The organism is Vibrio sp. R11-SG3-ISO9 (assembly GCF_059834255.1).
This window is the reverse complement of the sequence record NZ_JCBDGU010000057.1, coordinates 1-55551: the sequence shown is the minus strand read 5'-3', so window position 1 is coordinate 55551 and position 55551 is coordinate 1. Positions and strand designations below refer to the sequence as shown.

Annotated in this window: 65 protein-coding genes and 2 pseudogenes; 36 read left to right on the top strand and 31 right to left on the bottom strand. The window is 42.9% G+C overall.

Annotated elements, in window-relative coordinates:
* Positions 1–276 precede the first annotated feature (276 nt).
* Positions 277–576 carry a Dabb family protein gene (locus tag AC6R05_RS23460; protein ID WP_500648845.1) on the top strand — a complete coding sequence of 100 codons (300 nt, stop codon included), beginning with the start codon at positions 277–279 and terminating at the stop codon, positions 574–576.
* A 174-nt stretch (positions 577–750) separates the two neighbouring features.
* Here AC6R05_RS23460 and AC6R05_RS23455 read toward each other — a convergent pair whose 3' ends face one another.
* Complete coding sequence (locus AC6R05_RS23455; RefSeq protein ID WP_500648844.1) at positions 751–2454, bottom strand: FAD-dependent oxidoreductase; 1704 nt, start codon at positions 2452–2454, stop codon at positions 751–753.
* Between the two features lie 145 nt (positions 2455–2599).
* Here AC6R05_RS23455 and AC6R05_RS23450 point away from each other — a divergent pair, with 145 nt between their 5' ends.
* From AC6R05_RS23450 to AC6R05_RS23440, 3 genes are read left to right on the top strand one after another with little or no spacing between them, the layout of a single operon-like run.
* Positions 2600–2911 (top strand): ArsR/SmtB family transcription factor, encoded by a 312-nt coding sequence (locus tag AC6R05_RS23450; RefSeq protein WP_050487398.1) that lies wholly within the window; start codon positions 2600–2602, stop codon positions 2909–2911.
* Entirely contained in the window at positions 2912–3334 is a 423-nt protein-coding gene (locus tag AC6R05_RS23445; protein WP_500648843.1) for a YeeE/YedE family protein, read from the top strand. It abuts the gene before it with no gap.
* On the top strand, positions 3335–3757 hold the full coding sequence (locus AC6R05_RS23440; RefSeq protein WP_500648842.1) for a DUF6691 family protein: 423 nt from the start codon (positions 3335–3337) through the stop codon (positions 3755–3757).
* Positions 3758–3858: 101 nt separating this feature from the next.
* Here the strand turns inward: AC6R05_RS23440 and AC6R05_RS23435 are convergent.
* Positions 3859–4841: pseudogene (locus AC6R05_RS23435) on the bottom strand (integron integrase).
* A 337-nt stretch (positions 4842–5178) separates the two neighbouring features.
* On the opposite strand from AC6R05_RS23435, the gene AC6R05_RS23430 reads away from it, so the two are divergent.
* Positions 5179–5484 carry a hypothetical protein gene (locus AC6R05_RS23430; RefSeq protein WP_500648841.1) on the top strand — a complete coding sequence of 102 codons (306 nt, stop codon included), beginning with the start codon at positions 5179–5181 and terminating at the stop codon, positions 5482–5484.
* Between the two features lie 158 nt (positions 5485–5642).
* Entirely contained in the window at positions 5643–6473 is an 831-nt protein-coding gene (locus AC6R05_RS23425) for a hypothetical protein (RefSeq protein ID WP_500648840.1), read from the top strand.
* Between the two features lie 131 nt (positions 6474–6604).
* Here AC6R05_RS23425 and AC6R05_RS23420 read toward each other — a convergent pair whose 3' ends face one another.
* Positions 6605–7816, bottom strand: a complete 1212-nt coding sequence (locus tag AC6R05_RS23420; RefSeq protein WP_500648839.1) for a hypothetical protein — start codon at positions 7814–7816, stop codon at positions 6605–6607.
* A 227-nt stretch (positions 7817–8043) separates the two neighbouring features.
* On the opposite strand from AC6R05_RS23420, the gene AC6R05_RS23415 reads away from it, so the two are divergent.
* Positions 8044–8328: a DUF7684 family protein gene (locus tag AC6R05_RS23415; RefSeq protein WP_500648838.1), complete on the top strand. Its 285-nt coding sequence runs from the start codon at positions 8044–8046 to the stop codon at positions 8326–8328.
* 380 nt (positions 8329–8708) lie between these two features.
* On the opposite strand, the gene AC6R05_RS23410 is transcribed toward AC6R05_RS23415, so the two are convergent.
* Positions 8709–9734 (bottom strand): IS110 family RNA-guided transposase, encoded by a 1026-nt coding sequence (locus AC6R05_RS23410; protein WP_500647859.1) that lies wholly within the window; start codon positions 9732–9734, stop codon positions 8709–8711.
* A 97-nt stretch (positions 9735–9831) separates the two neighbouring features.
* Here AC6R05_RS23410 and AC6R05_RS23405 point away from each other — a divergent pair, with 97 nt between their 5' ends.
* The 16 genes from AC6R05_RS23405 (at position 9832) to AC6R05_RS23330 (ending at position 19889) form a co-directional block, all read left to right on the top strand.
* A complete protein-coding gene (locus AC6R05_RS23405) occupies positions 9832–10179 on the top strand; it encodes a hypothetical protein (protein WP_500648837.1) in 348 nt (115 codons plus the stop codon).
* A 73-nt stretch (positions 10180–10252) separates the two neighbouring features.
* Entirely contained in the window at positions 10253–10609 is a 357-nt protein-coding gene (locus tag AC6R05_RS23400) for a hypothetical protein (RefSeq protein WP_500648836.1), read from the top strand.
* 95 nt (positions 10610–10704) lie between these two features.
* Positions 10705–11247, top strand: coding sequence for a hypothetical protein (locus tag AC6R05_RS23395; protein ID WP_500648835.1), 543 nt, complete (start codon positions 10705–10707; stop codon positions 11245–11247).
* 565 nt (positions 11248–11812) lie between these two features.
* Positions 11813–12586 carry an aminoglycoside phosphotransferase family protein gene (locus AC6R05_RS23390; RefSeq protein ID WP_500648834.1) on the top strand — a complete coding sequence of 258 codons (774 nt, stop codon included), beginning with the start codon at positions 11813–11815 and terminating at the stop codon, positions 12584–12586.
* A 132-nt stretch (positions 12587–12718) separates the two neighbouring features.
* The gene (locus tag AC6R05_RS23385) at positions 12719–13078 is read left to right on the top strand and encodes a hypothetical protein (RefSeq protein WP_500648833.1); all 360 of its coding nucleotides are present in this window, start codon (positions 12719–12721) and stop codon (positions 13076–13078) included.
* Between the two features lie 145 nt (positions 13079–13223).
* The gene (locus tag AC6R05_RS23380; RefSeq protein WP_500648832.1) at positions 13224–13847 is read left to right on the top strand and encodes a DUF3885 domain-containing protein; all 624 of its coding nucleotides are present in this window, start codon (positions 13224–13226) and stop codon (positions 13845–13847) included.
* A 138-nt stretch (positions 13848–13985) separates the two neighbouring features.
* Positions 13986–14468 carry a DUF2314 domain-containing protein gene (locus tag AC6R05_RS23375; protein WP_500648831.1) on the top strand — a complete coding sequence of 161 codons (483 nt, stop codon included), beginning with the start codon at positions 13986–13988 and terminating at the stop codon, positions 14466–14468.
* 161 nt (positions 14469–14629) lie between these two features.
* Positions 14630–15268, top strand: a complete 639-nt coding sequence (locus AC6R05_RS23370) for a DJ-1/PfpI family protein (protein WP_500648830.1) — start codon at positions 14630–14632, stop codon at positions 15266–15268.
* 124 nt (positions 15269–15392) lie between these two features.
* The gene (locus tag AC6R05_RS23365) at positions 15393–15716 is read left to right on the top strand and encodes a hypothetical protein (RefSeq protein ID WP_500648829.1); all 324 of its coding nucleotides are present in this window, start codon (positions 15393–15395) and stop codon (positions 15714–15716) included.
* A 135-nt stretch (positions 15717–15851) separates the two neighbouring features.
* Positions 15852–16169: a hypothetical protein gene (locus AC6R05_RS23360; RefSeq protein ID WP_500648828.1), complete on the top strand. Its 318-nt coding sequence runs from the start codon at positions 15852–15854 to the stop codon at positions 16167–16169.
* A gap of 119 nt (positions 16170–16288) precedes the next feature.
* Positions 16289–16639 carry a cupin domain-containing protein gene (locus AC6R05_RS23355; RefSeq protein WP_500648827.1) on the top strand — a complete coding sequence of 117 codons (351 nt, stop codon included), beginning with the start codon at positions 16289–16291 and terminating at the stop codon, positions 16637–16639.
* A 196-nt stretch (positions 16640–16835) separates the two neighbouring features.
* The gene (locus AC6R05_RS23350; protein ID WP_500648826.1) at positions 16836–17420 is read left to right on the top strand and encodes a hypothetical protein; all 585 of its coding nucleotides are present in this window, start codon (positions 16836–16838) and stop codon (positions 17418–17420) included.
* Positions 17421–17595: 175 nt separating this feature from the next.
* The gene (locus tag AC6R05_RS23345) at positions 17596–17913 is read left to right on the top strand and encodes a heavy metal-binding domain-containing protein (protein ID WP_285468460.1); all 318 of its coding nucleotides are present in this window, start codon (positions 17596–17598) and stop codon (positions 17911–17913) included.
* Positions 17914–17977: 64 nt separating this feature from the next.
* The gene (locus AC6R05_RS23340) at positions 17978–18826 is read left to right on the top strand and encodes a hypothetical protein (protein ID WP_285468461.1); all 849 of its coding nucleotides are present in this window, start codon (positions 17978–17980) and stop codon (positions 18824–18826) included.
* 136 nt (positions 18827–18962) lie between these two features.
* Entirely contained in the window at positions 18963–19289 is a 327-nt protein-coding gene (locus AC6R05_RS23335; RefSeq protein ID WP_500648825.1) for a hypothetical protein, read from the top strand.
* Between the two features lie 123 nt (positions 19290–19412).
* Complete coding sequence (locus AC6R05_RS23330; RefSeq protein ID WP_285468463.1) at positions 19413–19889, top strand: hypothetical protein; 477 nt, start codon at positions 19413–19415, stop codon at positions 19887–19889.
* 366 nt (positions 19890–20255) lie between these two features.
* Here AC6R05_RS23330 and AC6R05_RS23325 read toward each other — a convergent pair.
* Positions 20256–21281 (bottom strand): annotated as a pseudogene (locus tag AC6R05_RS23325) (IS110 family RNA-guided transposase).
* Between the two features lie 95 nt (positions 21282–21376).
* Here AC6R05_RS23325 and AC6R05_RS23320 point away from each other — a divergent pair.
* The gene (locus AC6R05_RS23320; RefSeq protein WP_285466031.1) at positions 21377–21838 is read left to right on the top strand and encodes a hypothetical protein; all 462 of its coding nucleotides are present in this window, start codon (positions 21377–21379) and stop codon (positions 21836–21838) included.
* Positions 21839–21974: 136 nt separating this feature from the next.
* Positions 21975–22346, top strand: coding sequence for a hypothetical protein (locus AC6R05_RS23315; protein ID WP_285466030.1), 372 nt, complete (start codon positions 21975–21977; stop codon positions 22344–22346).
* A gap of 115 nt (positions 22347–22461) precedes the next feature.
* Here the strand turns inward: AC6R05_RS23315 and AC6R05_RS23310 are convergent, their stop codons facing one another.
* From AC6R05_RS23310 to AC6R05_RS23300, 3 genes are all read right to left on the bottom strand, one after another.
* Positions 22462–22752: a type II toxin-antitoxin system RelE family toxin gene (locus AC6R05_RS23310; RefSeq protein WP_285466029.1), complete on the bottom strand. Its 291-nt coding sequence runs from the start codon at positions 22750–22752 to the stop codon at positions 22462–22464.
* Positions 22742–22990, bottom strand: coding sequence for a type II toxin-antitoxin system Phd/YefM family antitoxin (locus AC6R05_RS23305; protein ID WP_005377003.1), 249 nt, complete (start codon positions 22988–22990; stop codon positions 22742–22744). The genes AC6R05_RS23310 and AC6R05_RS23305 overlap by 11 nt, the downstream gene beginning before the upstream one ends.
* A gap of 254 nt (positions 22991–23244) precedes the next feature.
* Positions 23245–24144 (bottom strand): LysR family transcriptional regulator, encoded by a 900-nt coding sequence (locus AC6R05_RS23300; RefSeq protein WP_500648824.1) that lies wholly within the window; start codon positions 24142–24144, stop codon positions 23245–23247.
* A gap of 153 nt (positions 24145–24297) precedes the next feature.
* Here AC6R05_RS23300 and AC6R05_RS23295 point away from each other — a divergent pair, with 153 nt between their 5' ends.
* Genes AC6R05_RS23295 through AC6R05_RS23285 form a run of 3 tightly spaced genes read left to right on the top strand, consistent with a single transcriptional unit; the run spans position 24298 to position 25724 of the window.
* Positions 24298–24795 (top strand): hypothetical protein, encoded by a 498-nt coding sequence (locus AC6R05_RS23295; RefSeq protein ID WP_500648823.1) that lies wholly within the window; start codon positions 24298–24300, stop codon positions 24793–24795.
* A gap of 10 nt (positions 24796–24805) precedes the next feature.
* Positions 24806–25249: an ankyrin repeat domain-containing protein gene (locus AC6R05_RS23290; RefSeq protein ID WP_500648822.1), complete on the top strand. Its 444-nt coding sequence runs from the start codon at positions 24806–24808 to the stop codon at positions 25247–25249.
* A 13-nt stretch (positions 25250–25262) separates the two neighbouring features.
* Entirely contained in the window at positions 25263–25724 is a 462-nt protein-coding gene (locus AC6R05_RS23285) for a hypothetical protein (RefSeq protein ID WP_500648821.1), read from the top strand.
* Between the two features lie 77 nt (positions 25725–25801).
* Here AC6R05_RS23285 and AC6R05_RS23280 read toward each other — a convergent pair whose 3' ends face one another.
* From AC6R05_RS23280 to AC6R05_RS23235, 10 genes are all read right to left on the bottom strand, one after another.
* Positions 25802–26200, bottom strand: coding sequence for an NUDIX hydrolase (locus tag AC6R05_RS23280; RefSeq protein WP_500648820.1), 399 nt, complete (start codon positions 26198–26200; stop codon positions 25802–25804).
* Positions 26201–26245: 45 nt separating this feature from the next.
* Entirely contained in the window at positions 26246–26611 is a 366-nt protein-coding gene (locus AC6R05_RS23275; protein WP_500648819.1) for a nucleotide pyrophosphohydrolase, read from the bottom strand.
* Positions 26612–26676: 65 nt separating this feature from the next.
* Positions 26677–26955, bottom strand: a complete 279-nt coding sequence (locus tag AC6R05_RS23270; protein ID WP_152470893.1) for a hypothetical protein — start codon at positions 26953–26955, stop codon at positions 26677–26679.
* Positions 26956–27110: 155 nt separating this feature from the next.
* Entirely contained in the window at positions 27111–27506 is a 396-nt protein-coding gene (locus tag AC6R05_RS23265; RefSeq protein ID WP_500648818.1) for a hypothetical protein, read from the bottom strand.
* A 106-nt stretch (positions 27507–27612) separates the two neighbouring features.
* Positions 27613–27930 carry a low molecular weight protein tyrosine phosphatase family protein gene (locus AC6R05_RS23260; RefSeq protein ID WP_500648817.1) on the bottom strand — a complete coding sequence of 106 codons (318 nt, stop codon included), beginning with the start codon at positions 27928–27930 and terminating at the stop codon, positions 27613–27615.
* A 178-nt stretch (positions 27931–28108) separates the two neighbouring features.
* A complete protein-coding gene (locus AC6R05_RS23255; protein WP_500648816.1) occupies positions 28109–29263 on the bottom strand; it encodes an MFS transporter in 1155 nt (384 codons plus the stop codon).
* A 25-nt stretch (positions 29264–29288) separates the two neighbouring features.
* Positions 29289–29819, bottom strand: a complete 531-nt coding sequence (locus AC6R05_RS23250; protein ID WP_500648815.1) for a 2-thiouracil desulfurase family protein — start codon at positions 29817–29819, stop codon at positions 29289–29291.
* A gap of 195 nt (positions 29820–30014) precedes the next feature.
* Complete coding sequence (locus tag AC6R05_RS23245) at positions 30015–30656, bottom strand: glutathione S-transferase N-terminal domain-containing protein (protein ID WP_500648814.1); 642 nt, start codon at positions 30654–30656, stop codon at positions 30015–30017.
* Positions 30657–30666: 10 nt separating this feature from the next.
* Complete coding sequence (locus AC6R05_RS23240) at positions 30667–31878, bottom strand: YbfB/YjiJ family MFS transporter (protein WP_500648813.1); 1212 nt, start codon at positions 31876–31878, stop codon at positions 30667–30669.
* A gap of 285 nt (positions 31879–32163) precedes the next feature.
* On the bottom strand, positions 32164–32706 hold the full coding sequence (locus tag AC6R05_RS23235) for a nuclear transport factor 2 family protein (RefSeq protein ID WP_500648812.1): 543 nt from the start codon (positions 32704–32706) through the stop codon (positions 32164–32166).
* 150 nt (positions 32707–32856) lie between these two features.
* Between AC6R05_RS23235 and AC6R05_RS23230 the strand changes: the two genes are divergently transcribed.
* Positions 32857–33237, top strand: coding sequence for a winged helix-turn-helix transcriptional regulator (locus AC6R05_RS23230; RefSeq protein ID WP_285466015.1), 381 nt, complete (start codon positions 32857–32859; stop codon positions 33235–33237).
* An 87-nt stretch (positions 33238–33324) separates the two neighbouring features.
* Here the strand turns inward: AC6R05_RS23230 and AC6R05_RS23225 are convergent, their stop codons facing one another.
* The 4 genes from AC6R05_RS23225 to AC6R05_RS23210 form a co-directional block, all read right to left on the bottom strand.
* Complete coding sequence (locus tag AC6R05_RS23225; RefSeq protein ID WP_032551789.1) at positions 33325–33708, bottom strand: hypothetical protein; 384 nt, start codon at positions 33706–33708, stop codon at positions 33325–33327.
* Between the two features lie 152 nt (positions 33709–33860).
* Positions 33861–34667 (bottom strand): zinc metalloprotease, encoded by an 807-nt coding sequence (locus tag AC6R05_RS23220; protein ID WP_500648811.1) that lies wholly within the window; start codon positions 34665–34667, stop codon positions 33861–33863.
* A 173-nt stretch (positions 34668–34840) separates the two neighbouring features.
* Positions 34841–35353, bottom strand: a complete 513-nt coding sequence (locus tag AC6R05_RS23215; protein ID WP_500648810.1) for a nuclear transport factor 2 family protein — start codon at positions 35351–35353, stop codon at positions 34841–34843.
* An 8-nt stretch (positions 35354–35361) separates the two neighbouring features.
* A complete protein-coding gene (locus AC6R05_RS23210) occupies positions 35362–36297 on the bottom strand; it encodes an alpha/beta hydrolase (RefSeq protein WP_285466011.1) in 936 nt (311 codons plus the stop codon).
* A gap of 373 nt (positions 36298–36670) precedes the next feature.
* On the opposite strand from AC6R05_RS23210, the gene AC6R05_RS23205 reads away from it, so the two are divergent.
* The 3 genes from AC6R05_RS23205 to AC6R05_RS23195 all read left to right on the top strand — a co-directional run bounded on the left by AC6R05_RS23205 (position 36671) and on the right by AC6R05_RS23195 (position 40270).
* A complete protein-coding gene (locus AC6R05_RS23205) occupies positions 36671–38224 on the top strand; it encodes a methyl-accepting chemotaxis protein (RefSeq protein WP_285466009.1) in 1554 nt (517 codons plus the stop codon).
* A gap of 181 nt (positions 38225–38405) precedes the next feature.
* Complete coding sequence (locus AC6R05_RS23200; protein ID WP_500648809.1) at positions 38406–39596, top strand: hypothetical protein; 1191 nt, start codon at positions 38406–38408, stop codon at positions 39594–39596.
* Between the two features lie 164 nt (positions 39597–39760).
* Positions 39761–40270, top strand: a complete 510-nt coding sequence (locus AC6R05_RS23195) for a hypothetical protein (protein ID WP_285466007.1) — start codon at positions 39761–39763, stop codon at positions 40268–40270.
* Between the two features lie 248 nt (positions 40271–40518).
* On the opposite strand, the gene AC6R05_RS23190 is transcribed toward AC6R05_RS23195, so the two are convergent.
* From AC6R05_RS23190 to AC6R05_RS23165, 6 genes are all read right to left on the bottom strand, one after another.
* Positions 40519–41430 (bottom strand): helix-turn-helix domain-containing protein, encoded by a 912-nt coding sequence (locus AC6R05_RS23190; RefSeq protein ID WP_285466006.1) that lies wholly within the window; start codon positions 41428–41430, stop codon positions 40519–40521.
* Positions 41431–41445: 15 nt separating this feature from the next.
* Positions 41446–41937: an SRPBCC family protein gene (locus tag AC6R05_RS23185; protein WP_152470930.1), complete on the bottom strand. Its 492-nt coding sequence runs from the start codon at positions 41935–41937 to the stop codon at positions 41446–41448.
* Between the two features lie 39 nt (positions 41938–41976).
* Positions 41977–42804 (bottom strand): oxidoreductase, encoded by an 828-nt coding sequence (locus tag AC6R05_RS23180; RefSeq protein WP_500648808.1) that lies wholly within the window; start codon positions 42802–42804, stop codon positions 41977–41979.
* 37 nt (positions 42805–42841) lie between these two features.
* Positions 42842–43720 carry an alpha/beta hydrolase gene (locus AC6R05_RS23175; protein ID WP_500648807.1) on the bottom strand — a complete coding sequence of 293 codons (879 nt, stop codon included), beginning with the start codon at positions 43718–43720 and terminating at the stop codon, positions 42842–42844.
* Positions 43721–43936: 216 nt separating this feature from the next.
* The gene (locus tag AC6R05_RS23170) at positions 43937–45919 is read right to left on the bottom strand and encodes a TonB-dependent receptor domain-containing protein (RefSeq protein WP_500648806.1); all 1983 of its coding nucleotides are present in this window, start codon (positions 45917–45919) and stop codon (positions 43937–43939) included.
* Between the two features lie 21 nt (positions 45920–45940).
* Entirely contained in the window at positions 45941–47533 is a 1593-nt protein-coding gene (locus AC6R05_RS23165; protein WP_500648805.1) for an alpha/beta hydrolase-fold protein, read from the bottom strand.
* Between the two features lie 121 nt (positions 47534–47654).
* Between AC6R05_RS23165 and AC6R05_RS23160 the strand changes: the two genes are divergently transcribed.
* Entirely contained in the window at positions 47655–48644 is a 990-nt protein-coding gene (locus AC6R05_RS23160; RefSeq protein ID WP_500648804.1) for a helix-turn-helix domain-containing protein, read from the top strand.
* Between the two features lie 389 nt (positions 48645–49033).
* On the opposite strand, the gene AC6R05_RS23155 is transcribed toward AC6R05_RS23160, so the two are convergent.
* On the bottom strand, positions 49034–49705 hold the full coding sequence (locus AC6R05_RS23155; protein WP_032551778.1) for a type 1 glutamine amidotransferase domain-containing protein: 672 nt from the start codon (positions 49703–49705) through the stop codon (positions 49034–49036).
* A 132-nt stretch (positions 49706–49837) separates the two neighbouring features.
* On the opposite strand from AC6R05_RS23155, the gene AC6R05_RS23150 reads away from it, so the two are divergent.
* The 3 genes from AC6R05_RS23150 to AC6R05_RS23140 all read left to right on the top strand — a co-directional run bounded on the left by AC6R05_RS23150 (position 49838) and on the right by AC6R05_RS23140 (position 53876).
* A complete protein-coding gene (locus AC6R05_RS23150) occupies positions 49838–50722 on the top strand; it encodes a LysR family transcriptional regulator (RefSeq protein ID WP_500648803.1) in 885 nt (294 codons plus the stop codon).
* A 200-nt stretch (positions 50723–50922) separates the two neighbouring features.
* Positions 50923–52569, top strand: a complete 1647-nt coding sequence (locus AC6R05_RS23145; RefSeq protein WP_500648802.1) for a DUF1800 domain-containing protein — start codon at positions 50923–50925, stop codon at positions 52567–52569.
* Positions 52566–53876 (top strand): DUF1501 domain-containing protein, encoded by a 1311-nt coding sequence (locus AC6R05_RS23140; RefSeq protein ID WP_500648801.1) that lies wholly within the window; start codon positions 52566–52568, stop codon positions 53874–53876. The genes AC6R05_RS23145 and AC6R05_RS23140 overlap by 4 nt, the downstream gene beginning before the upstream one ends.
* 146 nt (positions 53877–54022) lie before the next feature.
* On the opposite strand, the gene AC6R05_RS23135 is transcribed toward AC6R05_RS23140, so the two are convergent.
* Together AC6R05_RS23135 and AC6R05_RS23130 are read right to left on the bottom strand one after the other, a co-directional pair.
* Positions 54023–54616 (bottom strand): NADPH-dependent FMN reductase, encoded by a 594-nt coding sequence (locus tag AC6R05_RS23135; protein ID WP_500648800.1) that lies wholly within the window; start codon positions 54614–54616, stop codon positions 54023–54025.
* The gene (locus AC6R05_RS23130; RefSeq protein WP_500648799.1) at positions 54613–55521 is read right to left on the bottom strand and encodes an EamA family transporter; all 909 of its coding nucleotides are present in this window, start codon (positions 55519–55521) and stop codon (positions 54613–54615) included. The genes AC6R05_RS23135 and AC6R05_RS23130 overlap by 4 nt, the downstream gene beginning before the upstream one ends.
* Between the last annotated feature and the right edge of the window lie 30 nt (positions 55522–55551).

Sequence of the window (55551 nt, the reverse complement as noted above, 5' to 3'; positions counted from 1 at the left end):
ATGCAGAGCATACGCCTAAAAATAGGATATCGCAATATCTCGAAATGTTGTTTGGTCTAAGTTTTTGTTCTATGGTATTGCGAGATTGAGCTGACATGAGTGCGGACAAGCCCATATAAACGTTGAGAAAACAGGAAACATATTCAGACATTAGTTCGAGTTTGTGGAAATTGAGATCTGGGTAGAAGCATTGGTTTTGTCGTTTGAGACACAATCACTCTCCTCATTATTGCTATGAATAGCTGTCATTAGTGCAGTAAAAAAAAGGGTTACCTCGTGATAAGACATATCTTGCTAATTAAATTCAAGCCAGAAAGCACTCAAGAGCAGATTGAAGAACTGATGGCGATGTTCGTTTCAATGACCGACAAAGTTGATGGTGTGACTGACGTGGAATGGGGAGAAAACAACAGCCCAGAAGGAAAGAATAAGGGTTATACACACTCTGTTTTTATGACGTTCGCTGATGAGGCAGGACGTGATAACTACTTACCTCACCCAGAACATGATGCGCTGAAGAGTGTCTTTAGGCCGATATTGGATGACATCATCGTATTTGACTATCAACCTGCGTAGAAGGTGATTCACGGGGCTTGGGAGATATGTTCATGTCTTAAACTAACCTAACTCAACACAGAGCTTTGGTTCATTTTAAGAACGTTTGGCTCATAGCTTCGCGTTGTGGATAAATTCGGTTTCTGTGTCAGAGGTGAGTGCGTGGTTTCTCACTCACCTCTGCTGTTAGAACATTTAAGCATTCGCAAACTTAAAGGTTCGATAGCCACCGATTAAGTTCCTCGCTTTAAACCCATTGTTTACCAGTTGGCGGTAGGCCACATTACCTCGTAATCCTACTTGGCAGTAGATAATGATCTCTTTATCTTTGGGTAGCTCATTCATACGCTGACGAAGTTGATCGACGGGTATGTTGATAGCACCTGAAATAAATCCGACGTTTTCCAGCTCTGCTGGGTTTCGTACGTCCAACAGAACCTGATTGTCATTTAGATTTGTGACTTCATTAAAGTGGATCGGTGTTGCGTCACCTTTGATGATGTTGCTTGCCACAAAAGCAGCTTGGTTAATCACATCTTTGGCACTGCCATATGGCGGCGCGTAAGTGAGCTCTAAGTGCTGAAGCTGCTCGACAGTCATGCCTGCTCGTTGAGCAACGGCCATCACATCAATACGTTTATCGACACCATCTTTACCAACCGCTTGAGCACCCAGGATTTTTCCAGTGGATGGCTCAAACAGCATTTTGAATGAGACAATTTCTGCACCTGGGTAGTAACTGGCGTGGCTGGCGGTGTGCACGTAGACTTTTTCATACTCGACACCTTCACGCTTCAATTGCTTCTCGTTTTTACCTGTTGAGGCAACGGCAAGGTCAAAGATCTTACAGATGGCAGTGCCTTGTGTCCCTTGATAGGTTTCATTGCGTCCGAGCATGTTGTCGGCAGCCATTCGACCTTGGCGGTTTGCAGGCCCTGCAAGCGGAACTAACGTTTGTGCGCCTGTGACAAAGTCTTTTTCTTCGATCGCATCACCGACAGCGTAGATACTTGGATCACTCGTCTGCATTGAATCGGTAGTGTAAATGCCACCTAATGCACCGATTTGAAGCCCAGCGTCTTTTGCCAACTTAGTCTCAGGACGCACTCCAATGGCCATGATCAAAATATCGGTAGTGAGCGATTCACCGTTGCTAAGAGTCAGTTCGATCTCACCTTCAATATGTTGGTGATCTTCGTTTTCGCCAGAGTCGATACTGGCCATATGTTGGTTCGGAATGTATTCGACCGCTTCAAGTGCAACGCCTAATTTAAGGTCAACACCTTTCTCGCGTATTTCAGCATGAGCAAAGCCCGCCATTTCACGATCAACAGGCGTCATCACCTGATCCGCCATCTCGATTAGCGTGGTTTTGATCCCCAACTGGTGGAAGGCTTCCATCATCTCTAAACCAATGAACCCGCCACCAACCACCGTCGCGTGTTCAGGCTTATTCATTTGAATGGTTTTAATGATGCGATCCATATCTGGGATGTTGCGCAGCGAGTGAGTCAACGGGTTATCAATACCAGGAATTGGTGGAACCACGGGTCCAGCGCCGGGGCTGAGCAAGAGAAAGTCATAGCTTTCAATATACTCACTACCATCAAGAAGATTCTTAATGGTGACCTGTTTGTTGTGTCGGTCGATGGACACGACTTCGCTCATAACGCGGACATCAACGTTGAATCGAGCTAAGAAGCTCTCTGGCGTTTGCAGCAGAAGCTTACTTCTATCTTCGATGTCGCCCCCTATGTGGTATGGCAAGCCGCAATTCGCAAACGAGACGAAACTTCCTCTTTCGAACATGATGATTTCTGCATCTTCACTCAAGCGACGAGCACGTGCGGCGGCTGATGCGCCACCTGCAACGCCACCAACAATAACAATCTTAGTCATAAGGTCACCTTTTAATCTTCTGATTGGCGACCACTATAAAACTCATAATTAGAAAAGTCTAATTTAATTTTAACTAAATTAGAATTGACTAATTTTAAGGGTTGAACCATCATAGTAGGCAGAATTAAGTGATGAGATTGAATCGATGAACATTGAAGAGATGCGCGACAACGCAAATGAAACTGCCGAGTTTTTAAAATCGATGGCTCACCCCGACAGGCTGATGGTTTTGTGTCAGTTGAGTAATGGTGAAGTAGGCTTCACGGAGTTGCTCGAGTCTTCCCATCTAAGTCAATCTGCATTCTCACAACAGCTCACCGTGCTAAAAAAGAAGGGCTTGGTGAAAGTAAGAAAAGAAGCGCAGCAAGTGTTTTATTCGTTAGCCGATGACCGAGTCATGATGTTGATGGGGTCACTTCACAGCGTATTTTGTAAACATCAACAAGAGGAGAAGTAGATGGACTTTTCAATGCCTTGGCATGCGTTGGCTGGTGGTGCCTTGCTCGGCTTGTCCGCAGGTCTACTCATGTTATTTAGCGGTAAAGTCGCTGGTATCAGTGGAATTTTGGGTGGATTACTTACTCCGAAAGCGGGAGACCGATTATGGCGAGTGCTGTTTCTGTTTGGCATAGTGATCAGCATTGTATTTACACGCCCAATTGGTTTTGAATTGCCGGATTTAAGCACAATGAATCTAGGCTTGGTTGTGGTTGCCGGTGTATTGGTTGGTATTGGCACGCGCCTAGGCAATGGCTGTACTAGTGGACATGGCATTGTTGGTATGGGGCGTTTCTCTAAGCGCTCAATCGTCGCAACCTGTACCTTTATGATTGTCGCGATTGTCGTTGTATTTGTTCGTCGTAACTTGGGAGTGCTATAAATGAATCCTATCTCTTTGTTTGTCGCTCTTTTGTCTGGCGTACTTTTCGGTGCTGGAATGAATATCTCTGGTATGGTCGACCCTGCTAACATTTTTGCGTTTCTTGACATCAAGGGGGATTGGGATCCGAGCCTTGCGTTCGTGATGGGAGGAGCTTTGCTCGTATTCACGCCTTTCTACCATTTCATTATTAAACCTCGCAGTAAAACCATTGATGGCAATGCTATTAGCCTGCCTACGAATACAAAGGTTGATCGCAAACTGATTTTGGGCGCATCTATTTTTGGCCTAGGTTGGGGAATCGGTGGTATCTGCCCGGGACCAGCGGTCGCCAGTTTGGGCGAGGGCAGCATTACCATCATCTCATTTATTGCGAGTATGCTGATTGGAATGAAGTTGGTTACTTTAGTCTCGAATAAATAACTGTATATCTTTTTTACTGATCTGCCCGACTCTAAATATGCGCTAGGTTTTTTATTGGTAGATTCAAAGTCAGTTTAACGAACTCGAATCGAATGCAAAAACTATGGATTTGTTTTGTGGCTTGCAGTAGATATTTTATTCAGTGGGCTTACGGTACCTGCGAAGTGTTCACCAATGACATGCGTATAGATTTGTGTCGTTGCGACATCTGAGTGGCCTAACAATTCTTGAACAGTACGAATGTCTTGTCCAGAACGTAGTAACTCAGTTGCAAAGCTATGACGAAAAGTATGGCAGGTGATTCGCTTATTAAAGATCTTTGCCTGTTGTACAGCACGTTTTAAGGCCTTTCGTGGTGAAGAGTCGTGTAGGTGATGTCGGCAGAGTTGATTGGTTACTGGATGTCTAGAGATAGTTGTTGAAGGAAAGATAAACATCCATGAACTTTGTTTAAACGCGTTGGGGTACTTTTTACCAAGAGCATGAGGTAGCGAAGGGCCGATACCTTGTTTATTATCATTTTTTTGTATTGTTGATACTCTGTCTATTTGCTGTTGGAGTAATGAAATCATGACGGGGCTTAGTAATGTCACTCGATCTTTTTTACCTTTCCCATCACGTACTGTTAACGACAAGTTAGTGAAATCTAGGTCTTGTATTCTGAGTCGTAAACACTCACTGATTCTTAATCCTGATCCATAAAGCAACGAAAATATTATGTGATTCACACCCGATAGATGCGAGAGAATAGCCTGCACTTCGTTGGCCGTTAGAACGTTTGGTAGTTTGCGTGGTTTTTTGGCATAGGTAAAACCTAAATCCCCTAATGGTAGTTGTAAAAATTGATTGTAGAGGTAAGCAATTGCGTTGAGCGCAACTTTTTGAGTGTTAATTGCTACGCACTGCTCGTTAGCAAGATAAGAAAGAAAAGCCGTTACTTCGCTTTCGCCTATATCTTTTGGATGTTTGAGTTTATGGAATGGATGAAGTATTTTATCCAGTATAAGTAGGCCTTTTCGGTCTTGAGACTGTATCCTCGCATCCGCATGTGTCGGCGAATTTCTTCCAAAAATTTGCTTGCCATCGTCACCTCCTCTCTCTGTTTATTTATACAGTTTATTTGAGTTAGATTCGGTTTGAGTATGAAAAATGGCTTGTTTTGCCGAGAGTCTATTCTCGTTTAGTTGATAGAGGATTCGATAAGCTATTGTTATCCATATGATTCGCGCTATTTCTTCCTCGGATAACGCGCATTGTTAAAAAGTGATAACACGCGTGCTCGTTTTTATATAAAGACAAAATGCGAAACGTGAAGTATATGCATTATATCTCAATGATTTATGATAGTTTTAAGACAAGTTAGGCAAGCAGAAAAACGAGCTGGCTTGTTATTAACAATGTTATGTTAATGAGGAAATTAAATGAAAAAGGTAATAAGTATTTTGTTTGGGTTGGCATTATTGGCTGGATGTGAAAACAATCAAGAGCCAATAACTCTATCAGCGGAAAAAGGTGATGTTACTTATCTGCTGAGTGTAAACGCAACAAATGCTTCAATAACTATTGGAAAAAATACCGAGACTCTTACAGTGAAGGCATACGATTCCAATGAAATTTTGTTGGAAGACAAAGATGGAAATGCTCTAAATTTTAAACAACAGCCTAGTTTATCAAATTGGTTGTGTGACTTATGTGTTAATCACGGGCTTCCTGTGACCTGGAAATAACATAACAATCTGTTTAAGAGTGATTCGCAACGCTTGGCATTTTTGCTATGCGTTGCGTTTGGTGTTTAAGGTAGTATGCGGTGGCTTCGGCATTGCGTTGCTCACACCTTAACAGGGCGTTATGTGAATTATTGGGATCCTATGTAAGTGATTGAAATATGATTTCTGAAGACAACTGGCAAGATCACTATTGGAACTATTTGGCTCGCCTCGAAGTCAGTGCAATAGACCGAAGTTTTGAAGACTTAAAGCCTTGGGACTCTTTAGCTGAAGATTGTATGAACTTAGCTATTAAAGCTCCATTTCTCAAAGGTAAAAACTCAGGTTCAAAATCCATCAAACTTTCTGCTGCATTTTTGAAGCGTACCATGAGTGATTTTAGAGGTGCGTGGTTATTGATTAATTGGGGTTATCCTTACCAAGCAGCATGTGTCGCTGCTTCGCTTTATGAAAATGCACTTGTTGTTAATTGCCTTGTTGAGCGTCAAGACTTGGCTGATGAAGTTCTACTTAACAAGAATGGTGATGTTCCCTGGGGGGCTCAAAAACTTTGCAAAATGGCAGCATACAAAGATTTATATGGGAACATTCCGGATGAATTTCCAAATGATGATGAATTTAATACGGCTTGGAAAATGTGTTATCACAACTACAAGCTATTGTGCAAAATGAAGCACCCTACTTTACAACAGGTAGCAGATGAGACAAGGTCTGCCTTGAATCATAAAGGTGAGTTTGCAGTTATCCCATTACCGGATACTCGTAACGAAAGCCTCGCTTTGAAGCATATGTTGATGATTATCTGTATTTCCAAGCTGTTCTCTGCCACCAAATGTTTTGCAAAGGCTGTCGATTGTGCTTCTGATGATCCTGAACATGAGCAATTTTACAGTGAAGCACTAAAAGTGTACTCAAATTTAAAAAGATGTATCGGTGAAAGTAAAATTAAGGATATTTCGATCAAAGCATATGGGTTTAAATTCACATAACAAACTGTTTAAGAGTGATTCGCAACGCGTGGCATTTTTACCATGCGTTGGTTTAAGTGATTAAGTTGGTATGCGGCGGCATCGGTATTGCGTTGCTCACACCTTAACAGGGCGTTAGCCGTACAACTCACTTATTCAGTAGGTGAACAAAATTGAGTGATAAAGCGAATGATATCAGTCATTTTAATTTCAGCGCTCGTTGCATCTTGGTTCACCGTTATGCCCGTTTCTGTTTTATATATTGGCATGTAACATTTTTCATCGGCGCGAGAGACTTGTATCTCTCCAAAATAATCTTGTTCATCTGTTTCAACAAAATTCATCAAAATGAAGTCGTTATGATCTTTGGTAAACAGTTTAAAGGATAAATATTTTCCCTCTATCGCAAGCATTTTCAGCGGCTCAAAGTTGTCTACAAACTTTTCTGCCCATTCGTTAATTAATCGATTAATTGTTTGTGTATGTGGTTCAGCCGTAGCGAACTTAACCATTCTCTTAACCCCAATATCTTCTCTGAGGCGTCCTAGAGTCGCGTTTTCTAGCCTCAGTCCGTAGTTATCAGAAATTAGGTTAGCTACAGCTATGAATGTTTCGTAGTCATCACGAATGGATTCATCGTTGACGTCACCAGTGTCGATTTTTAAATCAACACATAGTTGGTAAATCTCGAAGTAGGCGGAGATGTATGTACTTAGGCATGTATTTTCAATATCTACATTTTGTGTTCCAAAAGCACGAGAAAAAGTCGCAAGGTTATAATGTAGATACTCATAAAGCTGAGTTGTAAATGACTCCAATAGAAACTCGTTGTTTTCGTTTTCTTTCTCTTTTACAAAGTGTTCATAATATTCCCAGAAAACTCGATGCGTGCCGTGAAAGTATGCTTGTACATCATCTTTAACATTGGTTCTTGCCTTGATTTCACCTTTATCTTGAAGCTTTTGAAACTCGTACAATTCAGCATGGATTACAGGTAAGTCTTCTTTGGTTATGAAGCTCCATTTTGCGGTTGTAATTTTACGACCGTAAACACGCTCAAAGAAACTTTCTTGCTCAAGGTAAGTTTCAACAAGACGTTTGGACTCCTGTAGTTTATTCGACTTAGTTATTTGAGCTGAACGGTGGTTAGCTATTACCCAAGTTGCCAATGGAATAGACAGTGATGCAATTGCCAAAGGCAATTTCATTGTTGCCCAAATGTGGCTTAAAACACTCGAAAATGTCGTGCTAAAGTACAAGGCAATTCCAATACCTATAGCTGTAAGCATTGGTATCGTAATCGATAACAAAAACAGTGGTGTGGCGAATACGTCTTTATCTTTAGCTACAAATTTGTTGTACATGCTAGTTACGTTATTAGTTGATATACCGACGTTTTATACACAAAATACTTGTGGGAATAAAGGATTATGAGTTTAATGTACGGCTAACAATCTGTTTAAGAGTGATTCGCAACGCTTGGCATTTTTGCTATACGTTGCGTTTTGTGTTTAAGGTGGTATGCGGGAGCTTCAGTATTGCGTTGCTCACACCTTAACAGGGCGTTATATGCTTAATATGGATCTATTTGATGGGAAATAAAAAAGTAGTACTTGTTGCTAAGTCTAATTACAGTCCTGATTTTGATGAATTTCTCCTCAAAATATTGGCGGATGGTGCAAGGTTAATCTGTATTACAGGTGTAGACTGTTCTACTTGGGAAGATGTAATAGACGAATTGGCTGTTGGAGATGGTAGCCAAGTTTTTGATGTCACTACTACTTCTCATCCTAATGAGTCAGAATTGGAAGTTATCGAGTTTGCTCGCTCATTTCCTTTGGTAGAGAATTCGTTTGTTAAAATTGTGCGCATATAACCAAGCGTTCAATTGGACAGCCAACGCTTGGCAGCTTTGGTTCACAGTTTGGCATTAGTGTTTATATCGCAATGGTTTAAGTTTGTGGTGGCGTTGTCTGCCCATTAACGCGGCTACATGGATTCCCCCGGTTGTCAAACATCCGCTAAACTTATGTTGATGGGTTTTGGACTGCCGCTCTACATTCGGCCTACTTATCGACGATTCGCATACGTCGTGGCCCTGATGACTTTGCGCGACTGCGGTGCCTTATTCGTTAGATGACATCGAGTGTGTCCGCCGCATTAACAGGCTCTCCGCAAGTGGTCTTAACCTATCTCCATCATTAGCGTCTGCAATGACCCGGTGGGTTTAACTCTTTATGCTGCTTAAGTTTCTACTCAAGCAGCATAGTTTTCATATTCGGTTTGATTGTGTAAAAGCGACCATATAATTCGTGCGTTCTTTGCGGCAAGTGCCACTATCGCTCGATTCATTCCTCTGCGCTCCAGAACGCCTCGACACCACTGACTTAGCTTATCTTGCTTGTCACCAAGGTTGGCAATCACGGTCCTTGCGCCGTGAACTAATAGTGTTCGTAAGTATTTATCACCGTGTTTGGTTATCCGACCTAACCGAGGCTTTCCTCCTGTGGAATATTGCTTTGGTACTAAGCCTAGCCAAGCAGAGAAGTCGCGACTTTTATCAAATTGAGAGCCGTTACCTATTGAAGCGAGTATCGCTGTTGCGGTTTGTGGCCCAATACCTCGGACCTTCATCACTCGCTGGACATTAGTGCTGACCTTGGCAAAAGAATCGAAGACTTGTTCAGTATCGGCGATACGTTGGTTGAGTTCGCCAAGGTGATGATAAGCATCAGCTATCAATGTTCTTGCAAGGAGTGGCAGTTCATTTTCTGCACCTTCGAGCATTAAGGGAACCTGTTTCATCAATGAAGAACGACCAACAGGAATGATTAAGCCGAATTCCGAAAGCAGAGCACGCATGCGATTCATAAGCGCGGTGCGTTCACGAACCCAATGCTCTCTCATTCTATGTACAGATAGGATGGCTTGCTGTTCGGGGGATTTTACGGGCACAAAGCGAGTTGAGGGTCGCTGAACAGCTTCGCAAATAGCAACAGCATCATTAAGGTCGTTCTTTCCCTTAGTTCGATAAGGAATTACGTATTTAACAGCCATAATGTGGGCGTCATGACCCAGTTTATTGAGTGTTCTAGCCCAATAATGTGCACCACTACACGCTTCAACACCTATACGCATGAGTGGCATATTTGCTATTGTAGTCAATAGTTTAGAGCGTGTTACTGACTTATGAAGTATGACTTTACCATTTTGGTCTACGGCATGAAGGCTAAAGTGGTTTTTAGCTAGGTCGATACCGCAAAAATAAGAATAATCAGACATGGTGCCTCCGATGCATTTAAGTACCACATAAGTGTGGCAGATCCTCGGTAGGGGGGAATCCATGTCATTCGTTATGTTCTTTGGGCTAGGAAGGGATATGGAAACAGTTAAAATGCTAGATTTGGGGTTTTCTACTGCAGATGCAGAATATCCTGAAATCCATCAAGAAGAAGGCGATTTGAGAGCTGAGTTTAAAGATTGGCAGGAAAAAACGGTAAAGCTATATTTTGCCGATCACGTCGCATGCAAGTGGCAGATGGTATTTGATTTACTTGAGGGAGAGCGAGACGACAGCTGTTATGAAATATGCTCATCTCTTTGGCTCAAGCAACATGTCCATTCAGAAGCAATCGATAGCGGCGAAGGCTACAAGCACTTTCGGCTTAACTTTAATGAGTTAGGGCAACTTGATGTAATTGCGATAAACATTGTAGTACGAACTTAACAATCTGTTTGAGAGTGACTTGCAACGCTTGGCATTTTCACTATGCGTTGCGTTAGGTGTCATGGAGAAACATGTGGAAATAAAAGGTATTGGGGCTCTAATAAAGCGCGAGGGCTATTGGGAAATTGAGCCCATCAATTTAAACGGTGCAACTATTTATGTAGAGAAAGAACATGTCACCGACGAGGACATAGAAGCTGTTAAGCGAATACCTGCTTCATGGTTGGAAACAATTAAAGAATGTTACGGCTATATCGAAAAAAACCGAGAAAGCTATGGGATGGAAGCAAAAACGTTTTCAAATCCAAATGTGTTTTTAAATTCAACGCTTGAATGGGCTGTTTATTTTGATACCGAAAGTGAGTTGGAAGCGGTTGTTGGGATAGAGTTTTTGGGCAACAGACCAAATCAATTAGTCATTGGGGACTGAACACCTAACAAATTGTTCGAGAGTGATTCAGCACGCGTGGCATTTTTACCAAGCGTCAGGTTTTGTGGTTAAGGTGGTATACGGAAGCTTTGGCATTGCGTGCTTCAAACCTTAACAAGGCGTTAGGGCTTTTATTCACTGTGATGTTTAGGGAAGATTTGACAGAAATGAAATTTAGAGTGTCGATGGTCATAGGGACATTATTATTTATGTTCGGGTGTGCCTCGAATCAAGAAATATTGAATAAATCAATATCAAAGGCGATAAGTGAGTATGAAAGTAACAAAGATTACTACGTACACCCAGAACTGATTGACGAAGCGATTGAACTAAGTGTTTTACAGGGTCTGAATCTTGACGATGCAATCGATAAACGAGTCAAGATTGCAGTTACACCTGAAAAATGTATGAGAAATCAGAGTAGCCGAACATTCAAAAAAATCGTAGCTCATTGCCCTGATGGCTATAGTGTTTTAGTCGGAAGCCAAAGTCAGACCATACTAGAAGGGCATGTAAGAGAGTTTACTAAGCACTCTTTCAGAGAAAGTAATAGTAGTTGGTATGTGTCGTTTCAAACGCCGGCAGATGCGACTTTTGATATATGTCTATCTGCGATCTGTTTTGAGCTTGTCGACTAATGTCAAAACTATTACAAACGGTTACTTTTGACACGTGTCTGTGGACAGAGCACTAACAAAGCGTTGAAGAGGGACTTGGTACGCGTGGCACTTTCAATTTGCGTTGGGTTTAGTGGTTAAGGTGTTATGCGGTCACTTGTGTAGTGCGTGCGCGGCGTTATGTGTATTGGAGAAACCAGCTATGAGGCATGAACTTTGGATCGATCCGGATGGTCTAGATATTTTTTGTTTAAGTGGTAAGCACGGTGATGAAGCTCGAGCGTCGTTAGAGCCAAACTCAAAGTTGATTTGGACATGCGTTGCTGACAGCCACTTTGAAGCGATGACAAAATACTATAGGTTTCGCGCGTATGGAGTTTATGAAACGAATCATCCTGAACATGATAAAAAGTCATATAAAGAGCTGGGATTTGAGTGATGACACATAACAAATTGCTTAACAGGGACTCCTAACGCTTGACCACTTTCATTCAAATCAGCTTAAGCGTTTAGGGCACAATTTTTAAGTTGGGTGATATTGCGTTGCTCGCCCCTTAACGCGGCGTTAGTCGCTCGAGGAGGTTTCGTGGAAGAATTATCAGGTGGAAGAGAATCAGCAATATATCGAGATGGTGAAGTTGTCTATCGACCTCTCCAGCCGTGGAGTCCTACAATTCACGTTATTTTAAAACACCTCGAGCGAGAAAATGTAGCTGAATGTCCAAGATTTCTTGGTGTTAACCAAGAACAGGAGGTTCTAAGTTTTGTTGCTGGTAATACTTATAACTACCCACTAGTCGGTGCAATTGCTACTGCGGATACACTCATATCAGCAGGTAAACTATTGCGTAAAATACATGACGCAACTGTGCCACTTTTGGATCAAGTTGATGTCAATGCGCATAAGTGGATGCTAGAGCCAAGAGAGCCTTTTGAAGTTATCTGTCATGGTGACTTTACACCATACAATGTTGCTCTATCTGAGAACGCAGTTGTAGGTGTATTTGACTTTGATACTGCGCACCCTGCGCCAAGAATATGGGATTTAGCATATTCAGTTTATTGCTGGTCGCCTTTCAAAACTGACAGCAATGATAAGTTAGGCACAATCTCTGAGCAGGTAACTAGAGCTAAGTTGTTCTGTGATAGTTACGATGCAACTACGTCTGAAAGAAATCGACTAGCGGACGCAATGATTGAGCGATTACAGGCTTTAGTTTTGTTCATGCGCAGTGAAGCTGAAAATGGTAATGAAACCTTTGCTAAAAACATAGAGCAAGGTCATCTTCAAGCCTATCTAAATGACATAGAATATGTCACTGAAAATAAAGAAAAAATTCAGTGTGCACTGTGCAACTAACAAGCATTTAAGAGTGATTCCCCACGCTTGGCATTTTTGGTTTGGATTTAGTTCAGTGTTTACGGTGTCCAATTTTAGTGTTGAGGTAGCGCGCTCACGCCTTAATTGGGCGTTATGTACTTGGAGAAAAATATGGATTTTCTCGTAGGTGTAGACCTTCAGGATTCATTTGTTCTGGGTTGGCACTATAATGATCAAACTCTTGAAATTGAACTAGAGCTTAGCATATGGCCTGCGTCTAAATATTATGAAGCTCCCAAAATAGGTGAACATACTTGCTATCGTTTGGGGGCTCTTCTTTTTGAGGGCGTTTTGAGTATTAATGGGCTCTTGAATCAAAATGATATACAGCCGACCATAGACCTTGACGGTTCAAAAGACTACGGAAACATCGACTACTTTGAAAAGAACCAATCATATTTTAAGGTTGTAGGTGGCTTTGGGAACATAGAATTTGAAAGCGCAGGTGTTCATTTTAAACTACGTACATAACATTCTGTTTAAGAGGGGCTCACAACGCGTGGCATTTTTACTATGCGTTGATTTTAGTGTTTAAGGTAGAATATGGCGGCTTTTGTATTGCGTTGCCCACTTCTTAACAGGGCGTTATATTCATCGGGAAAACTGGAGGTAAATAATGATGAACATACAACTAGAAAAACCAGTCTTCTATCGTAATGAGTTTGCTTTGAGGTTTGAGTTAGGCCCTGATGACGTCGACATATGGTTGGATGACGACCGAACAAATTATAATGAACAGTATTTTGAAATTGCGATGAGTAGAGCGCTTAGTATCTATGAAGAAGCATTTAAACCTTCAGATAAGATCAAAGTCTGTTATCAAATTTTTTCTGATGGACGGAAGAAAATTAGAAAAAGTGACTACTTCTTTAAGCTATTCAAGCCTCTGTGTGGTAAAGCTATAGAGTTTTCGGAGCATCGAGATATTTATACCGAAGATCTAGAGTTCAAAAGACACTGCTGGAAAAGAGTGACCATTTCAGGTGTAGACGTGTCAGAGTTAAATATAAAACCGATCATTCAGGCTTGTATTGACGGGGACTTTGGTGATCGTGGTCCAACCCTAGCAGGGCAACTGTTTATAATTAATAGTGATAAAGAACTGGTGTATCACCTCTATGATGATCGAGGTCTAGATGTTGCCGCCAGCAGTCAATGGGCTCTAGAAGGCCTCTATCAAAATCAAAACCAGTTGTTACTCGATTACGATAAGCAATATATGGATAGTTTGTTCAAATGAATATAACAGACTGTTTCTCAACGCGTGGAATTTTCACTATGCGTTGGATTTAGTGTTTAGGGTGGTAGTATGCGGGAGGCAGCTTTGGTATTGCGTTGCTCACCCCTTAACAGGGTGTTATGTTGTTTGGGGCTAACAATGAAATATTGGTTACTACTATTGGTATCAATTCTACATTCAGGTTTAAGTTTTTCGGGTGACGAAGTGAAGAGTAATCCAGTTTTATCCACTGACCTTGCATGGCAGAAGACTATTACAGAAGCTAAAGCGAGCATTGGATCCTTTCGCGAACTATTGTCTATCCATGAGCTTGCATCTAGTTTTGCTCTTGTAAAAGTATACTTCCCAGAACAAGGTGCTTACTTATGGTTCATGGTGGTAGATGTAGACTCAAATTCTTTCGTGGTTCAAGCTTTTGAAACACTCCCTCAGTTAGATCATATTGTCGTTGGTGAAGCATACTTAGTTTCAGATGAAGATATCGTAGATTGGTCTCTGAATAACAGTGGTTCAATGTATGGTGGATTTTCAATGCGTTACATCAGAGGCCAAAAAACAAAAGACGAACAAGATAAATATGACCAGTATGTAGGCGTAAAAGAATGGATGCCTCTGCCTTGAGTCCACAACAAATTGCTCAAGAGTGATTCGCAACGCGTGGCACTTTCACTATGCGTTTCGTTTGGTGTTTAAGGTGGTATGCGGCGGCTTAGGTATTGCGTTGATCACACCTTAACAGGGCGTTATGTGATTCATGAGAACAGCGAAAGGAATAGGAATTTATGTACAAAGTTGGCGTCGTTATATTTGATGATTTCACAGATGTAGACTTTTTTCTTATGTATGACTTGCTTGGTAGGACAACCAATAGTTGGACGGTCAGCATACTGGGAACTAAACCTGAACATCATTCCCACCTTGGTATGAAAGTTACAACAGACGGGCATATTTCAGAGGTGACGAACCAAGACGTTGTTCTTATCACTAGTGGCAAACGTGGTATTCCAGCAGCGATGAAAGATGCTGAATTTATGTCGGCGTTGAGCCTTGACCCAAACAAACAGCTAATTGGCTCGATATGTGCGGGTTCATTCATCCTTCATGAGCTCGGTTTACTAAAAGGTAAGCCATTAACAACCAATCCAGATGCTAAAGGTGTTCTACAAAAGATGGGAGGAGACGTTAAGGATCTGCCTTTAGTTGTAGAAGATAATATAGCCACTGCAGGAGGCTGCCTTTCACTGGTGTATCTCATTGGTTGGGTGGCAGAGCGACTGTTTGACTCAAATAAACGAAAAGCTATCCAGAATCAATTAATTCCAGCCGGGCAGTTAGAACTTTTTGAGGAGCTCATTAGCACAACTATTCAGTCAGCAGAGTTGAAAAATTTGCATAACAAAGCGATTAAGAGTGATTCGTAGCGCTTGTCATTTTTAATTTGCGTTGGTTTTGGTGTTTAAGGTGCAATGCAGAAACTTCAGCATTGTGTTACTCACACCTTAACGCGGCGTTATATGTAATACCACACAAAGGAATGAAGTACCTATGGAGTTAACAGTAGACGCAGATAATTTTATGCTTCAACAGGAAGTATTTACTGGTGAGATGATTGCACGTATTGCCGAACATTTGGAAAGAGCTGGTATTAAGGGAGCATTGCTAAAAGAACTAACTGGTAATATTTCTTTTGAAGTTGCAAGTATGATCGACAGTTCTTCAAGCATTAGTTTTGATGGTGATGAAGCACATCCTTACTTGGCGTTTCTGAGTGGTGAAAGTGATAATGAGTTAGTTCATTTGGGAGGTAATTCCACGTGCCATGAAATGGTGCATGGTATTTTAAATGCAATGTTTGAAGATAGCATATAACAAACTGTTCAAGAGGGGCTCCCCACGCTTGGCATTTTTGGTTCGGGTCAAGTTCAGTGTTGACTGAGTTTAAATTGCGTGTAGTGGTAGCGTTGCTCACCCCTTGAATGCGACGTTATGTTCTATGTAGTAAGAATGGAAAATAATTCGGATTGGAAACTGAGACTTAGATATGGAAAGGATCAGACTCCCTACACTCATTTCACTGTGTTAGCGGATGGTACAGTCGTCGACAATTCACATGGCTTCGACTGTCCTATTGGTCCTGCTTTTATGGCAATTAAAGTTTGGGCACTGGATTCCGATCAAGCTTGTGACATGTTAAACGTTATTGGTGAACAAGTAGGATTTCATGGTAAAGGAAAAGTTGAGATATATAAGACAGAGCCTGAAGAACCACCAAAGGAAAATCCTTTTGGCTATGACATAAACTTTACGCCTTACAGAGAATAGATTCGAATATAACAACTGTTTAAGAGTGATTCGTAACGCTAGGTGGTTGCGTTTCGCTCAAGTATAGCTAAGCGTCGCTCACACCATAATACGGCGTTATGAATGGAAACTAAGAATAAATGATACGTAATTTTTACAGTTGTGATAAAGAAGTCGATAAAAATAGCCATGGCGGTGAAGGCTCAATTGATATCTACCGAGCATTTAGACGCAAAGATTTTTCAGGAGCTTGGGATTTTGCCATTAGAGTTGTAATGCCACCGGGAAGCTCCATGGGAGAGCATACTCATGGTGATGATGAAGAAATGTATATTATTTTAAAAGGTGAAGGGACCATGACTATTGAGGGAAAGCCTAGAAAGGTGATTTCTGGAGATATGATTGTGAATAAACCTCACGGTACACATGGCTTAGTGAATACGTCTGACTCAGAAATCGAATTACTCATTATCCAAGCAAGTACGAAGTAAATCACCATAACAAATCGCTTAACAGGTTGGGACTCCTAACGCTTGGCCATTTTTATCCAAATCTGAGTCAGTGTTTAGGGCACAGGTTTTAAGTTGGGTGGAAGCATTGTTCACCCCTTAATGCAGCGTTAGAACTTTAGGAGGCAGCATTCAGTTTATATCATTTATAGCCCCGTTGGTTTTTGTATCGATTCTCGTGTTTAAGGCAAGATTTTCGGTATATCACAATACTCTCGACAATGGTGCTTTCACTTATGTTTCAGCTTTCCTAGCCGTTACTTTAACTGCTTTTTTATATATCTATAAAATAAAAAAAGACAAACGTGCCGAAAACATAATTGTGGAACATAGACAATATGGAAAACCCCTAGTTAGTAACTCGCTCATGGCCATTTGGGTCATTCCACTGTTTATTTTTATAAGAATCGGCATGTCAATTTCTAACGAAAATTATATGAGTGACGAAGTAGTAAAAATCAATTATACGGTTACTTGTAAAGGTGAGCGTTCAGTTAAAAGTGGAACAGTAAAGTACCTCTGTATAAACGACGGCGAAAGAGATCTTACATATGATTTACACAACATAGGATCTCATTATTTTTCAGTTGGAGACGAAATTTTTGCCACTGCACGAAGAGGTTATTGGGGGTATTTAGTTATTCAAGAGCTTCATAAAAAGAATCCCAGGAAGCCTAAGAAAACTCAGAAAGAATTAGATATACAAACAGCCATTTGTGAGGGACTGTCTTCATTAGAATGTGCCTTGTACTTTTCGCCCTAGAAGAAAGGCGTTAAATTATAGTTTTTGGATATCAAATTCTAACAAGCAATCTAAGCAGACTGTCAACGCGTGGCATTTTTATTATGCTGCGGTTTTAGTAGTTAAGATGGTATGCGGAGGCATTGGCATAGCGTGCCTCACACCTAAACAAGGACTTATGTTCTGAGGAGAAATTATGATTTATACGACAACGGAAACTGTTCCTGGCAAGGAAATTGAGGCTGTATTAGGTATCGTCAATGGCAACGTGGTTCAGTCTAAACATGTTGGTCGAGATATCATGGCTGGTTTAAAAGGTATTGTAGGCGGCGAACTCAAAGGCTATACCGAGATGTTGATGGAAGCGCGAAATATAGCGGTAGAGCGATTGATAGAAGATGCACAAAAGTTAAATGCTGATGCAATAGTGGGAATACGATTCACAACTAGCTCAGTTACTGATGGGGCATCAGAAATATTAGTGTTTGGCACAGCTGTAAAACTACAAAAATAACAAGTATTTAAGAGTGATTTGAAGCGCTTGGCTTTAGGTTAATTAGTGGATTATAGAGAGTAATATGAAGAGTAGCGTTAAATTTTTAACAGCGTTATATATTATATCACTGCCAGTGATGGCTGATGCGGTTTTGGTTGATGAACATAAACCGAATACGACAACTGTCACTAGTGAGACTAAAGAAAGTCAAATGTATATTAGTTTTGATGGAAATCTGGATAGTCTTCCTATCGATGTAAGAGCACAGTTCCCAAGCATTATCGATACTAAAGAAATAAGTAGTGAAGAAACTAAGGTTGTAATAAGTGACGAAAATGCCCAGTGGATGTTTCGTACGATATTTACCCAATTTGAGAGGTATCAAAAAATTAATGGTGAGTATATAGCATTAGAAATTCCGAGTGATATGGACATGGTTGGTATCTCTGTTGAAGGGACTCTTTCTAAGAATGGTGCCTATTCTGATGTCGTGGTTCAAACACCTCAGTCGAATGAGCTAATAGAAGATTCGATAAAGAGAATGCTTGAACTTCCTAATAAGGAACTTTCGATTTACCACAAAAAGTATGAGCTAGGAAGTGTGTATCCATTTGAAGCTACGATGGACGTGCCATTACATCCTGAAATGAAGGTTTCTATGGTTGTTGATGGAACTCGAAAGTTGGTCAAGATTAAAGATGGTACAGCATTTATCGAATCTACCGCGAGCGGGGATATGGAAGTTAAGCTTGATAAACTTAAAATGGCTATCAATATGACTATTAATAGTCAGTTTGAGTACGATTTAGATCGTGAGCTAGTGTTTTCAGAAACGACTGAGAGTGTTATGTCATTATCTTATCCGGCTTATGAAGGGTTTGTAACGTCAATAGCTACTATCAATAGTAGCGTGGATAGGCGTAGATATTAGCCTAGTAGTAAATTAGAGTGAACCACGACGTGTGGTACTCTCTGTTTGAATCACTTTCAGTGCTTACGGCCCAATATTTTGGGTAGATGGTAACGTTGCTAGGTATTTAAAAAAGGGGGTTAACGCCTGGAAAAATATGGAACTAAATTGTCTAATTGATTCTGAGTTACTCTCGCTGAATCAGAGTTTTGATGATGCCTATATTGAAATGCTATTCCTTTTGGAGTCCGAACAGAAGGTCAAACTCTTTGTCAGTAATATGCAAGGTCAAGCGATAACGGTTCGTTTTAAGGGAATGCAGTTATCTGCTAGAAAGACGACTTTAAGCGGCATTCCGACATTAGGTGAAGTTGAAGGAGTGTCTTATTTACAAGGCATCCTTTCTATAGAAGGCGATTTTGGGGTAATTGAAGTAGAAGGCCATGATATTGTCTTTAAATCCGCTTTGTCACAAATTACTTAAGGTTGATATCTGGCGCGTGGCATTTTAATCATACGTTGTTTTTAGTGTTGAAGGCGACTGAAGCGGAACCGGTAATGCGTTACTCATACCTTAACAGAACGTTACAAGTACAATGGAGTTTCAGTGGTTGTATATTTAGATTCAATAAAAGTTTCGCCTAGAAGAGATCTGTTAAAAGTTATAGATGAATACTCCATGTCATCCGATAGTGTCAGTTTAACTGATGATATTCGCTTCAAACTAGTAGAACTATTGCCATTGAGTTCGGTGCCTGAAGATGGTTTCACTACACACGATATTGCTCTCGCTGTTCGTGTGCCATTTCATAGAAGAGGTTCGTTATTGTTTGGCTTCGGAGCAATCTTAGGTTGGCGCCCTCTAGTGACAATAGAGTTTGATGTTATTTCTTTGGTTAGTGGTGAGACAATTGAAACATTGCGTTCAACAAACAAGCTTAGTTGGAGCAGGTATATTAGAGGTCTACTACATTTTAACTCAATCCTTCATATTAGACCTGAGTTTGGTTTTGCAGATCTTGAACCACTTATAGAACAGTCCGTATTGAGCCTTTTGAGGGAGATTCAAACTAAGTACTCATAAAAATTGTTTAAGGTTGATTTGTAACACTTGGCATTTTCACTATGCGCTAGTTTTGGTGACTAAGATAGTAAGCGGAAGCTTCGGTATTACGTTGCTCACATATATGGTCTCCCTCAGTTGTCAAACATCCGCTAAACTTATGTTGATGGGTTTTGGATTGCCGCTCTACATTCGGCCTACTTATCGACGATTCGCATACGTTGTGGCCCTGATGACTTTGCGCGACTGCGGTGCCTCATTCGTTAGATGACATCTCGTGTATCCGCCGCATTAACAGGCTCTCCGCAAGTGGTCTTGACCTATCTCCATCATTAGCGTCTGCAATGACCCGGTGGGTTTAACTCTTTCTGCTGCTTAAGTTTCTACTCAAGCAGCGTAGTTTTCATATTCGGTTTGATTGTGTAAAAGCGACCATATAATTCGTGCGCTCTTCGCGGCAAGTGCCACTATCGCTCGATTCATTCCTCTGCGCTCCAGAACGCCTCGACACCACTGACTTAGCTTATCTTGCTTGTCGCCAAGGTTGGCAATCACGGTCCTTGCCCCGTGAACTAATAGTGTTCGCAAATATTTGTCGCCGTGTTTGGTTATCCGGCCTAAACGAGGCTTTCCTCCAGTGGAATATTGCTTTGGTACTAAGCCTAGCCAAGCAGAGAAGTCGCGACTTTTATCAAATTGAGAGCCGTTACCTATTGAAGCGAGTATTGCTGTTGCGGTTTGTGGCCCAATACCTCGAACCTTCATCACTCGCTGGACATTAGTGTTTACCTTGGCAAAAGAATCGAAGACTTGTTCAGTATCGGCGATACGTTGGTTGAGTTCGCCAAGGTGATGATAAGCATCAGCTATCAATGTTCTTGCAGGGAGTGGCAGTTCATTTTCTGCACCTTCGAGCATTAAGGGAACCTGTTTCATCAATGAAGAACGACCAACAGGAATGATTAATCCGAATTCCGAAAGCAGAGCACGCATGCGATTCATAAGCGCGGTGCGTTCACGAACCTAATGCTCTCTCATTCTATGTACAGATAGGATGGCTTGCTGTTCGGGGGATTTTACGGGCACAAAGCGAGTTGAGGGTCGCTGAACAGCTTCGCAAATAGCAACAGCATCATTAAGGTCGTTCTTTCCCTTAGTTCGATAAGGAATTACGTATTTAACAGCCATAATGCGGGCGTCATGACCCAGTTTATTGAGTGTTCTGGCCCAATAATGTGCACTACCACACGCTTCAACGCCTATACGCATGAGTGGCATATTTGCTATTGTAGTCAATAGTTTAGAGCGTGTTACTGACTTATGAAGTATGACTTTACCATTTTGGTCTACGGCATGAAGGCTAAAGTAGTTTTTAGCTAGGTCGATACCGCAAAAATAAGAATAATCAGACATGGTGCCTCCGATGCATTTAAGTACCACATAAGTGTGTCAGATCCTCGGTAGGGGGGGAATCCATGTCATTCGTTAGGCGTCGGAGAGAGTGCTCTATGTGGGGAGAACTTCACGAAGAAAAAGAAATAAATATTGCGTTGCCTGAACCAATGGGAGCAGGCAAAGGCAATCGTTTGTTTCGTGAGCTAGGAGCGAAGCTTCACTACGATGTATATGATTTTTCCGCTGCTAGTTCCGAAAATTGGCAGTCGGAATCTTTGCTTCACGTTAAGCTCAAATTCAATGACAAAGAAGTAGACGCTCAGGAAAACTTTAACCTTATTTCTCTTGTCTACCCGTTCGCAGTTCGTCCCAGTTCAGATCAACAGAAAGCTCTAAATCTCATCAGTAAAGTTATTGCTAAGTTTAATGGCAATGCTACTTACCAAAATCAAGAGTTTTCAGTTTCCACTGTTCAAAGCGACTGGGATTTATGTAACGATTTTCTACTTAAAGAGTGGGGCGAAGAGCCTGGTAGCAAATCGCTGGCAATCATGATCCAGGAGAATTATGCCTAACAAGGCCATCATAGGGACATTGTTTACTCCGCGGCACTTTGGTGTGGCTGCGCCACTTTACACCAAAGCACTACTCCATAAACAATGCCCCATATGGCGGCGTTGCGTGCTAGCGTATTTAAATATCGAGAGATTTATGGATTATGAACTACCAAAAGCGATGGTACTGAAAACAATAGACGGTGGACATGTGGGTTTCATGTTGTTAGCTCCCAATTCAGGCGAATCAGGAGAGTGTGTTTTCAGTTTGTCTGCGTCATCTTTAGAGGCAATCGATAGCAATTTAGGGCTCGTTCTATCTGAGCTTAAAGTTTCTGGCGAGCATAAATACGTAGTGGAAACCATAAAAGATGGGTACTTAATTAATATTGCACCAATAGGTCTACCTAATGTTCAAATTCAGCTTAATCATCAGTTATCCGGAGATATAGTTACTGATATTGAAGGCCGAGTCGCTTGTATTGGAACAGCTGAAGTGGTGGGGCAACGCGCACAACAAGCAATTTAAGAGGGATGCTCAACGCCTGGCACTTTTGCTTCTACTTCAAATTTAGTGTTTACGGTTTAGTGTGTTAGGTTGGGTGGTGGCGTTGTTCACCCCTTAATTGGGCGTTATACCGCAATCAATCGTCTAACCTTTTCATGGCTTTACGGTAAACATCGCTACGTTCGCGTTTTCCAACTGCTAAGACGGTTACAATGATGACATCGTCTTCAACTTTGTAGACGAGACGGTAGCCCGATTGACGTAACTTAATTTTATACATGTTGTCAGCTCCAGAAAGCTTTGAAGCCGGAACGTGCGGGTTATCTAAGCGCTCGATTAGCTTTTTCTTAAATTGTTGTCGTAGAGTAGAGCCAAGCTTTTTCCACTCTTTGAGTGCACTCTTTTTAAAGTCGAGTTTATAGGTCATCAATATTTACCGAAATGCTCTCTTCAGATTCACGCTCTTTAGCGATAGCTAGTAGTTCAAGATCTTCGAGTCTGTCCATCATCATTTCGTACGCTTCGGCAGGCACGCAATAAAATGCTGGTTCATTTCGGTTTAATACAGCAACAGGTTCGCCGTAAGCACTAGTTGCAACTTTCATAGGGTTAGCTTTCAACTCAGTAATGCTTGCAGCAACATCGGCTAAAATTCTAGTGGTCATATAATCGGTCTCTTAAGTGGTCTTTATTTTGGTCATTTTAGCCTCTAGCAAGCGGTATAACAAGTTGCTTAAGAGTGATTCGCAACGCGTGGCATTTTTACTATGCGTCGGTTTATGTGTTTAAGGTATTATGCGGAGGCTAAGGTATTGCGTTGCTCATCCCTTTATAGAATCTGGTGCATCTCGAATTAAGCATTTCCATCATTTTTCCAATACAGGCAACTATCGTTACTTCCCTTGGTTACTGGGGCCACTTAGTTACGATTTGTCTTCTCTACAATAAAATCGATGAGCAGTCGTACTTGCGATGGCAAATACTCTCGAGATGAGTAGTAAAGCCACACGGGGATTGGTTCTCCCCAGCACTCTTCAAGTAGGGGGGTTACTTTTCCTTGTTTGATGGCTTCTTCAAACATCCAGTTCCCTAAACAAGCGATACCGGCACCCATAATCACGGCTTCTTTTGCGGCCGAGAAGTTGTTAACGACGAGATTACCTTGAGGTTCATGAAGCATGGCATGATCATCGATCTTTAAGCGCCACTTGTGCATTTTTCCCGTCGTGATTGAACGAACCGGTATGCATTTATGATTCTTTAAATCGTCTAGAGAACGAGGGGCACCAAATTGTTGGATGTAATCATTGGAAGCATAAAGCCCGATCTCAGTTTGTAGAATGGGCCTTCCTATTAAGCGTGAGTCTTCGTTGATCGATACGCCGACGCCAAGGTCAAAACCTTCTTCAACTAAGCTTACGTTCTTATCATCAAAGCTTAAATCGCAAACCACATCTGGGTACAGGTTCATAAAGTCTATGATGATAGGCAGTATGATGTCTTGACCGATCGAACTCGCAGGTAGGTTAACTTTGATCTTTCCTGATATGTGGGAAGGGTCATCGGTGAGTTGGCTGATAACATTTTGAATCGAACTTACAGAGGGAGACAGGCTGGCGTAAAGCTGCTCGCCCGCTGGGGTTAGGCTCAAAGAGTGAGAAGAACGCAGAAACAGTTTGGTTTGCCACTCTTGCTCTAACTTGCCAATGGCTTTACTCACTGCAGGTGCAGATATACCAAGCTCTCTCGCAGCCTTTGCAAAGCTTCCGAGCTTAGCGACTTGTATGAAGACTGGCAGCTGTGTAGGAATCGATTTCATTAACTTTTGGTTATTTATAAAGTAATTAATGTCAGGCTACAGGTTATGATAAAACTCGTCAATAATGGACTTAATCATGCAACAGAGTCCATTTAACCTACCTTAAAGTGCGACTCTTTAATTCACCGGTTATTGATAGGGCACGTCATCACTATGTTAAAACAACTTACCACACTAATTTTTAGTTTTCTGATCGCAGTATCAGCCGCTCACGCCAATAATGACCTCAACACACTCAGTACAACTTATGATGCAAAAGCACGTTATGAGATGAGCGATAATGATGTTAAAAGTTTTGTTTATCAGTGGTTTGCTGCATTTGACCATCAGCGAGAGTCAGGTTACTTCGTCAATCGCATTGCACAACCAGTAAACATGCAATACCCGGGAACGCCTATTAATTCTGTAGAAGCATTCTTAGCTTGGTATCAAGGTGTGACAGATAACATCATTTGGAACAGTCACGATATCGTTAGTATGGATGTGCAAGGCGACCAAGCATCTGGTTGGACGGTTTCTTATGACGTTCGTTGGCAAGCAACGTCAAAAACTAAAGAGAAGTTCGACATGATGGTTCATCAAGAGCTTGAAGTTATTCGTGTTGGCGACGCTTTAAAACTGGCTAAGCTAGAAGCGACAGTCGTCGAGTAAGGAGACTATTATGAAAAAGATAGCGGTTCTTTTTTCTGTATTTGCCGTTGCAATGGGGGCGGCATTTCAGGTGTTCTGCGCTGATACGATTCATCTTGCTGCTTACCATGGTAATGAAGCTAAAGTAATTGAGCTGTTGAAAACCAATCCAGATCCCGATGCGCGAGATTCTTACGGCGGCACAGCACTGCACGCAGCAATGTTCCAAGATAACACTCGAATCGTTGAGCTTCTGATTGATGCTGGATTTGACGTCAATGCAGTCGGTCCAAGAAACGGCTACACCCCTTTGCACGATGCGGTGTGGGGGAACAACCTGCCAGCATTGAAAATCTTAGTGGCGAATGGCGGTGATATTACGATTGAAGGTCTGGATGGCAATACGCCACTTGAGAAGGCCATCGACGAGAATAAATCCGATATCGTTGCTTACTTAAAGAGTATTGAGAAGTAGGTTGGTGATGACAATGGAATGTAAAACGTCAGAATATGACAGGCTCATCCAACATTTTAGTGAGCGCAAGTTTACCAAGAATGACATCAAGAGCTTTGTTCATCGTGTATTTTCTATGTATGAACGAGCGACAGTTGGCAAAGACCGCGTGCCCGCTGAAGCTTTTGCGCTACTCGTTGATGAGCATGTCCATGTTGATTTTCCTGACTACAAAATCTGCTCTCGTCAGGAGTTTTTAGAGTGGCACCGCTGGATTCATGAACGATTGCTGTCGGATGATCATGACATCAAAAGCATAGAGGTTTCTTACCTGGCTAATGGCAAATACAAAGCTTGCTTTGACGTTCGTTGGAGAGGGGCGTTTAAAGATGGTTCTTTTACTGACGTGCTTGTCGAGCAGCAGTGGATCATGTACGAAACCGAAGAGTACACTCACCCGACCATCGAGCATTACACGGCAGTTGTTAAAGATTGATGATGCATTGCTCCACCAAGTTTAGTGAGTAAGTGGCTGGAAACCTTAATGATCTTTTAGTATTCCTAATAGAACCATTAAACGCATAGAAATGCATTAATGCGCTCAAACTCTTTTAACGCTATGGCATCAGCCGCTATTTCAACGGTGGCTGACTCCAAAGCATGCCACTCAATACCTTCTGCTTCATGGGCTTGAATCTCACCATCCCAGTTAGCGACGATAAAATAGTGTATGAGCTGCAGTTCTTGTGTGGGGTGGTAGAGCGAACATAAATATTGGTAGTTGATCGGCGTGACATCAAGTTCCTCTTTCACTTCTCGCATCAAAGCTTGCACTTGGGTCTCACCATCTTCGATATGGCCTCCGGGAATAGTGATTAAGCCCGGATCGGTCTCTTTGTCCTTTCTTCGTTTCTCTAACAGTATTTTGTTCCCATCTAACATAATGAAAGAGATACATTCGTGGGTTTTCAAAGTCACAATTCCTTCTGGGTGCTAACGTAATTTTCGGTGCAGTTGCTAAGTTATGACGTGCTGTTCTTGATCATCTCTAAGCAACTCAAGGATGACCTCATCTGGAGTGGCTACTCGAGTTAGTAAGTGGGTTATACCAGGGTCTTCAATCGCTTCTAACGCGTAAACGGATTTTCCAAGGCCTAAGGCATAGCCAATGTCCATAGCGACGCTCTTTCCTACGTAACCATCAAAGTTAAGGATGTAAGTAATGTCTGCCTCTCGAATACGCTGTAAACAAACGTCAATACCATTACTTTGGAGAGGGTCAGAGATAGTTGTTTTAATACCAGCATCAGCCAATATTTTATGGATAGCTTGCATCTTCTCTAGGTTTTTAAAGCTGCCAGCGATATAGATGGATTTGCTCATTTTATTTCTCTCACTCGTAAAACGCCTTTATCGGAGTAATAGCGTTTTGGTTTGTTTTATAGCAGTTAAGCTCTATTTCTGCGCTTGGCTTCTTTTTGATATGAAGATTCGGAGTACAGCCAAATTCCCCAAAACGCAAAGAACATGCCGATCGTATAGAAGATGTAGTTAGGCGCATTCTCAGAGAGGAACTGGCTAAGACTGTGAGCGTCTGAAGATGGGTAAAACAGCGCCACATTCAAGGCGGAATATACGAAACCTGCTGTCAAAGTCGATTGTAACAACCACTTTAAGCATCCTTTCTCTCGCAACTTTCCCCAACTATCAAACTTTTTACTGTTCATTTTGAATTCCTTTGATGGCCATTACTTCCACAACGCAAAGCAAGTTAGAATGCCACGTGTATCGAATCTATTTCAAACAATATCTATGTGTCTAGGGAAAACAATGCAGTTCCTTTTTACATAACACTAGTTTGAGGTCTCAGTCCATTAGCTTATTACTTACATCTGTCATAGGTGATCTGAACGTTTGTTATTGGTTTAGTCCCATTAGCGGTAACGTCAATCGAAATCCACTTACCTTCTGCTAGCCAAGACCTTAATCCCACGCTACTACATATTTTTTTAGGTAACGATTTCTGAGAGTTTCGGGCCATCATAGCCTTGCTCTTATCATTTAGGTCTACGTTCGAAATATTAACCCGTAGAGCAATGATGTTGTCTTCGATTCTTAAGGATCTAACTCTTACTTTCTTATCCTCTTCAAACAAAAGTTCTTGGAATTGCGTCTTCAGTTCTTCTATCTGTTGCTTTTCTTTATAGCGTGGGTAGTACTCATTACCGACTATGATGACAGGTAATAAGAATAATAAAATCAATCTCAAATTACGCATTTATACCTCATGCTTGTACCGCCTAGTAGAGTAGCGGACGGTATTACTACTTAGCTAAACAATTGATAATGCCAAGCGCTGTGAATCTCGTTTAGGTCTCGTGATGTTAAAGGTATTGAGGAACTTTTCTTTTGAATATCTCTATTAATTCGGGGTCCATGTATTTGTATATGTCAGGTATACCCAAGCAAATGACGCGTTGTTTGTTTACCTGAATGCGAAACTTCTTCGTAAGTTTATTTTTATGGGATTGTTCCATAACAAAGATAATATCGGCCCACTCAATATCTTCGACGCTTACTAGAACTTGAGCATCATTGCTAATGCCAGCAGATCTTGCTTCAACATCAGGTAGATCAGAAAAAACAACTTCGCCTGTAGGACTACGTAATTTATTACGACTGCATATAAATAGAACATTCATTGGTCAATTTCTCTAAATCACATCATTGTGACTGGAATGAAGCGTCACTAGTCGAATCGTACTAATTTTATGTAGATAGGACAATGAGTTAGGACTATAAATGGGCTTGGGGGATAAAAAATGCAGAAACATTCTGCATCTTTATTAGAGGTTTTTGTTGGCTAGGCAGTGTGAGTTTTTAATTAGAATCAAATGCTCTAAATCGGAATAGCACAATACCAGCCGTCAGCATGCCTGCACAGCTCAGTAGAATGGCATGAGTTGAACCAAAATGTTGCCACGTTAGGCCAATCACATAGGCACTAGCAGCTGAGAAAAGGGCAATCGCAAAGTAGAGGAAACCGTAGGCTGAGCCTTTGTCTTCAGCGTATTGACCGATGTAAGTGCGTATCGCGATGAGCATAATGAGTTCATGAATACCGAACAACAGAAAAGAGACCAAGTAAGCTGTGAAGCTAGGCAGGAGCAGCAAGGCGCTTGCTGAAATGCCGAGTAAATAACCAAGGCCCATCTGCAGTCGTATTGGTCGTTTATCGATGAACCTTCCGATCTTTTTACTTACTAGCATTTGAGTGGCTTTTACTACGATAAGAATCAAGAGAATCGTAGGGAGGTCCAAACCAAACTCTTTTCCTAAAAGCAGGTAAAAAGCCTCGTTAAACATGAACAGAGTGATGATGACGAAGCCTGCGATCACCCCACGAACTTTAGGTTCAAGATAGAACGACAGTGTTGGTTTCTTTTTGGCTTTACCGCCGCGTATCTCTTTGACAAATATCGCGAGAACTAAAATCGACAACAAGCCAGGAATCGCACTCGCCAAGAACATGGAACGAAATACAGATTCAGACATACCAAAATAGGCGATGACACTGAGCAATATGACTAGCCCCAATACTTCGCCCATTTTCTCAATGGTTTTATGCAATCCTAGGCTTGCGCCCATTTTGTCTGATTGAGCGGATAAGGAGATGAGTTTGTCTTTAGGAGCGGAACGGACGGCTTTACCCAATCGCTCTCCTGCACGAACACCAGCAACACCAACCCAGCTCTCAGTCAATCCAAGTAAGGGCTTTGCTATCGCAGACAACCCGTAACCAAGGATAAGAAACTGTTTGTTGCTGTCCATCTTGTCGCTGGCAATCCCGCCTACAAACCGAAGCAAGTAAGATACGATTGTTGTTACGGCGAGAACAATGCCCAGTTTATCGACACCTTGATCTAATACGATAACAATAAAAAAGGGTAATAGGGGCATAACCAGAGAACTGGCCATATCGGTGAAAAAGCTCACCATCCCCATCCCAAATATATTTGAGTGTTCTCGACTCACGCTTCGGCCTTCGGTAATAACTTAATCATGAATGTTCCTTCCTCATGTTGTTGCTGTTGTCAGAGTTGATCTCTGGACTGCTCAGGACAGTACGAAGGTCGGCTATCGTATGCTGACTGAACACCCTGATGCCATTCTCCTCTAGCAAAGTAGCGGTGACTCCTGAACCATCGATTTTGGTTCCGCTAAACGTACCGTCGTAAATATTAGAACTACCACAGGATGGACTGCCTTCTGCTAATATTGCGTACTTGATTTGCTGCTTTTGACACAGCTTCAAGGCGTTCTCTGCACCAGCTACAAACTGAGCGGTAACATCGACGCTGTCGTCGCCGACAACGCTCGCCAAGCCATCTAGTACATCAATACCTTGTCCTGCCATGATTTCAGCTGGTGGTCTGGGTGTTGGAAGCCCTGCTGATACTTCTGGGCAAAAAATTATGAGCTCTAGGTTTGACTTAAGCCAATCCAAATCAGCTTCAGGTATGGACAAGCAACTAGCGTTGTATCGAACTTTGTTCCCCATTAAACATGAACTGACTAAAACTTTATCCACCCAGGACTCCTCACAGACGCTATCGAAGACTACTTGAGTCGCTTTAATCAACGAATGGAAACAACAACTCTTGTAGTTCATTTATCCTTATTTGACGCAATCATACTAATATTTACTCAACATAAACAAATAGTTGTGCCTTGTTTATGATGGAGGGAATGAAAGGTTGTGAATCGCGAACCCAAGACGCGTGCGTTATCGGTTTATTAGCGACTCGAAGCTTGGTTGTGTCGATAGAATTTCGAGGTCAATAACATTGAGTACCCCAGCGAAAGGTGAGTGCTGCATAAGCTCTGCAATGTTATTGGTCTCAACGGCGTTAAAGATGGCGCTATGACGGAAGTGAACGTAATCCAGTGCGACCTGGAGGTATAAATTGGCGAGGTTGGGTTGGAGATAGGATTTTATACCTTCAACGCTTAATTGTTGGTTTAATTTTTCCAAGGCCACCGTTATTCCTTTCTCACCGCGTGCAATTAACTCGTTCGACTCGTCGGTGTAGCGCTTTAATGCTGCACTTCTAAACGCAATCTCCATCAGTGTTTTTGCAAAGCCTAACTGACTGACCTGATCAACGCTTTGATATTCGATAGGGATTAGCTCTTCAGACTGGCTGACTTTGATTAGGTGTTGGCAAATACATAGGCTCTCGGAAAGGGTGATACCTTCTTTGGTGACTAGTGTTGGGATCAAACAAAACGGGTTTGCGTCTACCAACTCTGCAGGCGATGACCACGGGTCAACCCATTCGAGAGATAAAGAAGAGCTTTTCGTGAGGAGAGCGGTCGCGACTACAGCACGCGAAAATGGGGATGTGTCATTGAGATACAGTTTCATCATTAGTCCTTTAATGGCGATTTTTGATTGGGGATGGTGACTCATCTTGCTCCCGTGTAGACGTGAGCGAGATACAAAGCGCAGCAATGATCAGTGCTAGCGTAGACACTAAAAACAGCTGAGCGTAGGTTGCGCCTTGGCTTAATAGATAGGCCATTAAGAAGCCTCCAACGCCTTGTGACAGTGCAAAAGAGAGTGTCATTAACCCCCAAGCTTTGGTGTGCAGCTCATAGCCAACACACTCCAATGTATAAGTCGATACAAGCATCACAGTGACTGGCGTGAATATTCCGACCAAAACTGACGACACAAGCAGAGCACTAGGGTGGATACTGAATAACGGAAGTCCAACGCCAATTGCCTTGAACAAAAAAGCGATACACAGGGTGAGTTTTATTCCTTGTTTGTCTGCGAACATGCCAATCAGCATAGGACCGACAGCGGCTCCCACCCCAAATGCAGCCCAGAAAAACCCTCCAGTACCAAAGGGCATACCTATATCTCTTACGATGTAGTCGACCCAAAACAAGGTATGGGGCAGGTAGCCGATGGCATCGAACGTGTAGGCGATAAAAACAAACAACACGCAATGGCGCTGAGACGCGCTTAATTGAGAGAAAGACGCTTTGATGTAGCTCGCGCTTGAAGAAGAGCGTGCTGTTTCCCAAGCATTCCAACTTAATCGTGTCGCTATGAGAGTAATGACCCCCATGCCGAGCCAAGTAGACGTGACGTTGGCGCTAATCAGTATTGGAATCAAAGTGCCTGACAACATGGCGCCAATCCCAAGGCCAGAGAAGACCACGCTACTGGTTCGACTTTTGGTTTGTGGCGAGACTTTCCTTAGGATCATTGGTGGCGCGAGAATCATCAATAGCGCCCCCATTGTGCCAGCCAAGGTTCTCCATATGTAAAACCAAGTAATAGGGGCTTGTTCAAAAGCACAAGCGAAGTAGCTCATAGTGCTAATGACCATTGCTGTTCGCACAAGGTGACCTGAACTAAAAAACCTCAATAGGTAGCTCGCTAACGGTGCACCTAAAAGGTAACCAATAAGAGTGGAAACACCTAAGTAGGCGGCTTGGTCTTGATTGAACCATCCATGCTGTATCAAGGCGGGCATTAAAGCGATATACGCGAATCGACCGATACCGACGCCGACCAAAGTGGCCGCGAGCCCAGCTAGGCTATTACGATTTATGAAATGGGCATTGTCCGTCATTCTTGCTCGATACTTTGATGCATGGGGTTAGATTGTGACAGCAACCCTAACACAGTGCATTTGGGCTTTAGTGGCACTGTCGTGACGGATAACTGGCAAGCGGTAGCTGCTTTTTGGATGTGAGCGTTTGATTGTTAGCTCAATTTAGCTTTCGAGACGGGAAAGCCGATTAACTTGGTGTTTTAATCGGCTATTAAGTAGCGATGAATAACATTAGACTAAAGTCTAAAGAATGATTGCGCTCACCAGATAGTTGTCTTTCGGGGCGCACGCTTTTTCAGTGTTCTAGAAAACCCCATTTGAGTTCGCGATATCTCCACCACTGATAAGCGAATACAGTCTCATCGAAAAATCCAGTGCTTGGATTGAATCCCAGTGCTCAACAATTCTTCCATCTTCCAAGCGCCACTTATCAATAATGTTCATCCCTTTCTCGTCGTTCCCTCTGTCTTCTGCGTTTAATGTTGCGTGAGAGTGGAAAATAACGTAATCACCATCGACGTAGATGTGTTTTACGTCGTAGGTATAGTCTGGGTACTCCTCAACGAACTCTTGTAGAAAGCCAACTAGACCCGTGATTTTATCGGGTAGGTTTCGGTTGTGTTGAATGTATGAGCTGTCGTTGTAATGAGTTAAAACGTAATCAAAATCATGATTGTTCATTATGTTCTGAACAAAGTCGGTAATGATCCTCGCATTGTTGAGCTCTTGCTCAGACCAATTTGATTTTTGTAATGAAGGTAAGTCGATGATGATTTTATCTGAAGCCTGCGCGAAAGCGGTCGTGCTTGCCAGTAACAGGATAAATGAGGTCAGTGCTTTAAACATGGTTCACTCCGTTGTTTTTCTTGCCTAGGTATACATTGATAACCATGGTAATTAATAGTAACCTACTGTACAAGAACGCACCGAAACATGCCCTAGGCACATTTTGGTAACCTATGGAGACAAATTCACCTTACTAGAGTGGAGTAACTGATGGCGAAGCCAAAGTCAGATAGACGTATTTTTCATAACAATGAAGATTGCCCAATTCGAAACGTGGTTGCACATATCGGTGATAAATGGTCGTTGCTGATCTTGTTTGCGCTGGTGGATGGGGAAGACCGATTTAACTCTCTGAAATCGAGAATTGAAGGCATCTCACAACGAATGCTGACGCAAACGCTGAGGGATCTCGAGCGCGATGGTTATGTGAATCGCACCGTCTATCCGGAAGTGCCAGTTAAGGTTGAATACTGCCTGACGGATATGGGTAGAGAGATCGTAAAACCTCTCTACCAACTGGTGGTATGGGCTGGAGATAACCAAGACAATATCAAGAAAGCGCGAGATCGCTACGATACAGAGAATGCATAGCAACGGTGACAAAGGCGTAATAGCTTTGTTATTGAAACCAATTTGATGCTGAAAGAATAAAGGCCACTGAATAGTGGCCTTTGATGTTTATACGCGAGACAAGTCGTAGCCTGCAGCGAGTAGTAGGCCTCGTTCATGTTTGATGAGTTGAGCTCTATCTTCGATAAGTTCATGCAGTGCTTGCTGCGGCTTAGATGCGATGGTCTTGAAGTCTTCGAATGAAAGAGCATCTTCGATGGCTTCAAACATTTTGCTAATCACATTTCGTGCTTCACACGGGTTTGATTCCGTTTTGAAGTATTCAACACCCTTAGCTGCTTCGCGCATCTCTACAAGCAGTTCTGTTGGGCTGGTTTCTTTCGCTACTGCTAGGTAATTATCCAGTACTCGCTTAGCGAAAAGGAGCTCTGTTAGTGGGATATCGCGACCGCTTTCGATCAATGCTTGGTCTAAAATTTGTGTTGAGCTCATCGTCTGTCCTTGTTTCATCTTTTACAACTTTTAAAGGCAGTCTAAAGTATCGTGACAACAAAATAAATAACGCTTTTCATATAATATTTATTCAAAGATTCACTTCGGAATAAATAGCTTAACCGCATCAACTGTTCGTGATTGAAATCCGGTTATGGAGCGTAAGAAGTGACCTGTGAATAGTCGACGATGTAGCCGATATCATCTAAAAGTGCGACAGATATGACCCCAAGGGTGAATCCATTGCTCATCACTTCTTGAGTCATCGGAGCGATGGTTTTGGCGTCACTGTTTTTTGAATCACCCAATACACGCTTTTTATCCCCTTGCCAGACATAATCATATAAATGACCACCATCATCGCTAATCGGTAACGCCGTTAAAGCCATGTTGTATAGCTCATTGTATCTTTTCAGAGATTCGCTGTTATAGACACTGAATACATTGCCTTTTTGATTCTCATCGTAATGTGTGTAGTCATAGGAATAAGAGCCAACGCCGAAAACGTGACCCATTTCATGTACGATGTTTGCGTTAAACTCTTTTTGATCGAATCCGATCTGATAAGTGTGAGAGCCAATAATGATTTCGCCGGACATCGGAAAGTAATATGGGCCTACTTTTTCATCCTCATCTGGACCAGCCATACCATTGGCATTATCGAGAGGCTCAACATACACGTTGATATCAACATGGTGATGCTCTTTCCCTTCGATTCCTTTTAATACAGATAACCACTTGTTGGCTGCTGCTATGTAGGGCTCTTGTGAGGTTTCGTTCCATTCCAATTGTTCATTATCAGTATTTACCTTTCCTTTGAAATGCAAAGAAACCGATAAACCATCGTTAGACACTGTCTTTGTCGCAACGGTTTCATTAGAGAGGTGTTGGGGTTCTGAATCTAGGCTGCATCCGTTTAACGCAATGCACAATAAACCTAGAAAAATGGTGTGGTTCATAACAAATTCCTATCTTGAATACTTGTTCCTTACTAGTTTTTACTTCCACCTCTCTTGCTTCAAGTATCAGTCTGTATGGTTATGTCATGTGGTGTCGTATGCGGCGCATACAAAGAAAAATACCCTGATACCATGTTCAGGGTATTTTTGGAGGTGTTGGTATTTCTGAATGACTATTTGGCCTTTGCGGCTTCAATCGCTTGCCCTAGCACTTCTCTAGAACCGATTTCATCACCGGCGTTAAGAGTCAGGGAGGAAATTTGCCAATCAGAATCCGTTTTCTTCATTTCAAAGGTGTACGACCCTGAAATCTGCCAAAAACCGTCTTTGCCGATATAGTGACTTGCCACGATGTCCGCATTGACTTCGGCTTTGTTGCCAGTTTGCTCAATATCGATGTTCGTTAGATCGTGGTAAGTGACATCAAAGCCTGGCAGCAGTGCTTCCCAGTTATTCATTAAGTCTTCACGCTTAACCGTTGAAACCTCGCCTCCGAATGCAGAAGTGTAGTCAACGATAACCGTCGGCGTGAAGATTTGCTCTAGGGCATCGAATAGGTTTCGATCCGCGAGTGTTGCCATGCTCTTGGCAGTTTGCGCTATTTTCGCTTCATCACGAGTCAACTCGCCTGCATGAGCGCTTAACGCTGCGACACTTAGTGCAAGTGTTAAAGTTTTACGTAGCATAACGACTCCTAAAGCTTGCGGTCAAAAAACTGAACGACAGCGTCTGTTGATGCTTGAACATCTTCTTCAACATCATAGAAGTCGAACTGAGATACGTTTTCTAACCATACGGCTTCAACGTTGTCGCCCGCTTTGTCTAAATAGCCGTGAGTACCCGCTGGGATAGCCATTGCTTCTGAAGCAACGAGCAGAACAGGCTTATCTTGTTGTGCCGCAGTTGCGTGAGCATCGTAGGTTAACCAACCAGCCCATGAGCCCAAGTTAAATGCGTTGTCCCATTCTGGGATGAGTCCGCGGTCTTTTTCAGTGTAGTAAGGCACGTTGTACATCAGTGCATTTTGGTTGGTTAGGCTCGCACCTTCGATGATTTGTGGCTCATCGCTAGTTAAAGCTGAAATACCTGTTTGGATTAGATTTGCTACAGAATCAGCACCGCCATAGATAGCATCTACAATTGTGCGATCGTGCAACCAAGGTGCGACGGCGGCAGCTGCGATTACATCCTCGTTACCCAACACGGCATCAAGCATGTACCCTGATGATGCACAGATACCCAAGCCGTATGCTTTTGATGCATCAATGCCTTTAACTTGGTCTAAAGATGCGAAAACGGCTTTGATGTCTGCAATTTTACGTTGCGGATCTTCCAGCTCTATCAGTTTATCTTTTGACTCCCCCCATCCTCGGAAATCAAAAGTGATTGCGGCATAACCTTGCTCTGCTAGGTGTTCCGCGTAAGTCGCAGGCATTTGCTCTTTTACTGTTGTCCAGGCTCCGGTAACAACGACGACTGGTGGGTTCTCAACGTCATCAGGGAGATAGATGTTAGCGGCAAGGTTACCTACATCTGTTTTTAGCGTGGTGTGTTTTACGATAGTGTCTGCATAGGAGCTAGAAGCGAATACTGTACTTGCAATTGCTGTAACTAAAGCTTTTTTCATCATGATACGTCTCACTCTATTGTTTCGTGGTTCCATTTAAAACAGTGCTCTTTGCTGCAATAAGCACCTCTAAGATGTTTGATAATTTAGTCAAAAGGCGGCGAGAGATATTGAAGAAAATTGAGTTTTGTTTTGTAGAAAATTGCGCGATTGTTGGGAGGTTTGCCTGAGTTAAATACTAAATCAATGCTCGAATGGGACGGTTTTATCGTTCGCTCAATGATGGTGAATGCCATTCTTTATATTAATGAATTAATATAAATTTTGTGTTCATGTGAATGCATAGGTGACATTGCGGTAACAAAATGTTACAAAGCGTCCAAAATCCTTATAAATAATAAGTAGTTATTGAACGCTTGCGACCTTGAGACACAACATGACTATAAAAACAAAGCTGTTTGGCTTAACTGGCCTTTCTATTCTCGCCTTGATTGCCATTGTTACCATTACCGAATTGGCTAACCTAAAACTTCTAAAATTAGAGAAGACTTTAATTGAAGTGAAAGAGATGGAAGTGTCTCTTTTACAAATGGATCGGATTCAACGAGATCTGTCTGATTCATTTGCGACCTCAAAATTAGATGCATTCAAAAGTGAGTATTCAGACTTTCAAATGCTATCTGGATTACTGACGAACGACTTAGATGAGTTAGGTATTAACGTTTCTGAGCTTTCATCGTTGCGTCAAAAGATCACGCTTTATCGCAAAGACGTTGAGACTACGGTGGCCAATCGTGACACCGATTTAAGCGTTGTCGAAGAAATGCACTCAGAGATGAAAACCTTAATTACCGAAATCTTCACGATCTTCCATGGTATCGAATCGACTCTAAATACCGAGTTAGCGCAAGAACAGAAAAGTATTGAGCGCTTTATTATGTTATCTGTTCTGTTGGTCACAGGTATGCTCATCTTTGGTTCCTACATCTTGATTCAAAACATTCAGGGTAACATTCGCCAGCTAAGCCAAATGATGCTGACAATTGCGAATACTCACGATCTAACCATGAAAGCTAACACTGATCGTAATGATGAGATCTCAGAAATGGCGGGTCAGCTAAACATCCTTCTAGAGAGCGTCCAAGGACTTATCTCACGCGTTCAAGGAAGTGTGAGTGAACTTGGCGCTGCATCGACTCAACTGCAACAGAGCAGTGTTGATACAGAAAATGCATTGAATCGTCAGCAACTGGAAACCGATGGTGTTGCCGCTGCTGTCACTGAAATGGGTGAGTCAATTAAAGAGGTTGCGAACACTACGGAGAGTGCGGCTGATAACACTCAACGAAGCTATGACAATGCGCAATTGGGCTTTAATGAAATTGTTGAAACACGCGATACAATCACTGAACTATCTAGCGATTTATCGAGTGCGAGTGATGAAGTGAATCATCTGGTTGCGCTGTCAGACCAAATTAGTTCTGTATTGAATGTTATTGGAGAGATAGCCGAGCAAACGAACTTACTGGCGTTGAATGCAGCGATAGAAGCGGCGAGAGCTGGAGAGCAGGGGCGTGGTTTTGCGGTTGTTGCCGATGAAGTGAGAACACTGGCTGGCAAAACACAACGCTCGACGGCAGAGATTTCTGAGATCATCACTGCGGTACAACAACAAACCCAAACCGTGGTATCGACAATCCAGTCTTGTAGCCATAAAGGTGCTGACAGTGTTCACATGTCTGAGCAGGCACTGAGTCATATTAAAGCGATTATGGAAGAGATGAAACACATCTTGGATAGCAGCACACAGATCGCATTGGCTGTGGAACAACAGAGCAGTGTATCTGAAGAGATCGCGCGTAACGTGAATACGATTCGAGACTTAACGTGCGTGAACGTTGGTGCGGTTTCTGAAAATGCTCAATCTGCAACGGTAGTCGCGAGCCAAGCGACTGACCTAACGCTCGCTATTGATAAGTTTAAAGTGTAGAGCTACGTACTATTATGTACTGAGTGCTTGGCCTAAGTGAAAGGTACTCTAAGAGAGGATTGTTGTAGGAGGGAGACTGTTGTAAGAGTTTGTATGGGAATGTCTTATAGCTATTGCCATCACTTATAGGTTCGGTCTTTTCTCGTACATTGATACTTCGTTGAGCGTAATGAGGTGTCGCATGAAAATTCTACCGTTAGCCGCCGTGACCACGGCGGTTTTACTTTCCGGCTGCAACAGTTCGAGTCAAAGTAAGTCAACATCCCAGCCAACTATTGGTCTTGCATCCCAAGCTCACGGCATATCGATTGAGGCCGTTCCATCGCAATTCTCCGACTATTCTAAAGCAGGCTACAACCGATACGTTTCAGTGAAAGCCCCGAATGGTAAGTCGATTCATATCTTAATCATGGACCGACTGAGTGAGTATCAGATCGTCAAAGCAGTGAATGTATTGAATCATTATCTAACCCCAGTTGCAGGGACCAAATATGGCGATAAGGATTCTAAGCGTGATATTGCTAATGCGATGGCGAATAACGGGGCTATTTTGAAGTTGATGAACTATCACGATGAGCCCAGATATAATGATGATCTCGATGGACAGCCACTATTCGAAGAGGAAATTCAGGTCGAAGGCGGCGATTGGTATGTTCGACAAGATTATGAAGATCATCGAGATGCCTCCTATGAAGAGATTCTCCATCTCGTGCATGACTTCGGTATTGGTGTGCTCAATGCCCCAGAGGGAGGGGTAACAGCAATGCCAGAGTTCCAACGAGAATTTAATACCATTCAGAAACAAGCGTTAAATCAAGCTTACACGCCACCTGAAGATACGCTGAAAGAGTGGCAGCAAGAAGTCAGTGTGGACCAAGAGTACTTTGCTGCGATCATCGATAGCTACTATGGCCTTTGGGGTGCATACAGTGGAAAAGGCATGTGGGGCTTGTACGGTGTTAAGACTCGAAGTGATTTCTCCACAGAAGATCCTAACGCCCTCTACATAACCGAACAGATTTTCTCGCCAACATTAACCTATGACGCGTACATTGCAGATACCTTCACCGGTACTTTCAAAATGCGCTATGACGCTACTGTGCCATATACACATCACTCTCAATATCTCACCAAGCTGACTCTGACCGGAAGCAAGGATACAAATATAGAACTCAATGGTCATGACAACCGTTTGACGGGCAATACTGGAATCAATACGGTTATTGTTCACGGTGCACGAAGTGAGTACCACATCCACGATTTAGGAGAAGGAAAGATTCAATTGAATGACATGCTCACCGGTCGTGACGGGATGAACGTATTAATTAACATCGAAAAAATTCAGTTTTCTGATGAGCTGCGGGAGCTATGACAATTGAACACTTGAGCTACAAAACTGTACACAATGATGCAGAGGAACTGCAGTATTAAAGTAGTTCAAGTGGTAGCATAAGGCTAAACAAGTTACTCCCTTTAGTTGTGGTAAATTCTTTGGTTTCGGGAGTGATATAGGACTTACTATTGCAAAGGAATACCATGCTTATTCGAATAGTCGCTTTATGTTTTACTCTCGTGCTTACATCATGCGCTTCTACCTCGCAACCGAGTAGTCGCACGCAAGTTAAAGAGTGGGTCGAAGAACATATCAAGCAGTATGATCCAGCGGCTCCTCTCGTTGTTGGCAGCGCTCAAGTTGATAGTGCTCTTACATTTTTTGACGAGCGAGGGGTTGATTTAAAAAAAGTTTCTAACAAAGGAATTGATATTGAGCTAACTCCCAAACTCACGGAAACACTAGGGGACGGAATCAACTCGCATGTGATAACTGCGAATTGCCCTCCAAGTTACGCTGTGTTGTCAGGGAATGTGTCTTTCTCTTGGCAAGGAAGTTTAGAACAGCTGAATAGGGCCAAAAGTAGTGGTAAATTGATGATAAAATCGCAACAAGCGGACGAGGTGAGTTGGCAACTTGTTGTAAGTAAGCCATCTGAGTCTGTGCTGTTCGTAACGCTTGAGGCGATCTGTCTGCAGATTTCTGAAGATTAACGTCTTCTAATGAATAGATAAAGTGTAATGCTACCCAATAACTTAACTCACTAACATATCCAATATCTACGTTCCGGTGTTGTAATAATCAGCACCGATCACAAACTGCGCGCTGGTGGCAATATCGATTTCAAGTTCTACCAACTCGGTAGCGGAGCATCGGGGCATGACATCTTCTACAAGTACTACTATCTATGGTCAGACGTGGTGGACCAATATCTAAAGCAAACAAAAATGGATTTGACGGACTAGTTTATCGATTTTCGATATTCATTCGGAGTCATCCCTGTCTTCGCTTTAAATAGCTTCGAAAGGTGTTGTGGGTACTCAAATCCTAGGCCATAAGCAATTTGGCTGATTTGCTCATTTGAGCTCAATAAAGCGTTCTTGATTCGTTCAATGAGATGATCTTGAATGTACTGTTGCGCGTTGCGACCCGTAGCATTTTTCATCATGTCGCTGAGATAACTGCTCGACATACACATAGCCTCACTGAGGTATTTGACTGTTGGTAGCCCGTTTTCAAGCACTTTCTTAGATTCAAAATATTCTCTTAAGATGCCGTCAACTTTTTCCATTAAATCAAGATTATGGTTTTGGCGAACAAGGAATTGGCGTTCATAATAACGAGTACAATAGTTAAGAATGAGTTCAATGTTAGAAACAATCAAACGTTGAGTATGCTTATCAATGTTCTGGCTGTATTCTTCTTCAACTTGGCGGACTAAGTCACTCAATATGTTCTTTTCTCGCTCTGAGACGTGCAGTGCTTCATTGGTGTCGTAAGAAAAGAAAGAGTAGCTCTCCATTTGACTTGCTAAGCCGGAGCGACGAATCAAATCTGGATGAAACAGTAACGCCCAGCCTTGCTCATCTTCAGTTCCTTCGGTCGCGCTATAGTTATGTGCTTGGCCTGGCTTCGAAAATACCATGCTACCTTGATCGTAGTCGTAGTGATTTCGACCATAAGTGATTTTACCGCTAATGCCTGACTTGAGCGAAATCTGATAAAAGTCATAAACATAAGTAGCATCACCGTAGTCGTAATTCGTTACTCTTTCATCAATTTGGATCAATGAAATTAGTGGATGTGCAGGCGCAGGTAAATCAAGCGCTTTGTGTACCTGCGTAATGGTTTTTATGTGAACGATATTTGACATAACTAACCTGGCGATTTACTCACTTGGGTATAAATCTAGTACGCGAACCTTCAATGCATCAGCCATCTTTTGATACTGTAATCGAGTGTGTGATTCGTCCCAAAAATTGACGTATACACCAGTGTAGTCCTCATGAATAGTAAATTTTGTGCCCAGTTCGTGAGATTCAAGATGGTAGTGCTGATCAAAAGTGATCACACCCCAAATCCCGCCCTTATGGTTGAGATGCGTAGAAGGTGTTATCTCAATCACTTCAGAAGATATATTCGCGCCTTTAGATTCTGTCTCTTGAAAGTAATAAGTCACTTTATTACCAACTTCAAGCTTACCACTGACCAGAGTAATTGCGGGGTTCCACTCTTGATAGCGCTCAATATCAGTGAGTACCTGCCACACATTTTCTGGTTCGCTAGGGATAATAATCTCGGTATGAACTGATTTTGCACCAAGCATCGCGCTTGCTGACATACTTGCAGCAAGTAGAGCGTGAGAACTAAAAATAGGCATGGCAAGTCTCCATTGTTATGTAAGTTTTACGAGCTAAAGTTATCGCACCATAAAATCGATAATTCGGTCGAACGTTCTATCGCTTAGAAAACGTCTCATTAACAGTGTTGTAGTCGAAAATTTACCCGCTGCGTAACGTGTCTTTGGTTTAGGGTTGTTGAGGATCTCTTGTACCACTTTAGAGATCACCGAAGTAGGAGAGCCCGCACCATCTTTACCTGACTCTTTAAGGCTCAAGTTCGCCACTCGTTTTGCCAAGTCTTGATAAGGGCCATGGCCAGAGTTGCCTAATACTTGTTTTGACATGACCTCAGGGAATTCTGTTTTAATGGCTCCAGGCTCTAACACCACAACATTGATACCTTTTGGTTCCAGTTCTAGTCTCAAACAGTCACTGAAGCCCTCAATAGCGTGTTTACTTGCGTGATACCAAGCCCCCATCGGTGCATAAATCTTACCGCCAATAGAAGAAGTATTGATGATGGTGCCTGATTTCGCCTCCCGCATGTAAGGCGTGACTAATTGTGTGAGACGAGCAAGTCCAAACACGTTGACTTCAAACTGATATCTCGCGTCATCAAGGCTAGTTTCTTCTACCGAGCCGTACAGCCCATAACCAGCGTTGTTCCATAGAACATCAATGCAACCTTGCTCTGCGATGATTTGGTTTACACAGCGCGTGATATCTTCCTCTTTTGAGATATCCAATTGAAGAACATAACCACCAGCTCGTTCAAGGTCGCCCATTTCATAAACACGGCGAGCTGCACAATATACGATGTTACCTTGCTTGATGAGGTCCATTGCCGTGTCTTTACCCATTCCAGAGGATGCACCGGTAATGAAAATAACTTTTGCCTTTTTCATAATCGTTCTCACGTTAGTCTTTAAAAATTTGTTTGTTCTAGGCTGGCATGTGTTTATTGAAGAAAGTACTTAGTCGCTGTGGTGATTGTCCCAACCAGTCGTAAGCGGCTGCTCGATTTTTATCTAAATCAAGCATTAATAATTCTTTTTCACCGCCAAGTAATTGATAGTACTCATTCACTTTTTCTAATTTGGTCCATGGATCATTCTTGTTTTGGATTACCAGAGTGGGCACGTGAATGTTTGAAACATACTTGAAGAAGGATCCCGCAAGGTCTGCTCCACCACGTTTCATGTTGTATTGATTGACGCGATTGGTTAAGAAGTTAGGCACTCCCATCGCACTCATGTAGTCGACATAGCGCAGCGGCTGAACGGAGATAAGCGCTTTGATGTTTGGGTAGTGTTGTAAGCCGTTTTCTAGCCCATAAGCAAAGGCGGTAGAACTGGTTCCCATACAGATACTGAGTAAACCAATCTGGCTGTCCTTGTATTGAGGGTGAGTTGAAATAAAGTTGACTGCTGCCACAACGTCTTTTGCTTCCTCGCACCCCCAAGCAATATATGGGCTTGAACCATGTGCGCTATTGCCATGATTACGTAGGTCATACATTAGAACGCTGTAACCCTGCTCAACGAGGTGTTTTGCTTGACGTAAAAAAGAGATGTTCTGCTTGTAGAGTTTGATAAGTCCTTTACCTTCAGGAGTGAAACCTGCACGGCTGCACTGAACTCCGAAGTGTGATTGGATGATGACTTTGTCTGACGAGCCCTCTATCAGCCATCCCGATAGGGTTACACCATCTTCAGCTTTGAACGTTACGTCTTGGTAATTCAAACCATACTGCTCTGGTGTTTCAAATACTGGTGATTGACCACCTTTCGTCATCATATCTGCAAGGTATTTTGTAATCATGACCATCTCTCCGTATCAAAGTGCTTTTGAATGAGAGCCAGTATATCGAGCATGTTTTGAGCTGACGTATACATATCCTAGAAGCATGTATACATCTTCAATTTGATTTGAATTGTTACGTTTGATTTTGACTACGAGGATAAAAAGAACCCTGCTCAGTAGCAGGGTTCTCGTTCTAAAGTCAGCTATTGCAAGACATAATCAGAGTGGGGAGTACTAGAAGTCGAAATCGACCTTCACGTAGTATGTGCGGCCCATTTCTGTCTCTTCGTAGGCTTGTGTTGATTGGTCTAAACGTTCATCCGTCACGTTGGTTACACCAGCTCGGAACGTGAAGTTCTCGTTGAGCGCGTATGCACCGCCTAATGATACAACCGTGTAGGCGTCGAGGTTATTGTCGCTACCATCTTTTTGCTTGCCGGTGTAGTTAAGGCCAGTAAAGAAGGATAAGTCGCGTGTTGCCAGCCAGTTCAGATTTGCGTTTGCTAACCACTCTGGAGTGTAGGCGATGTCTTCATCGTCGACTTTATTAACGGCATCGGTGTAGGTTGCATTGGCTGTAAGCGACCAGCTTGTTGAGAACTCATAGCTACCTTCCAGTTCAACACCTTTTGTTTCAACCTTATCGACGTTTTCGTATTGAATGATGGTCGATGTTCCATTGAAGAAAGGCGTTAAGTCACGGTCAATCAGGTTTTTAACATCATTGAAGAAACCTGTAGCTTGCACATAACCATCGACGCCAGAGTACATGGCAGATAACTCGTATGTTTTCGATGTTTGTGGCTTAAGATCTGGGTTACCAACCAGCGTGCATCGACCACCACAACTGACTAGAGAGAAGTCTTCAGACGATTGGAACAGTGTTGGTGACTTAAAGCCTTCACCGTAACCGCCTTTTAGGGTGACGTTATCAATTCCGTTGTAGACAAAGTAGACACGTGGGCTGAAGTCATTGCCAAATTGGTTGTTGTGCGTGAGACGTCCGCTCAATGTTGCTGCGAAATCATCCGTCACAAAATACTCATCTTGAAGATAGACAGCACTTTGTGTCACTGAGCGAGAGCTCGAATAGTCGCGTTGGTTCTCGACGCTGGTATAAGAAACTTGTGCACCAAGAGATAAAATCTGACTGTCAAAGTGGTCGACAACAAATCTTGAATCTACGGTGTGGTTGTCTTGGTTCAGTTCAGCTTCATCAACCAATGGGTGGAAGTTGTTTTCGTTCACTTGTGCTGTTTCATAGAAGTAACTGGTATCCGATTCACCCCAATCCCAACTGCGCACATGGCCTAAAGTGCTGGTGAGTTTTTTTCCATCGTAATAGCTGGTTGCTAACATGTTCATGCTGCTGAAGTAGCTGTTCTCTACACGTTCATCTTTTGAGTACGACACATCAAGGTAGATGTCGTCTCTATCTGTGATAAACCAGTTCAAAGAGCCTCTGAACACGTTTCTTTTCTGTTCTGTCTGCGGAGAAAAGTTCTCGCCAGCATTATCTGGGAACCACGCTTCTTGATCACTGATATCTACGGTCGCAGTGTAAGTCAGTACGTCAGGAATGATTGAGCCGCTAACAAATGTATTACCTGCCTTCAATTCACCGCCAGCATTAGGCAATAGCGCATTGGCGTCGTTGTCAGCGGGCATGCTGTAAGTCAGGCTGCCTGAAACATTGGTTTCTGTTGACGCTTGTTTAAGGATTACGTTAACCACGCCCCCAATTGCCTCACTACCGTAGAGCGAAGACATTGGCCCTCTTACGACTTCGATCTGTTCAATAGCGCTCATTGGGATACTGGATAGATCGAATGAAGCACCACGGATCACGGTTTCACTAGAGCTGATTCGACGTCCGTTGATCAAAAACAGAGTGTAGTTACCGTTAGACGAGTTTTGATTCTGTAGACCACGGATAATGATTCTTGGCTCTGCACCTGTTGTTTTGGCAACGTGTACACCAGCCACGCTCTCAAGCGCTGTCGAAATGTCGGTCGCAGGCAGTTTATCGATATCTTCACGTGTGATCACCGAGATTGATGCAGGCGCATTCTTTATCGATGTTTCATATTGGTTCGCCGTTACTACCATAGTTTCTGTGTGTTGTGTTGATTCACTTGCCACTGAAGGTAACGAGACGAAGCCTGCTAAAGCGATAGCCACTGCTAGTTGATGTTTCTTTGTTTTTATCTGTTCCATTTCTTGGGGGATCCTTGGTGCTTATTTACTAAATAATGTTGTTAATCCATCTGCCAGCATCACGCGCCAACTATAGTAGTCATGACCACTCGCGACGCTTTTAAACGTCACCGGATAGCCTTTCTGTTTTAAGGTGTCGAATAGGTTTCTATTGGTCTGATAGATACTTGCGTTCTTTGGCTCTGTCTCAAATACACCGGCATTGAGATAGAATTGGATGTCCATTTTGTTCTTGGTTGCGGCCAACTCGCTCATCCAACTCTGCTGGTTGGGCAATTGCTGTTTGGCGCCTCGTGGTTTCCACCAAAATGAGCCAGATTGACTGAGCACCTTGCCAAAACGTTGTGGGTGTTCCAAAGCAATATAAGTCGATGCTAAGCCGCCAAAACTAGAGCCAGACAACACTGTGTTCTCTGCGGTAGGGCATATAGAATGTGTGTCACAAAGCCATGGCATCAGCTCATTAGCCAACATGTTGGCGAACGTCTCATTGGGTGTGAGTTCCTTCCCTCGCAAACTTGGTCTTGATGGGTTAACAAATACGACCCTCATTGGTGGGATGGCTTTGTCGGCAATCAAGTTATCCATGACAATTGGTGTCGGTACTTTATTTAGGTAGGCGTCGCCATCGAATAGAATCAGTAACGGTGAAGCCTTATCTAGCGGGTAAACCTTGTTCGGCTCATAGATACTGATTTTTCTTTCTTCATCACTCATCGAGTCACTGTAAGAAAAGTGGCTAACCAGCCCTTTAGGTTGTTTTTGCTCGGTTGCGACCTGGTCGCTCGACGCGTAACTCAGCGTCAACGTAGATGCAGAGCCAAAGAGACCGGTATCTGCTCCAAAAATTGGCTGTAGATTCAGTGGATCGGGTGCTGCGGTCGCCAATACCGCTTTTCTCTGCTCTCGATTCACGTCTTTTAATAACTGCGGCACATTGGGCGCAATTCGGTATGAAAGGCGCGTCGTGTCTGGAACTTCAAATGAGTGAAACCAAATGTCACTACCTTCAATCTGGCTCATCTGAGCATGGCCGCCATAAGGAGCCCCTAACAGGCGGACATTGTCGACGTCACCTCTATACAAAAAGGTAACGATCGCTTTGTTAAGAGTTTGATATTCAACGAGCGGCGCGCCCTGTGACTCAATGATTTGCCAAAACTTTTTTTCAGCATCTTTTACACCACCTTTGATGTCACTGGCGGTTTTAGACAGGGTCGGGCTAAGCATTGGCAGATCTGGCGATAAGTATTGATCGCTTTTCAGCGCCATCGGGTTGAGTTGCATCTCAACCTTTATTGGTTTGTTGCTGTCCGCTGTCACCTCTATTTGATAGGTGTCTGCTTCGTCGACGTACCAAAATATCTCGGTTTCACGAGAGTGGTCGTTAAGTAGTTTCTTGATTGGGTCGCCAGAAGAGTTAAACGCGATCACTTGGTCCATACACCCCTGGCTACGAATATAGCCACGGTAATAGCCAGGTTTGTCGACCTTCAAAGACAGTTCTGTGTGGGTGTCGAACTTGATGTTTTGTGCTTTGTTTGCGTCAATGATCATTGCGTGAGCACTGGATAACTGAGTGACAAGAGCAAAAAAGAGAAAAATCCATTTCATGAAAAATCCCATTGGTGTTAATGATATTAATTATCATTTATGGTAATTTTCTTTTTCACTCTCTAACAGCAGTTTGAGTTATGCAAAGTAACTAGATTGTTATGAAAACTGGCAGGCACTTATGAATAGTCGAATATCTTCATCTTTTAGAAAAAGCGCTCTCGTGCGTTGGGTTGAGACTGAAGAGAAATACCAAATGGTGTCTGAACAATTCACAGAGACAGATCCACTTCTAGAAGGGAATGTGGATACGTGCAAGGTTAAAGAAAGCTTCTCTCTGCATTGGGGAACGACTACAGAGCTTAAAGATCATCAAGTGATATCCACAGCGCGTAAGGCTCTGATTTTAATCATCCTAACGGACGGTAAGCTTGACTTCAGTTACGATGATTTGAATTTCAATATGGACTCTAAAAATGGCTACCAAGGCTTGGTCGTTAACTTGGCAAAACCTGCTACTTTTAGGCGTACTGTTCAGAAAGGGAATAAGGTTGCTAAGTTAAAAGTACTGATTCCGCAGGATTGGATTGAGGAGCGAGTAGAGGCGGGCAGTCGAGTTGAAGAATTTATCTCACAGCACTTAGCTAACTTTGATCTTTATTCCAATGAGAACTTACGTGCAATCATCGATAAGATTATTGAACTGCATAATGGAAACGAAACATTTAAGAAAATTAAGTTGGAGTCGCTAACTCAAAGCTTGGTTTTAGAAGTGTTTGAGCAGCTCACAAACAGTGACAGTCCAGTGAAACCTGTTTTGCTAGAAGCGTCGACGATCACAACTGATAACACCAAGAGCTCCATTGATGGTCTTATCAACCATATTGAAGATAATCTCGATAGCAACCTTTCTGTTAAGGCGTTAGCGGAGTATGCACACACAAGCGAATCAAATCTTAGACGGAAGTTCAAAGAAGTGATTGGTTGTAGTCTTAAAAGTTACATACGCCGCCGACGCTTAGAGGTGGCTCGTAAACACCTTGAACAAGGCTTAGCGTCGATAACCGAAGTAGCCTACTACGCCGGTTATCGCCACCCTTCGAACTTTACTAATGCCTACAAGAAAGCCTTCGGTTATCCACCTGCTGATTCGGTGAATAGGCGTGATTAATTTGGAATCTCTATTGATGTAATGCTAATTAATATTTGAAGCCAGTCCGCTTTTATGTCGAAGTTTTGTCTAATTTAATGCGAATGTCTTAGGTATGAAAAATTCTGGAACTTCCCCAAGTTAGAAGACTCTGAAAGGCACTTATTTATGCCCTGTACAACATCATGATTTTTCGTTTTATCACTGAGTTCATTATCATTCTTTATGCTGTCGCTAGCTTCTCATTCATACTTTGGTGTGCCTTTGGAAAGTAATGTTAGCAATGCGAACAGGCTGGCACAGTAATTCGATGCTGATGCCCTCGGTTGATTGATACAAGCCTCCAGACAAAGAAAAAGGAAAGCAGTACGAAACATGCTTTCCTTTTTTATTCGGTTTGAAGTTAATCTTTATTTCAGAAGATCAACGATAGCTTTACCTACGCCATGAGCGCTCGTCGGGTTTTGACCTGTGATGACGCGGTCATCGACGATGACAAGCTCTTGCCATGGCTGCACTTTCGAGTAACGCGCTGCGCCACGAGCCAAAGACTCTTCCAATAAGAATGGGATGTCGTTGATAGTGCCAAAATCAATTTCTTCTTCGCGAGTAAAACCAGTCACTGACTTAGATGCAAGCAGCTTCTCACCATTGCTTAGCGTGATTGGTAGTAGAGCACCCGGACCATGACAAACTGCTGCGACAATACCGCCATCTTCATAATGCTTAGCCGAGATCTTAGCGAAGTCTTCGTTGGTTGCTAGATCTGAAAGTAGGCCAAAGCCACCTGGGTAGAAGATCGCATCGTAGCTATCTCCATTGATTTGCGATACAGGAATGGTGTTGTTCACGCGGTTTAGGAAATCATCGTCCGCCAAGATTTTTGCGTTTACTGCATCGCCTTCGATGTCTGTTCCGTATAGAGGAGCTTGACCACCTTTGATAGAAGCAATGTCGTAATCAAAGCCAGCATCCAATAATTCGCTCAAGGCATGAGTCAGCTCTGGCGCGTAAGTTCCGTTGGCTTGGTCGGTTTCACCTAGCGTTGCATGGTTTGTAACAATAATCAGTACTTTCTTCATGATGATGTCCTTATGAAATTGCGTGTATTTGTTGAACACCTTCATACTAATTGCTAATCAAATAAGTGATAATACGTTTAATTGGCAAAACATTATTGCTAAACAGCAAAGATAGTTATAGCACAGGTGATTATGGATAGTTTCGAAGGCATTAACGAGTTTGTTACGGTTGCGGAGAGCAAAGGGTTTTCTGCCGCGTCGAAACAATTAGGATGCAGCACCAGTCACGTGAGTCGCCAAGTCACGAGATTAGAAGAGCGGTTAGGTGTCGCTTTGTTAGCACGTTCAACGAGAATGGTGAGTTTGACCGATGCAGGTCAGGCGTATTATCAACAATGTAAGGAGCTAGTGATTGGGCTTCAGCAAGCGAATGAGACGTTAACGACGCAGCAGACTCAATTGAGTGGCGTACTAAGAGTCAGTGCTGCTGGAGCATTTTCAGAAAACCACGTCGCCCCCGCTTTGATGGAGTTCGCTAAACAACACCCAAATCTCACGGTAGACATTAACTTCAACACTAGCATGGTCAACTTTATTGAAGACGGCTTTGATTTTGCGATTCGTTATGGAAGGCTCAGTGATTCGGGTTTAATCGCAAGAAAGCTGGTGGACCGTCCAATGGCAGCGGCTGCAAGTCAGAGCTATATTGATGAACATGGCTTACCAACGTACCCGGAGCAGCTTAAACATCACAGCTGCATCATTGCAAACAAAGACGTTTGGCTGTTCGAGAAAGACGGACAAACGTTGGATGGAGTGAAGGTACAAGGTCGATGGAAAAGCAATAATGCTCACACGGTTCTGCAAGCCTGCACTGAAGGGTTGGGCGTTGCCTATTTGCCCAAAAGCAGCTTTAACGATGCAATTTCCTCTGGGCGTTTAGTACCTATACTTGAACCCTATTGGGGCAGCGGCAACAGTAGCTGGATTGTGTACCAAAACCGACATTTCTTACCATTAAGAGCGAGGCTAGCTATCGATTTTTTACTTAAACACTTTGCTGGCTGGCAGGAGTAAATTGCACGCTTTTGGGCACTGGTAAGAATAGTTGTACTGACACATATTGTATTAGTTTGCGTGGCTAGAGTTGTATATCGGTTCGATTGTCAAACTTGAACCCGTAGCACGGTTTATGCTGCAACGGATTGCTGGGAATGATGTTCTCCGCTAGTGTGCGGTAAATTATATGTAGTGTATGTGTTTCTGGATTGTCTTATATGTTAAAGCGTTCTCAATTAAAACTGAGCGTCTGTTTTCTTAGTCTCTCAATGCTCTCGGCATGCGGTGGAGGAGATGGCGGCGGTAGTTCACCTGCACCCAGCTCCCTAACACAAGAGCAGCGTTACGACCTTTTGTATCGCTCGACATTTGGCCCAGAGCCAGACTCTTATCAAGAATTAGCCAACTTAGGTTATTCAGCTTGGTTAGATCAGCAGTTTTCTATGTCTCCAACTTTGCACTCAGCTCGATTGCAACAATACACGTTGGCAGAGAGCGCGGACACTTATAACCAATCTGATCGTGTGGCGGTTTGGTGGGATGTTAGCCTGAATGCGCCCGACCAACTTCGCCAGCGTGTCGCCTTCGCGTTGAGTGAACTGTTCGTGATCTCTAGGTATGGTGCGAGCCTAGGTGGCCGCGCCGTCGAGATGACTGATTACTACGATATGCTTATTACCCATGCGTTTGGCAACTATCGTGATCTTATAGAATCGGTGACGCTGCATGCTGCAATGGGCGACTACCTATCCATGATGGCAAACCAAAAAGCGGATCCAGACAATAATCGTTTTCCAGATGAGAACTACGCACGTGAAGTGATGCAACTGTTTAGTATCGGTCTGTATGAGTTAAACCAAGATGGTACAGATAAACTGGACAGTCAGGGGCAACTGATTCCAACTTACTCGCAGGATGATATTGAAAATCTTGCACGAGTATTTACAGGCTGGCACATCGCCGAAAAAACCAAACCATGGTGGGGTTCGAAAGAGGGAAATTGGCTTGTCCCAATGGTGGCTTATCCTGACTATCATGATGACGAACAGAAAGTTGTGATGGGCAATGTTTTTGCTCAAGGCCAGACGCCAGAGCAAGATATGGCGCAAGCGATGGACATGTTACTTAACCACCCCAATACCGCACCTTTGGTCAGTAAACATCTTATTCAAAGATTGGTCACGTCGAACCCTTCTCCTGCTTATGTCGCTCGAGTTAGTGCATTGTTTGCAGATAATGGGTCAGGCGTGAGAGGCGATCTTAAAACCGTGATTCGCGGCATTTTAACCGATAGTGAAGCGCTCAGTGGCGGTGATCGAACGCCTGCCAAAATGAAAGAACCCTTGATCGCGATGACCAATTTTTTCCGCGCATTCGAGGCTAAATCGGCTGACCCCACTGGACGATTTCATAACTCCATTAACACGTTTGGTGCATACGGGCAGTCGCCATTAGGTTCACCAAGTGTGTTCAATTTTTTCTCTCCAGATTACGCTCCAAACGGTGAGATAGCAGCGGCTAAAGACGTAGCGCCTGAGTTTGAAATACTGAGTTGGAATAATTTCATTCTGACTAACAATCAGCTTTGGACTGCAACCGGCAGAACGAATTACAACGGAGAAACCAACCCGTCTCGTATCGTTATCAATACAGCGCCGCTAGAAGCGATCGCCAATGATCATGAAGCTCTGATTGCAGAAATTGAAAGGCGTTTACTCTCTGAAAGAATGAGTGATGATCTTCGCGAGATAGTATTAGAAGCATTAGAAGAGCTTCGAGATACACAACAGAGTTTAAAGGTTCGTAACGCCATCTATATCGCAGTAACGAGCCAAGAGTTTCACATTGAGGAGCTAGCCCAATGATTTCACGTCGTCAATTATTAGCGGCTATGGCCTCAACACCTATTGTTTCAATGATGGGCACTAGCTCCGCTTATGCGTTGCCAAATAATGATTATAAGGCTCTGGTTTGTGTCTTTTTATTTGGTGGCAACGATGGTTTCAACATGTTGGTGCCTAACGATAACGCACACTACGATGAATACGCGAATGCTCGTCCAGACATTGCCATCCCACAAGCATCACTGCTTCCTTTATCATTAAACACTGGGTCAAGTTTATCGTTGAGTTTGCATCCTTCTATGGGTGAGGTTCAAAGTCTATTCGATAGCGGGAAAATGGTCGCTATTGCTAATAGCGGTGTACTCATTGAACCTGCGACTAAGGCTGGATTGAAGGATGGCACACATGCAATGCCACCTTTCCTGTTCTCTCACAATTCTCAACAAGCGGAATGGCAACGTGGTTGGTCTGGTAGTAATACGACGCTAGGCTGGGCAGGTCGCTTAATGGATGTGTTGAGTAGTGAATCAGACTCCATTAGCCCAACTTTCAGCCTTAACGGCTATGCTCAGCTATTGAATGGTAGCGACCATACGGCCAATTTGATCAATGCCTCTTCGCTACCAAAAGTGAATGGAATTAATAACGCTCAACGTCGAAAAAGTTTCGATCGTGTTATGAGCCTGTCGCCACATACAGCGTTTGGGCGAGAGTTTGACCGTGTGAAAAACGATTCGGTTTCAATAAGAGATACGTTAGCAAATGCGATTAGCTCGATACCAGAAGAAGGGCACTTCCCCGATCTATCTTTAAGTAAGCAGCTGCATACGGTTGCTCGATTGATCAAGTCAAGTGATCAGCTGGGTCACCAAAGACAAGTATACTTTGTCGGTTTTGGTGGCTTTGATACTCACGCAAATCAATTGAACGACCATGCGGAGTTGATGAGCGCTTTAAGCCAGTCGCTCGCTGCGTTTAACCAATCCATGGAAGCGGCAGGTTTAGGTGACAAGGTGACCACCATGACCATGTCCGATTTTGGTCGCCGTCTGGCAAGTAATGGCACTGGTACCGATCACGGCTGGGCGAGTAATCACCTTGTGATGGGCGGCGCTCTGAACGGTGGGCAATTATACGGGCAATGGCCATCTCTGATCCTTGATGGAGAGAATGACTTCAACAAAGGGCGGATGATTCCAACGACATCCGTTGAGCAAATCGGCGCGACAATTGCTAAGTGGATGGGAGTGAATACCGACAGCGCGATGGACTACATTTTTCCTAACCTGACGAATTTCTCAGTGAAAGATTTAGGCTTTTTGAAATAACTTAGTTTGAGTAGTGAGGAATATGATGCGCTTCTAATTCCTACCACTTTAAGTCGTTCTGGGATCGTGAAAGCTAATTTATCTTTTAAGCTTATGCCGACCAAGAACCACCTGTTTTGGGAAGGTGGTTCTTAGTTATTTATTGCTTACATCCCATAGCGGAATGCTTTACCTGCGTTGACCATATCACGATGAATAGGGGCTAATGCATTGGCGTAAGTGGCAAGTAATTCCATGGTGTACTGACTACGATCGTTGAGCTGTTGATCTGTACATTCATGATGAGCAGTTAGGGTGTTTTCACAATTTCTAAATATCAAATGGTCAGGCAAAAAACATACGTGATTATTTTTGTTACCCGTCAATCGGAGTTCACTTATCGGGTAAACACCATTTATGCTGGCTGACACGCTCACTAACAACGCGGCTTTGTGAGCAAGTTCTTCATCAGAGGTCAGCATCAAAAAGTTTTTCAGTGCCGGTGTTGCCATTCCATGCCATTCGGGTGTGATAAAGATGAATGCGTCTGATTGCTTGAGGGTTTGAGCGATTGGTTTCCAACAGTCCCATTCTTCACTGCCTTGCCACACGCCCTCATTCCAAAACGGCAAATTGAGTTGGTGTAAGTCAAGAACTGTTGTGTCATCAAAGTAGGACGAAGCTAATTTTTGCAAATAATTAGCGACATTTAAGCTTTTAGATTGTGCTCTCTGACTTCCGGATACGATGGTAATTTTCATAATAATCCCTTTTTAAGATCTGAAGTTGTGATTGATGGTTGTGTTTTAGTTGAGCGAGGTGTTGAGAGGAAAATCGAGACGAGAACCGCAGCAGCACCGAGTGATTGGAGCCAAGTAAGGCTCTGATCTAGAATGAAATAGCCAAGGAAGCAGGCAGAAACGCTGCTGAGAAAACCTAAAAATGAGACCGTCACTGGTGCGAGCTTTTCTATGCCGCGAAACCATAAAAAGTATCCTAAAATGGCCCCAATCAAACTTAGGTAGGCGTAACCCAAGTAGTTGGTTGGTGTAAGTTGAGCTGGAATACCTTCTAGCCAAAGCGCGACGGGCAGTAATACCACTCCACCAAACAACAACTGCCAACCAGTGAAGCCAAGCATGGTCATGCCTGAAGGGCGCCCCCACTTTTTCGTTAGTACCACCCCTGAAGCCATACTTAATGTGCCAAGCATGGCGATTAGTACGCCTCGTATATCGAGTTGGGTCGAGTTATTAAGTATCAAAAGAGTGACCCCAATAACCCCTAGTCCACATGCTGCCATCTGTTTTGAAGAAAAATTCGCCCCTAATAAGTACCAGCTTATGATCATCACAATGATCGGTTGTACCGACATCACGACGGAAGCCAATCCGCCTGGCAAATAAGTCGCCGCGAAAAACAGGCAGTAGAAAAACAATCCGATGTTTAGAAACCCTAGCACTGCCATACGAGACCACCATAACCCAGAGGGCAAGGTACGACTTAAGAGCACTAATAGGAGACCTGCTGGAAGCGCCCGAATAGTTGATGCAATTAAAGGACTTTCTGGTGGTAGTGCCTCTGTCGTCACAATGTAAGTGCTGCCCCAGACTATTGGTGCAACAGCAGTTAGTGCGACGGTTTTCATCTGTTGAACTCTATTCATACCTCACCTTTCTGAATCGGTCGTTTGTTT

Excerpts from the sequence above, each read along its gene's own strand:
- AC6R05_RS23450 (WP_050487398.1), top strand. The coding sequence starts at position 2,600 with ATGAACATTGAAGAGATGCGCGACAACGCAAATGAAACTGCCGAGTTT.
- AC6R05_RS23285 (WP_500648821.1), top strand. The coding sequence starts at position 25,263 with ATGGAATGTAAAACGTCAGAATATGACAGGCTCATCCAACATTTTAGT.
- AC6R05_RS23410 (WP_500647859.1), bottom strand. The coding sequence starts at position 9,734 with ATGTCTGATTATTCTTATTTTTGCGGTATCGACCTAGCTAAAAACCAC.
- AC6R05_RS23145 (WP_500648802.1), top strand. The coding sequence starts at position 50,923 with ATGTTAAAGCGTTCTCAATTAAAACTGAGCGTCTGTTTTCTTAGTCTC.
- AC6R05_RS23140 (WP_500648801.1), top strand. The coding sequence starts at position 52,566 with ATGATTTCACGTCGTCAATTATTAGCGGCTATGGCCTCAACACCTATT.
- AC6R05_RS23185 (WP_152470930.1), bottom strand. The coding sequence starts at position 41,937 with ATGCCTATTTTTAGTTCTCACGCTCTACTTGCTGCAAGTATGTCAGCA.
- AC6R05_RS23415 (WP_500648838.1), top strand. The coding sequence starts at position 8,044 with ATGGGAAATAAAAAAGTAGTACTTGTTGCTAAGTCTAATTACAGTCCT.
- AC6R05_RS23245 (WP_500648814.1), bottom strand. The coding sequence starts at position 30,656 with ATGAAACTGTATCTCAATGACACATCCCCATTTTCGCGTGCTGTAGTC.
- AC6R05_RS23360 (WP_500648828.1), top strand. The coding sequence starts at position 15,852 with ATGGAAAATAATTCGGATTGGAAACTGAGACTTAGATATGGAAAGGAT.
- AC6R05_RS23270 (WP_152470893.1), bottom strand. The coding sequence starts at position 26,955 with ATGAACAGTAAAAAGTTTGATAGTTGGGGAAAGTTGCGAGAGAAAGGA.
- AC6R05_RS23440 (WP_500648842.1), top strand. The coding sequence starts at position 3,335 with ATGAATCCTATCTCTTTGTTTGTCGCTCTTTTGTCTGGCGTACTTTTC.
- AC6R05_RS23195 (WP_285466007.1), top strand. The coding sequence starts at position 39,761 with ATGCTTATTCGAATAGTCGCTTTATGTTTTACTCTCGTGCTTACATCA.
- AC6R05_RS23385 (WP_500648833.1), top strand. The coding sequence starts at position 12,719 with ATGGATTTTCTCGTAGGTGTAGACCTTCAGGATTCATTTGTTCTGGGT.
- AC6R05_RS23375 (WP_500648831.1), top strand. The coding sequence starts at position 13,986 with ATGAAATATTGGTTACTACTATTGGTATCAATTCTACATTCAGGTTTA.
- AC6R05_RS23180 (WP_500648808.1), bottom strand. The coding sequence starts at position 42,804 with ATGAAAAAGGCAAAAGTTATTTTCATTACCGGTGCATCCTCTGGAATG.
- AC6R05_RS23215 (WP_500648810.1), bottom strand. The coding sequence starts at position 35,353 with ATGCTACGTAAAACTTTAACACTTGCACTAAGTGTCGCAGCGTTAAGC.
- AC6R05_RS23240 (WP_500648813.1), bottom strand. The coding sequence starts at position 31,878 with ATGACGGACAATGCCCATTTCATAAATCGTAATAGCCTAGCTGGGCTC.
- AC6R05_RS23455 (WP_500648844.1), bottom strand. The coding sequence starts at position 2,454 with ATGACTAAGATTGTTATTGTTGGTGGCGTTGCAGGTGGCGCATCAGCC.
- AC6R05_RS23160 (WP_500648804.1), top strand. The coding sequence starts at position 47,655 with ATGAATAGTCGAATATCTTCATCTTTTAGAAAAAGCGCTCTCGTGCGT.
- AC6R05_RS23370 (WP_500648830.1), top strand. The coding sequence starts at position 14,630 with ATGTACAAAGTTGGCGTCGTTATATTTGATGATTTCACAGATGTAGAC.
- AC6R05_RS23300 (WP_500648824.1), bottom strand. The coding sequence starts at position 24,144 with ATGAAATCGATTCCTACACAGCTGCCAGTCTTCATACAAGTCGCTAAG.
- AC6R05_RS23320 (WP_285466031.1), top strand. The coding sequence starts at position 21,377 with ATGTGGGGAGAACTTCACGAAGAAAAAGAAATAAATATTGCGTTGCCT.
- AC6R05_RS23210 (WP_285466011.1), bottom strand. The coding sequence starts at position 36,297 with ATGATGAAAAAAGCTTTAGTTACAGCAATTGCAAGTACAGTATTCGCT.
- AC6R05_RS23315 (WP_285466030.1), top strand. The coding sequence starts at position 21,975 with ATGGATTATGAACTACCAAAAGCGATGGTACTGAAAACAATAGACGGT.
- AC6R05_RS23445 (WP_500648843.1), top strand. The coding sequence starts at position 2,912 with ATGGACTTTTCAATGCCTTGGCATGCGTTGGCTGGTGGTGCCTTGCTC.
- AC6R05_RS23380 (WP_500648832.1), top strand. The coding sequence starts at position 13,224 with ATGATGAACATACAACTAGAAAAACCAGTCTTCTATCGTAATGAGTTT.
- AC6R05_RS23190 (WP_285466006.1), bottom strand. The coding sequence starts at position 41,430 with ATGTCAAATATCGTTCACATAAAAACCATTACGCAGGTACACAAAGCG.
- AC6R05_RS23170 (WP_500648806.1), bottom strand. The coding sequence starts at position 45,919 with ATGGAACAGATAAAAACAAAGAAACATCAACTAGCAGTGGCTATCGCT.
- AC6R05_RS23335 (WP_500648825.1), top strand. The coding sequence starts at position 18,963 with ATGGAACTAAATTGTCTAATTGATTCTGAGTTACTCTCGCTGAATCAG.
- AC6R05_RS23150 (WP_500648803.1), top strand. The coding sequence starts at position 49,838 with ATGGATAGTTTCGAAGGCATTAACGAGTTTGTTACGGTTGCGGAGAGC.
- AC6R05_RS23265 (WP_500648818.1), bottom strand. The coding sequence starts at position 27,506 with ATGCGTAATTTGAGATTGATTTTATTATTCTTATTACCTGTCATCATA.
- AC6R05_RS23420 (WP_500648839.1), bottom strand. The coding sequence starts at position 7,816 with ATGTACAACAAATTTGTAGCTAAAGATAAAGACGTATTCGCCACACCA.
- AC6R05_RS23260 (WP_500648817.1), bottom strand. The coding sequence starts at position 27,930 with ATGAATGTTCTATTTATATGCAGTCGTAATAAATTACGTAGTCCTACA.
- AC6R05_RS23275 (WP_500648819.1), bottom strand. The coding sequence starts at position 26,611 with ATGAGCAAATCCATCTATATCGCTGGCAGCTTTAAAAACCTAGAGAAG.
- AC6R05_RS23175 (WP_500648807.1), bottom strand. The coding sequence starts at position 43,720 with ATGATTACAAAATACCTTGCAGATATGATGACGAAAGGTGGTCAATCA.
- AC6R05_RS23235 (WP_500648812.1), bottom strand. The coding sequence starts at position 32,706 with ATGTTTAAAGCACTGACCTCATTTATCCTGTTACTGGCAAGCACGACC.
- AC6R05_RS23225 (WP_032551789.1), bottom strand. The coding sequence starts at position 33,708 with ATGAGCTCAACACAAATTTTAGACCAAGCATTGATCGAAAGCGGTCGC.
- AC6R05_RS23430 (WP_500648841.1), top strand. The coding sequence starts at position 5,179 with ATGAAAAAGGTAATAAGTATTTTGTTTGGGTTGGCATTATTGGCTGGA.
- AC6R05_RS23165 (WP_500648805.1), bottom strand. The coding sequence starts at position 47,533 with ATGAAATGGATTTTTCTCTTTTTTGCTCTTGTCACTCAGTTATCCAGT.
- AC6R05_RS23220 (WP_500648811.1), bottom strand. The coding sequence starts at position 34,667 with ATGAACCACACCATTTTTCTAGGTTTATTGTGCATTGCGTTAAACGGA.
- AC6R05_RS23130 (WP_500648799.1), bottom strand. The coding sequence starts at position 55,521 with ATGAATAGAGTTCAACAGATGAAAACCGTCGCACTAACTGCTGTTGCA.
- AC6R05_RS23310 (WP_285466029.1), bottom strand. The coding sequence starts at position 22,752 with ATGACCTATAAACTCGACTTTAAAAAGAGTGCACTCAAAGAGTGGAAA.
- AC6R05_RS23295 (WP_500648823.1), top strand. The coding sequence starts at position 24,298 with ATGTTAAAACAACTTACCACACTAATTTTTAGTTTTCTGATCGCAGTA.
- AC6R05_RS23305 (WP_005377003.1), bottom strand. The coding sequence starts at position 22,990 with ATGACCACTAGAATTTTAGCCGATGTTGCTGCAAGCATTACTGAGTTG.
- AC6R05_RS23355 (WP_500648827.1), top strand. The coding sequence starts at position 16,289 with ATGATACGTAATTTTTACAGTTGTGATAAAGAAGTCGATAAAAATAGC.
- AC6R05_RS23345 (WP_285468460.1), top strand. The coding sequence starts at position 17,596 with ATGATTTATACGACAACGGAAACTGTTCCTGGCAAGGAAATTGAGGCT.
- AC6R05_RS23340 (WP_285468461.1), top strand. The coding sequence starts at position 17,978 with ATGAAGAGTAGCGTTAAATTTTTAACAGCGTTATATATTATATCACTG.
- AC6R05_RS23230 (WP_285466015.1), top strand. The coding sequence starts at position 32,857 with ATGGCGAAGCCAAAGTCAGATAGACGTATTTTTCATAACAATGAAGAT.
- AC6R05_RS23135 (WP_500648800.1), bottom strand. The coding sequence starts at position 54,616 with ATGAAAATTACCATCGTATCCGGAAGTCAGAGAGCACAATCTAAAAGC.
- AC6R05_RS23425 (WP_500648840.1), top strand. The coding sequence starts at position 5,643 with ATGATTTCTGAAGACAACTGGCAAGATCACTATTGGAACTATTTGGCT.
- AC6R05_RS23200 (WP_500648809.1), top strand. The coding sequence starts at position 38,406 with ATGAAAATTCTACCGTTAGCCGCCGTGACCACGGCGGTTTTACTTTCC.
- AC6R05_RS23365 (WP_500648829.1), top strand. The coding sequence starts at position 15,393 with ATGGAGTTAACAGTAGACGCAGATAATTTTATGCTTCAACAGGAAGTA.
- AC6R05_RS23205 (WP_285466009.1), top strand. The coding sequence starts at position 36,671 with ATGACTATAAAAACAAAGCTGTTTGGCTTAACTGGCCTTTCTATTCTC.
- AC6R05_RS23155 (WP_032551778.1), bottom strand. The coding sequence starts at position 49,705 with ATGAAGAAAGTACTGATTATTGTTACAAACCATGCAACGCTAGGTGAA.
- AC6R05_RS23405 (WP_500648837.1), top strand. The coding sequence starts at position 9,832 with ATGGAAACAGTTAAAATGCTAGATTTGGGGTTTTCTACTGCAGATGCA.
- AC6R05_RS23290 (WP_500648822.1), top strand. The coding sequence starts at position 24,806 with ATGAAAAAGATAGCGGTTCTTTTTTCTGTATTTGCCGTTGCAATGGGG.